53 protein-coding genes (2 of these 53 cut by a window edge) are annotated in these 57671 nt (G+C 53.4%); 23 read left to right on the forward strand and 30 right to left on the reverse strand.

Features of this window, described 5'->3' with window-relative positions:
• The 4 genes from clpX to bolA form a co-directional block, all read right to left on the reverse strand.
• Nucleotides 1–393 carry the 5' portion of an ATP-dependent protease ATP-binding subunit ClpX gene (clpX, locus tag OGV69_RS08815; RefSeq protein WP_003831013.1) on the reverse strand. Its footprint begins 882 nt before the window's first position, so only the first 393 of its 1275 coding nucleotides appear in the window; it begins with the start codon at nucleotides 391–393; its stop codon lies beyond the left edge, outside the window.
• A 126-nt stretch (nucleotides 394–519) separates the two neighbouring features.
• Nucleotides 520–1143, reverse strand: coding sequence for an ATP-dependent Clp endopeptidase proteolytic subunit ClpP (gene clpP / locus OGV69_RS08820; protein WP_032939995.1), 624 nt, complete (start codon nucleotides 1141–1143; stop codon nucleotides 520–522).
• 247 nt (nucleotides 1144–1390) lie between these two features.
• Nucleotides 1391–2689 carry a trigger factor gene (gene tig / locus OGV69_RS08825; RefSeq protein ID WP_003021622.1) on the reverse strand — a complete coding sequence of 433 codons (1299 nt, stop codon included), beginning with the start codon at nucleotides 2687–2689 and terminating at the stop codon, nucleotides 1391–1393.
• A 346-nt stretch (nucleotides 2690–3035) separates the two neighbouring features.
• Entirely contained in the window at nucleotides 3036–3353 is a 318-nt protein-coding gene (gene bolA, locus OGV69_RS08830) for a transcriptional regulator BolA (RefSeq protein ID WP_038638264.1), read from the reverse strand.
• Between the two features lie 306 nt (nucleotides 3354–3659).
• On the opposite strand from bolA, the gene OGV69_RS08835 reads away from it, so the two are divergent.
• The 7 genes from OGV69_RS08835 to cyoE all read left to right on the forward strand — a co-directional run bounded on the left by OGV69_RS08835 (nucleotide 3660) and on the right by cyoE (nucleotide 11137).
• Entirely contained in the window at nucleotides 3660–4238 is a 579-nt protein-coding gene (locus OGV69_RS08835; RefSeq protein WP_003021617.1) for a lipoprotein, read from the forward strand.
• 44 nt (nucleotides 4239–4282) lie between these two features.
• Entirely contained in the window at nucleotides 4283–5758 is a 1476-nt protein-coding gene (ampG, locus tag OGV69_RS08840) for a muropeptide MFS transporter AmpG (RefSeq protein WP_069323958.1), read from the forward strand.
• A gap of 585 nt (nucleotides 5759–6343) precedes the next feature.
• On the forward strand, nucleotides 6344–7300 hold the full coding sequence (gene cyoA, locus OGV69_RS08845) for a cytochrome o ubiquinol oxidase subunit II (protein WP_038638258.1): 957 nt from the start codon (nucleotides 6344–6346) through the stop codon (nucleotides 7298–7300).
• A 10-nt stretch (nucleotides 7301–7310) separates the two neighbouring features.
• On the forward strand, nucleotides 7311–9302 hold the full coding sequence (cyoB, locus tag OGV69_RS08850; protein WP_038638255.1) for a cytochrome o ubiquinol oxidase subunit I: 1992 nt from the start codon (nucleotides 7311–7313) through the stop codon (nucleotides 9300–9302).
• Nucleotides 9292–9906 carry a cytochrome o ubiquinol oxidase subunit III gene (locus OGV69_RS08855; protein ID WP_003831007.1) on the forward strand — a complete coding sequence of 205 codons (615 nt, stop codon included), beginning with the start codon at nucleotides 9292–9294 and terminating at the stop codon, nucleotides 9904–9906. Before cyoB ends, OGV69_RS08855 begins: the two co-directional genes overlap by 11 nt.
• Nucleotides 9906–10235, forward strand: a complete 330-nt coding sequence (locus OGV69_RS08860; protein WP_003831006.1) for a cytochrome o ubiquinol oxidase subunit IV — start codon at nucleotides 9906–9908, stop codon at nucleotides 10233–10235. Before OGV69_RS08855 ends, OGV69_RS08860 begins: the two co-directional genes overlap by 1 nt.
• Nucleotides 10236–10246: 11 nt before the next feature.
• Nucleotides 10247–11137 carry a heme o synthase gene (cyoE, locus tag OGV69_RS08865; protein WP_003831005.1) on the forward strand — a complete coding sequence of 297 codons (891 nt, stop codon included), beginning with the start codon at nucleotides 10247–10249 and terminating at the stop codon, nucleotides 11135–11137.
• Nucleotides 11138–11231: 94 nt separating this feature from the next.
• On the opposite strand, the gene OGV69_RS08870 is transcribed toward cyoE, so the two are convergent.
• Nucleotides 11232–11606, reverse strand: coding sequence for a DUF1493 family protein (locus OGV69_RS08870; protein WP_069323957.1), 375 nt, complete (start codon nucleotides 11604–11606; stop codon nucleotides 11232–11234).
• A gap of 234 nt (nucleotides 11607–11840) precedes the next feature.
• On the opposite strand from OGV69_RS08870, the gene OGV69_RS08875 reads away from it, so the two are divergent.
• Complete coding sequence (locus OGV69_RS08875; RefSeq protein ID WP_038638246.1) at nucleotides 11841–13205, forward strand: MFS transporter; 1365 nt, start codon at nucleotides 11841–11843, stop codon at nucleotides 13203–13205.
• A 79-nt stretch (nucleotides 13206–13284) separates the two neighbouring features.
• Here the strand turns inward: OGV69_RS08875 and OGV69_RS08880 are convergent, their stop codons facing one another.
• On the reverse strand, nucleotides 13285–13776 hold the full coding sequence (locus OGV69_RS08880; RefSeq protein ID WP_038638234.1) for a YajQ family cyclic di-GMP-binding protein: 492 nt from the start codon (nucleotides 13774–13776) through the stop codon (nucleotides 13285–13287).
• 174 nt (nucleotides 13777–13950) lie between these two features.
• On the opposite strand from OGV69_RS08880, the gene panE reads away from it, so the two are divergent.
• From panE to OGV69_RS08895, 3 genes are read left to right on the forward strand one after another with little or no spacing between them, the layout of a single operon-like run.
• Nucleotides 13951–14862, forward strand: a complete 912-nt coding sequence (gene panE, locus OGV69_RS08885) for a 2-dehydropantoate 2-reductase (RefSeq protein WP_069323956.1) — start codon at nucleotides 13951–13953, stop codon at nucleotides 14860–14862.
• On the forward strand, nucleotides 14825–15415 hold the full coding sequence (yajL, locus tag OGV69_RS08890) for a protein deglycase YajL (protein ID WP_069323955.1): 591 nt from the start codon (nucleotides 14825–14827) through the stop codon (nucleotides 15413–15415). Before panE ends, yajL begins: the two co-directional genes overlap by 38 nt.
• Before the next feature lie 29 nt (nucleotides 15416–15444).
• A complete protein-coding gene (locus OGV69_RS08895) occupies nucleotides 15445–16527 on the forward strand; it encodes a hypothetical protein (RefSeq protein WP_069323954.1) in 1083 nt (360 codons plus the stop codon).
• A 100-nt stretch (nucleotides 16528–16627) separates the two neighbouring features.
• Here the strand turns inward: OGV69_RS08895 and thiI are convergent, their stop codons facing one another.
• The gene (thiI, locus tag OGV69_RS08900; protein WP_038638226.1) at nucleotides 16628–18076 is read right to left on the reverse strand and encodes a tRNA uracil 4-sulfurtransferase ThiI; all 1449 of its coding nucleotides are present in this window, start codon (nucleotides 18074–18076) and stop codon (nucleotides 16628–16630) included.
• Between the two features lie 208 nt (nucleotides 18077–18284).
• Here thiI and xseB point away from each other — a divergent pair, with 208 nt between their 5' ends.
• From xseB to yajO, 4 genes are read left to right on the forward strand one after another with little or no spacing between them, the layout of a single operon-like run.
• Nucleotides 18285–18527, forward strand: a complete 243-nt coding sequence (gene xseB, locus OGV69_RS08905; protein ID WP_038638224.1) for an exodeoxyribonuclease VII small subunit — start codon at nucleotides 18285–18287, stop codon at nucleotides 18525–18527.
• Nucleotides 18528–19427: a (2E,6E)-farnesyl diphosphate synthase gene (gene ispA / locus OGV69_RS08910; protein ID WP_038638213.1), complete on the forward strand. Its 900-nt coding sequence runs from the start codon at nucleotides 18528–18530 to the stop codon at nucleotides 19425–19427.
• A gap of 24 nt (nucleotides 19428–19451) precedes the next feature.
• Nucleotides 19452–21314: a 1-deoxy-D-xylulose-5-phosphate synthase gene (gene dxs / locus OGV69_RS08915; RefSeq protein ID WP_038638211.1), complete on the forward strand. Its 1863-nt coding sequence runs from the start codon at nucleotides 19452–19454 to the stop codon at nucleotides 21312–21314.
• Between the two features lie 56 nt (nucleotides 21315–21370).
• Nucleotides 21371–22345 (forward strand): 1-deoxyxylulose-5-phosphate synthase YajO, encoded by a 975-nt coding sequence (gene yajO / locus OGV69_RS08920; protein ID WP_042310115.1) that lies wholly within the window; start codon nucleotides 21371–21373, stop codon nucleotides 22343–22345.
• Between the two features lie 57 nt (nucleotides 22346–22402).
• Here the strand turns inward: yajO and pgpA are convergent, their stop codons facing one another.
• The 6 genes from pgpA to nrdR form a co-directional block, all read right to left on the reverse strand.
• Entirely contained in the window at nucleotides 22403–22921 is a 519-nt protein-coding gene (gene pgpA, locus OGV69_RS08925) for a phosphatidylglycerophosphatase A (RefSeq protein ID WP_038638206.1), read from the reverse strand.
• Nucleotides 22899–23876 carry a thiamine-phosphate kinase gene (gene thiL, locus OGV69_RS08930; protein WP_038638205.1) on the reverse strand — a complete coding sequence of 326 codons (978 nt, stop codon included), beginning with the start codon at nucleotides 23874–23876 and terminating at the stop codon, nucleotides 22899–22901. Before thiL ends, pgpA begins: the two co-directional genes overlap by 23 nt.
• A gap of 75 nt (nucleotides 23877–23951) precedes the next feature.
• Nucleotides 23952–24371, reverse strand: coding sequence for a transcription antitermination factor NusB (nusB, locus tag OGV69_RS08935; protein ID WP_000801129.1), 420 nt, complete (start codon nucleotides 24369–24371; stop codon nucleotides 23952–23954).
• A gap of 19 nt (nucleotides 24372–24390) precedes the next feature.
• The gene (gene ribH, locus OGV69_RS08940) at nucleotides 24391–24861 is read right to left on the reverse strand and encodes a 6,7-dimethyl-8-ribityllumazine synthase (RefSeq protein WP_003021575.1); all 471 of its coding nucleotides are present in this window, start codon (nucleotides 24859–24861) and stop codon (nucleotides 24391–24393) included.
• A gap of 90 nt (nucleotides 24862–24951) precedes the next feature.
• Entirely contained in the window at nucleotides 24952–26055 is a 1104-nt protein-coding gene (ribD, locus tag OGV69_RS08945; RefSeq protein ID WP_038638204.1) for a bifunctional diaminohydroxyphosphoribosylaminopyrimidine deaminase/5-amino-6-(5-phosphoribosylamino)uracil reductase RibD, read from the reverse strand.
• A 3-nt stretch (nucleotides 26056–26058) separates the two neighbouring features.
• Nucleotides 26059–26508, reverse strand: coding sequence for a transcriptional regulator NrdR (gene nrdR / locus OGV69_RS08950; RefSeq protein ID WP_016152032.1), 450 nt, complete (start codon nucleotides 26506–26508; stop codon nucleotides 26059–26061).
• 154 nt (nucleotides 26509–26662) lie between these two features.
• Between nrdR and OGV69_RS08955 the strand changes: the two genes are divergently transcribed.
• Complete coding sequence (locus OGV69_RS08955; protein ID WP_069323953.1) at nucleotides 26663–27202, forward strand: SadB/YajI family lipoprotein; 540 nt, start codon at nucleotides 26663–26665, stop codon at nucleotides 27200–27202.
• Nucleotides 27203–27500: 298 nt separating this feature from the next.
• Nucleotides 27501–28364 (forward strand): nucleoside-specific channel-forming protein Tsx, encoded by an 864-nt coding sequence (locus OGV69_RS08960; protein WP_003021561.1) that lies wholly within the window; start codon nucleotides 27501–27503, stop codon nucleotides 28362–28364.
• 44 nt (nucleotides 28365–28408) lie between these two features.
• Here the strand turns inward: OGV69_RS08960 and OGV69_RS08965 are convergent, their stop codons facing one another.
• From OGV69_RS08965 to queA, 7 genes are all read right to left on the reverse strand, one after another.
• Nucleotides 28409–29101, reverse strand: a complete 693-nt coding sequence (locus tag OGV69_RS08965; RefSeq protein ID WP_069323952.1) for a helix-turn-helix transcriptional regulator — start codon at nucleotides 29099–29101, stop codon at nucleotides 28409–28411.
• Nucleotides 29102–29124: 23 nt separating this feature from the next.
• A complete protein-coding gene (locus tag OGV69_RS08970; RefSeq protein WP_069323951.1) occupies nucleotides 29125–29490 on the reverse strand; it encodes a VOC family protein in 366 nt (121 codons plus the stop codon).
• A gap of 178 nt (nucleotides 29491–29668) precedes the next feature.
• Nucleotides 29669–30640, reverse strand: a complete 972-nt coding sequence (gene secF, locus OGV69_RS08975; RefSeq protein ID WP_038638190.1) for a protein translocase subunit SecF — start codon at nucleotides 30638–30640, stop codon at nucleotides 29669–29671.
• A 10-nt stretch (nucleotides 30641–30650) separates the two neighbouring features.
• Nucleotides 30651–32498, reverse strand: coding sequence for a protein translocase subunit SecD (gene secD / locus OGV69_RS08980; protein ID WP_071888113.1), 1848 nt, complete (start codon nucleotides 32496–32498; stop codon nucleotides 30651–30653).
• A 27-nt stretch (nucleotides 32499–32525) separates the two neighbouring features.
• Nucleotides 32526–32858: a preprotein translocase subunit YajC gene (yajC, locus tag OGV69_RS08985; RefSeq protein WP_003021544.1), complete on the reverse strand. Its 333-nt coding sequence runs from the start codon at nucleotides 32856–32858 to the stop codon at nucleotides 32526–32528.
• A gap of 22 nt (nucleotides 32859–32880) precedes the next feature.
• The gene (gene tgt / locus OGV69_RS08990) at nucleotides 32881–34008 is read right to left on the reverse strand and encodes a tRNA guanosine(34) transglycosylase Tgt (RefSeq protein ID WP_003021535.1); all 1128 of its coding nucleotides are present in this window, start codon (nucleotides 34006–34008) and stop codon (nucleotides 32881–32883) included.
• Nucleotides 34009–34061: 53 nt separating this feature from the next.
• Nucleotides 34062–35132, reverse strand: a complete 1071-nt coding sequence (gene queA, locus OGV69_RS08995; RefSeq protein ID WP_069323950.1) for a tRNA preQ1(34) S-adenosylmethionine ribosyltransferase-isomerase QueA — start codon at nucleotides 35130–35132, stop codon at nucleotides 34062–34064.
• Between the two features lie 90 nt (nucleotides 35133–35222).
• On the opposite strand from queA, the gene acpH reads away from it, so the two are divergent.
• Nucleotides 35223–35804 (forward strand): ACP phosphodiesterase, encoded by a 582-nt coding sequence (gene acpH / locus OGV69_RS09000; RefSeq protein ID WP_069323949.1) that lies wholly within the window; start codon nucleotides 35223–35225, stop codon nucleotides 35802–35804.
• 168 nt (nucleotides 35805–35972) lie between these two features.
• Nucleotides 35973–36575 (forward strand): peroxiredoxin, encoded by a 603-nt coding sequence (locus tag OGV69_RS09005; RefSeq protein ID WP_003021524.1) that lies wholly within the window; start codon nucleotides 35973–35975, stop codon nucleotides 36573–36575.
• Nucleotides 36576–36623: 48 nt separating this feature from the next.
• Here OGV69_RS09005 and OGV69_RS09010 read toward each other — a convergent pair whose 3' ends face one another.
• The 5 genes from OGV69_RS09010 to OGV69_RS09030 form a co-directional block, all read right to left on the reverse strand.
• Nucleotides 36624–38021, reverse strand: a complete 1398-nt coding sequence (locus tag OGV69_RS09010) for a DUF3999 domain-containing protein (RefSeq protein WP_069323948.1) — start codon at nucleotides 38019–38021, stop codon at nucleotides 36624–36626.
• A complete protein-coding gene (locus OGV69_RS09015; protein WP_069323947.1) occupies nucleotides 38018–40639 on the reverse strand; it encodes a DUF2339 domain-containing protein in 2622 nt (873 codons plus the stop codon). The genes OGV69_RS09010 and OGV69_RS09015 overlap by 4 nt, the downstream gene beginning before the upstream one ends.
• 136 nt (nucleotides 40640–40775) lie before the next feature.
• A complete protein-coding gene (locus OGV69_RS09020) occupies nucleotides 40776–42644 on the reverse strand; it encodes an amidohydrolase (protein ID WP_069323946.1) in 1869 nt (622 codons plus the stop codon).
• Between the two features lie 21 nt (nucleotides 42645–42665).
• A complete protein-coding gene (locus tag OGV69_RS09025) occupies nucleotides 42666–43211 on the reverse strand; it encodes an antibiotic biosynthesis monooxygenase (RefSeq protein WP_038638169.1) in 546 nt (181 codons plus the stop codon).
• Between the two features lie 173 nt (nucleotides 43212–43384).
• Nucleotides 43385–44026 carry a hydrolase gene (locus OGV69_RS09030; RefSeq protein WP_003021513.1) on the reverse strand — a complete coding sequence of 214 codons (642 nt, stop codon included), beginning with the start codon at nucleotides 44024–44026 and terminating at the stop codon, nucleotides 43385–43387.
• Nucleotides 44027–44299: 273 nt separating this feature from the next.
• Between OGV69_RS09030 and OGV69_RS09035 the strand changes: the two genes are divergently transcribed.
• Entirely contained in the window at nucleotides 44300–45202 is a 903-nt protein-coding gene (locus tag OGV69_RS09035) for a LysR family transcriptional regulator (protein WP_069323945.1), read from the forward strand.
• On the opposite strand, the gene malZ is transcribed toward OGV69_RS09035, so the two are convergent.
• The 5 genes from malZ to phoB form a co-directional block, all read right to left on the reverse strand.
• Nucleotides 45196–47010: a maltodextrin glucosidase gene (gene malZ / locus OGV69_RS09040; RefSeq protein ID WP_199950721.1), complete on the reverse strand. Its 1815-nt coding sequence runs from the start codon at nucleotides 47008–47010 to the stop codon at nucleotides 45196–45198. The two genes, OGV69_RS09035 and malZ, sit on opposite strands and share 7 nt — an antisense overlap.
• 139 nt (nucleotides 47011–47149) lie before the next feature.
• Entirely contained in the window at nucleotides 47150–48523 is a 1374-nt protein-coding gene (gene proY, locus OGV69_RS09045) for a proline-specific permease ProY (RefSeq protein ID WP_038638156.1), read from the reverse strand.
• A 78-nt stretch (nucleotides 48524–48601) separates the two neighbouring features.
• Entirely contained in the window at nucleotides 48602–49921 is a 1320-nt protein-coding gene (gene brnQ, locus OGV69_RS09050; protein WP_069323943.1) for a branched-chain amino acid transporter carrier protein BrnQ, read from the reverse strand.
• A gap of 404 nt (nucleotides 49922–50325) precedes the next feature.
• Nucleotides 50326–51621, reverse strand: a complete 1296-nt coding sequence (phoR, locus tag OGV69_RS09055; protein ID WP_069323942.1) for a phosphate regulon sensor histidine kinase PhoR — start codon at nucleotides 51619–51621, stop codon at nucleotides 50326–50328.
• A gap of 50 nt (nucleotides 51622–51671) precedes the next feature.
• Nucleotides 51672–52361 (reverse strand): phosphate response regulator transcription factor PhoB, encoded by a 690-nt coding sequence (gene phoB, locus OGV69_RS09060; RefSeq protein WP_069323941.1) that lies wholly within the window; start codon nucleotides 52359–52361, stop codon nucleotides 51672–51674.
• A 190-nt stretch (nucleotides 52362–52551) separates the two neighbouring features.
• On the opposite strand from phoB, the gene sbcD reads away from it, so the two are divergent.
• From sbcD to araJ, 3 genes are all read left to right on the forward strand, one after another.
• Nucleotides 52552–53754 (forward strand): exonuclease subunit SbcD, encoded by a 1203-nt coding sequence (sbcD, locus tag OGV69_RS09065; protein WP_069323940.1) that lies wholly within the window; start codon nucleotides 52552–52554, stop codon nucleotides 53752–53754.
• Nucleotides 53751–56900 carry an exonuclease subunit SbcC gene (gene sbcC, locus OGV69_RS09070; protein WP_069323939.1) on the forward strand — a complete coding sequence of 1050 codons (3150 nt, stop codon included), beginning with the start codon at nucleotides 53751–53753 and terminating at the stop codon, nucleotides 56898–56900. Before sbcD ends, sbcC begins: the two co-directional genes overlap by 4 nt.
• A 164-nt stretch (nucleotides 56901–57064) precedes the next feature.
• Nucleotides 57065–57671, forward strand: the 5' portion of a protein-coding gene (araJ, locus tag OGV69_RS09075; protein WP_038643051.1) for an MFS transporter AraJ. 563 nt of this gene lie beyond the right edge of the window; the window shows 607 of its 1170 coding nt (coding positions 1–607); the start codon lies at nucleotides 57065–57067; its stop codon lies beyond the right edge, outside the window.

Genomic DNA, 57671 nt, shown 5'->3' on the forward strand with positions numbered 1-57671 from the left:
CGTTTCAGCCAGCAGCGTTTTACCGGACCCCGTCGGGCCAATCAGCAGGATGTTACTTTTGCCCAACTCGACGCCATTGCTGGTGTCGCCGTTGCGCAGACGTTTGTAATGGTTGTATACCGCGACCGCCAACACTTTCTTCGCCTGTTCCTGACCGATAACGTAATCGTCCAGGTGATTGCGAATTTCATGTGGCGTCGGCAGCGCACTGCGTTCACGGTGCGGTGCTACTTCCTTAATCTCTTCGCGAATGATGTCGTTACACAAATCGACACATTCGTCGCAGATATACACGGATGGACCGGCAATCAGCTTCCGCACTTCATGCTGGCTTTTGCCGCAAAAAGAGCAGTACAACAATTTGCCCGAGCCATCTTTGCGTTTATCTGTCATGGGTCAAAACCTCTTCTTTGTTCTTTGTGCCGCACACGACGACGCAAATGCCATTCTCAGGCGCAAGACGCTAGTCAGCGTTGTGCCGCTCCAGGTAATTATAGCGGCACACCTGCGCACTGGGCATTAATTACGATGGGTCAAAATCGAGTCGACCAGACCGTACTCTACCGCTTCAGAAGCGGAGAGGAAGCGATCGCGCTCGGTATCACGTTCAATCTGCTCAAGAGATTGACCCGTATGATGCGCCATAAGTTCGTTCATGCGCCCTTTTACCTTCAGGATTTCGCGGGCATGAATTTCAATATCCGTTGCCTGGCCCTGGTAACCGCCCAGAGGCTGGTGGATCATGACGCGAGAGTTAGGCAGGCAAAAACGTTTACCTTTCGCCCCGGCAGTCAGCAGGAACGCGCCCATTGAGGCCGCCTGGCCCATACAAATGGTGCTGACGTCCGGCTTAATAAACTGCATGGTGTCATAGATAGACATCCCGGCAGTAATTACCCCACCAGGGGAGTTGATGTACAGGTAGATATCTTTTTCCGGGTTTTCTGCTTCCAGGAACAGCATCTGCGCCACAATCAGGTTAGCCATATGGTCTTCGACCTGGCCAGTCATAAAAATGACGCGTTCCTTAAGTAGACGAGAATAGATATCAAAAGAGCGCTCACCACGTGAGGTCTGTTCAATGACCATCGGCACCAGCGCCATATGGGGTGCAAAGTTATCTCGTTCGCCGCTGTATGACATTTCCGTCTCCTGGATAAAATTTGAAAAAACCTGCTGTGCTGATTGTAACCTTATGGACGGATTATCAGCTAGTCCCTCAGTAATGGGTACGACATCGCCATAATTCAAGCATAACAATCTTTTGTTGTAACGCTAACACTGAAACGCTGTTTTCGCACTCTTCCCATGCAAAATGCGTGACAAAAAAAAACCCGCCACCAAAAGGTGACGGGCTTGCGTACGAAATTCGTGCTACAAAAGCGACGAATTACGCCTGCTGGTTCATCAGCTCGTTGAAGGAAGTGGCTTTTTCAGTCACTTTCGCTTTCGCCAGAACGGCTTCAACAGCTTGTTCTTCCAGAGCGACGTTACGCATGTTGTCCATCAGCTCTTTGTTTTTGCTGTAGAACTCAACAACTTCTTTCGGATCTTCGTAAGCAGAAGCCATCTCTTCGATCAGGCCTTTAACGCGATCTTCGTCAGCTTTCAGCTCGTTGGTGCGAATAACTTCGCCCAGCAGTAGGCCTACAACTACGCGACGCTTAGCCTGTTCTTCGAACAGTTCACGCGGCAGTTCCAGAGCTTGTTTCTCGTTACCGCCAAAACGCTGCGCAGCCTGACGACGCAGAACGTCGATTTCGCTGTCGATCAGAGCAGCCGGTACGTCGATGTCGTTAGCTTTTACCAGACCTTCGATCGCCTGAGACTTAACGCGGTTACGCACAGCGCCTTTCAGCTCGCGCTCCATGTTTTTACGTACTTCAGCACGCAGACCGGCTACGGAACCATCTTCCACGCCGAAACGTTTGATGAATTCTTCAGTCAGCTCCGGCAGTTCGCGTTCTTCAACTTTCTTCAGGTTGATAACGAACTTAGCGGCTTTACCTTTCAGGTTTTCAGCGTGGTACTCTTCCGGGAAGGTCACGTCGATAGTGAACTCTTCGCCAGCTTTGTGGCCTTTAACGCCTTCTTCAAAGCCTGGGATCATACGACCCTGGCCCATCGCCAGTACGAAGTCAGACGCTTTGCCGCCTTCGAACTCTTCGCCGTCTACAGAACCGGTGAAGTCGATGGTTACACGGTCTTCTGCATCAGCAGCGCCGTCTTTATCTTTCCAGGTAGCCTGCTGCTTACGCAGAGTGTCCAGCATTACATCAACGTCAGCGTCGGTGACTTCAACAACCGGTTTTTCAACTTCGATTGCTTCCAGGCCAGTCAGCTCAACTTCCGGGTACACTTCGAACTCTACCGCGTAAGTAAAATCTTCACCCAGCTTGTATTCCCCCGGAACGTAGTTCGGTGCGCCAGCCGGATTGATTTTTTCTTTGATGATCGCGTCAACGAAGTTGCGGCTCATCAGGTCGCCCAGCACGTCCTGACGCACGGAAGCGCCATAACGCTGAGCAACAACATTCATCGGTACTTTTCCTTTGCGGAAACCGTCAATACGCACTTTCTTCGCTACGTTGACCAGCTCGCTTTTCACAGCGGTCTCGATGCTGTCAGCAGCGATAGTAATCGTTACACGGCGGCCAAGGCCTTGAGTGGTTTCAACTGAAACTTGCATCTTGTTACCTCAAAAAATCACAGTGCTCGGTCAACTCTTCTCCGCAAGCACAGGTTGTTGGCTTCGCGGAACTGGGATGTTCTCATAAGCAATCACATTCCCTGTCGTCAGAATCATCCCGAAGACATTCCGAAAAATAAGACGCGCATTATAGCGGCATCACTTTTATGAGTCGAGAACGGTTATCGCGCGTTGCTGCGGCTTTTTTCACAATTCCCGGCTAATTTTTGTCTGAATACTGTACGACTCCCCCAGAATTCAGACAAAACAAAACGGCCCGCAGGCCGTTTTCACATATTCTGTAGCAACATACTGGAAAAACATCGGTTGTTGCAAATCCGTTTTTCTACGCGATGCTCCCGGCTCCACGACAAGGGGGCGACGCAAAGATCGTGTCCTGCAACGCTTCCCACTCCTTAATGGTATAGGTATGCAGGGCTAACGCATGTACGGTTGTGGAGAGTTCCGCCGTTAACGTGCCGTAAATCATCCGATGACGATTAAGAAAACGTTCACCTGTAAAACGATCGCTAACCAGCACAACCTTAAAGTGGCTTTCAGAACCTGCCGGGACATTGTGACGATAGCTTTCATCCACAACTTCGAGGAATACGGGTTGGAACGCTGCCCTTAATTTTTCTTCTATTTGCTCACGAATCATCATGAAATTTTTCCTCCGACAACGCTGAGATGTCACCCATCCCTTTAAATACTAGCCGCTTTTACCGTTTTCATTACACCTTAGCAACAAAAAATTAGCGCTTGTCTGATTTTCTCAGCCAAACGAATGAAGTTCACTCATTTCATTCTTTGGTTTATTGCAAAAAGTCCGTTTCTGGTCTCCACAAAGTCATAAAAAGGACAACACAATGAATTTACATGCGTTACCCACTTCCCCTCATCGTTGGCGATGTTATGATGGCGGGAATTTTCTCTAACCACACAATTTAGATTCGCTGAGAGCCCTGGCATGTTTAAAAAAATCCTCTTCCCATTAGTTGCGATGTTTATGTTGGCAGGATGCGCAACGCCGCCTACCACCATTGAAGTCTCCCCTAAAATTACCCTGCCGCAGCAGGATCCGAGCCTGATGGGCGTGACCGTGAGTATCAACGGCGCCGACCAGCGTCAGGATCAGGCGCTGGCAAAAGTCACCCGCGACAACCAGCTGGTTACCCTGACCGCTTCCCGCGATCTGCGTTTCCTGCTGCAAGAAGTGCTGGAAAAACAGATGACCGCGCGTGGTTATATGATTGGTCCGAACGGCGCAGTAAACCTGCAAATCATTGTTAGCCAGCTGTATGCTGACGTGTCTCAGGGTAGCGTGCGTTACAATATCGCCACTAAAGCAGACATCGCTATTATTGCGACCGCGGCGAACGGTAACAAGATGACCAAAAACTACCGCGCAAGCTACTCTGTTGAAGGCGCGCTGCAGGCCTCCAACAAAAATATTGCTGATGCCGTTAACAGCGTCCTGACCGACACCATCGCTGATATGTCTCAGGACACCAGCGTTCACGATTTCATCAAGCAGAACGCTCGTTAATTTCTGCCCATATGGCCCGGCGTTCGTCGGGCCTATAGAAGCCCATGTCCAGTCATTACTTACGTATTTTTCAGCAACCACGTTCAGCTATCCTGCTCATTCTGGGGTTCGCCTCCGGATTACCGCTCGCACTGACATCCGGTACGCTCCAGGCGTGGATGACGGTCGAAAATATCGATCTTAAAACCATCGGTTTCTTTTCTCTGGTCGGCCAGGCCTACGTATTTAAGTTCCTCTGGTCTCCATTGATGGACCGCTATACGCCGCCGTTTTTGGGCCGACGTCGCGGTTGGCTACTGGCGACCCAGCTACTGTTATTGATTTCTATCGCCGCGATGGGCTTTCTGGAACCGGGTACGCAGCTACGCTGGATGGCCGCGCTGGCGGTGGTGATCGCGTTTTGTTCGGCATCGCAGGATATCGTCTTTGACGCCTGGAAAACCGACGTATTGCCCACCGAAGAGCGTGGCGCAGGTGCGGCAATCAGCGTACTGGGTTACCGTTTAGGGATGCTGGTTTCCGGCGGACTGGCCCTGTGGATGGCCGACCGCTGGCTCGGCTGGCAGGGAATGTATTGGCTGATGGCGGCGCTGCTGATCCCTTGCATCATCGCCACCCTGTTAGCGCCAGAACCAACAGATGCTATTCCGGTGCCTAAATCGCTGGAACAGGCGGTTGCGGCTCCGCTGCGAGACTTTTTTGGCCGCAACAACGCCTGGCTGATTCTGCTCCTCATCGTGCTGTATAAACTCGGTGATGCCTTCGCGATGAGTCTGACCACCACCTTTTTAATCCGCGGGGTTGGGTTTGATGCGGGTGAAGTCGGCGTGGTGAATAAAACGCTGGGGCTGCTGGCAACCATTGTTGGCGCGCTGTACGGCGGGATCCTGATGCAGCGCCTCTCGCTGTTCCGCGCATTATTGATTTTCGGTATTCTGCAAGGGGCATCAAATGCAGGTTACTGGCTGCTGTCCATCACTGACAAACACATGTTCAGTATGGCCGCCGCCGTCTTCTTTGAGAACCTGTGTGGCGGGATGGGCACTGCGGCGTTTGTCGCCTTATTAATGACGCTGTGCAATAAGTCCTTCTCAGCGACCCAGTTCGCCCTGCTCTCCGCGCTTTCAGCGGTTGGCCGTGTGTACGTAGGTCCGGTAGCGGGTTGGTTTGTCGAAGCGCACGGGTGGCCCACGTTTTATCTGTTCTCCGTGTTTGCCGCGCTGCCTGGACTCCTCCTGCTGCTGGTTTGTCGCCAGACGCTGGAACATAGCTGGCAAAATGAAAGCTTTATTCCGCGCACGGAATTTCGTGGCGCGTACGGTCTGGCATTAATGACGCTGGTCGCGGGCTGCTGTTTGCTGGCAGTTTGGCTATTGTTGCTGACCCTTAACGCACTGGACTACACCAACTTCTCCTTCCTGCCGGAACTGCTTGAAATCTCGGTTGTGGTCGCGGTCTGCGGAGTGGTATTCGGCGGATTGCTGGATTATCTGGCATTGCGCAAAACCCGTCTGGCGTGATGTTGCATATTTATGCTCTAAATAATTCGAGTTACGGGAAGGCGGCGACGCAGCAAATCCCCAGGAGCTTACATAAGTAAGTGACTGGGGTGAGCGAGGAAAGCCAACACACCCGTAGCTTGAAGTATGACGAGCATATTTAGCCGTTGTAATCACCCTGCGTAATTATAACGGCTAAATAAACAACAACTGATAAAAAATATTATTTGTTATTTTGTGCGCCATAGAATTTGGAAATTATTGACGCCTTTTATACATGCTATTTTCCTTACTCGATTCAGCCATGAAAAATTTATTTTTTGTTCTGTAATTGTCTTTTTATTGATAATCAATTGTTAATTAATTGTTTTATTTTGGTATTGGTTATACCAATTGCCCTCCGCACGTCCCTCACCTGCCTGCTTTCGTTATAACGTGATGTTGCAACAGGTTCTTAAAGCCAACCCGACATATATTGCAACATATGTGACACGCTCGGCAGAACCCGGTAACACAGATCCAATGATGTTTACAGTAATGTAACCTTCCCGTAAAATGACCTCACACTTTAAACGCCACCCGGTCCCGTGGAATTGAGGTCGTTAAATGAGACTCAGGAAATACAATAAAAGTTTGGGATGGTTGTCATTAATTGCAGGCACTGCGTTGCTCAGTGGCTGTAATTCTGCGCTGCTTGACCCTAAAGGACAGATTGGACTGGAACAACGGTCATTGATACTGACGGCATTTGGCCTGATGTTGATCGTCGTTATTCCTGCCATCTTGATGGCTGTTGGTTTTGCCTGGAAGTATCGTGCAAGCAATAAAGATGCGAAGTACAGCCCGAACTGGTCACACTCCAATAAAGTGGAAGCTGTGGTCTGGACGGTGCCGATCTTAATCATCATTTTCCTTGCCGTGCTGACCTGGAAAACCACTCACGCTCTTGAGCCAAGCAAACCGCTGGCGCATGACGAGAAGCCCATTACCATTGAAGTGGTTTCCATGGACTGGAAATGGTTCTTCATCTATCCGGAACAGGGCATTGCAACCGTGAATGAAATCGCTTTCCCGGCGAACACTCCGGTTTACTTCAAAGTGACCTCTAACTCCGTGATGAACTCCTTCTTTATCCCGCGTCTGGGTAGCCAGATTTATGCCATGGCTGGTATGCAGACTCGACTGCATCTGATCGCCAATGAAGTCGGTACTTATGATGGTATCTCCGCAAGCTATAGTGGACCAGGCTTCTCCGGTATGAAATTCAAGGCTATTGCAACAAAGGACCGCGCCGAATTCGACCAATGGGTTGCTAAAGCTAAGCAGTCTCCGAACACCATGAGCGACATGGCTGCGTTCGAAAAAGTGGCTGTGCCAAGCGAATACAACCAGGTGGAATACTTCTCCAACGTGAAACCTGATTTGTTTAAAGATGTTATTAACAAATTTATGGCTCACGGTAAGAGCATGGACATGACCCAACCAGAAGGTGAGCACAGCGCACACGAAGGTATGGAAGGCATGGACATGAGCCACGCGGAATCCGCCAACTCAAGGGGTTGAGAAGAATACGATGTTCGGAAAATTGACACTTGATGCAGTTCCGTTCCATGAACCAATCGTCATGGTTACGATCGCTGCCATTATCATCGGTGGTGCGGCCTTACTCGGCCTTATCACTTACTTCGGTAAGTGGACCTACCTGTGGAAAGAGTGGCTAACTTCGGTTGACCACAAACGCCTTGGCATCATGTATGTCATCGTCGCAATCGTGATGTTGATTCGTGGCTTTGCTGATGCCGTCATGATGCGTAGTCAGCAAGCGCTGGCTTCTGCAGGTGAAGCGGGTTTCCTGCCACCTCACCACTACGACCAGATCTTCACGGCTCACGGCGTGATTATGATCTTCTTCGTGGCAATGCCATTTGTTATCGGTCTGATGAACCTGGTGGTTCCACTACAGATTGGCGCACGTGACGTTGCATTCCCGTTCCTGAACAACCTGAGCTTCTGGTTCACCGTTGTTGGCGTAATCCTGGTTAACCTGTCTCTGGGCGTCGGTGAATTCGCGCAGACCGGTTGGCTGGCGTATCCGCCTCTTTCGGGAATAGAGTACAGTCCAAGCGTCGGGGTCGATTATTGGATATGGGCAGTCCAGTTGTCCGGTATTGGTACAACCCTGACCGGTATCAACTTCTTTGTGACCATCATTAAGATGCGTGCGCCAGGAATGACCATGTTCAAGATGCCGGTATTTAGCTGGGCATCTCTGTGCGCTAACATCCTGATTATCGCTTCGTTCCCAATTCTGACGGTTACCGTCGCGTTGCTGACCCTGGATCGCTATCTGGGCACCCATTTCTTTACCAACGATATGGGCGGCAACATGATGATGTACATCAACCTGATTTGGGCCTGGGGCCATCCGGAAGTGTACATTCTGATCCTGCCAGTATTCGGGGTATTCTCCGAAGTCGCAGCAACCTTCTCGCGTAAGCGTCTGTTTGGTTACACCTCGCTGGTGTGGGCAACCGTGTGTATCACCGTTCTGTCGTTCATTGTTTGGCTGCACCACTTCTTCACCATGGGTGCCGGCGCAAACGTAAACGCCTTCTTCGGTATTACCACCATGATTATCGCCATCCCGACCGGGGTGAAGATCTTCAACTGGCTGTTCACCATGTATCAGGGCCGTATCGTATTCCACTCAGCAATGCTGTGGACGATTGGCTTTATCGTCACCTTCTCAGTCGGCGGCATGACCGGCGTACTGCTGGCAGTTCCGGGTGCGGACTTCGTACTGCACAACAGCCTGTTCCTGATTGCGCACTTCCATAACGTTATCATCGGCGGCGTGGTATTTGGTTGCTTCGCGGGTATGACCTACTGGTGGCCAAAAGCGTTTGGCTTCACGCTGAACGAAACCTGGGGTAAACGCGCATTCTGGTTCTGGATCATCGGCTTCTTCGTGGCATTTATGCCGCTGTACGTGCTGGGCTTTATGGGTATGACCCGTCGCCTCAGCCAGCAGATTGACCCGCAGTTCCATCCGATGCTGGTTGTTGCCGCCTGTGGCGCCGCGCTGATTGCACTGGGTATCCTGTGCCAGTTCATTCAGATGTACGTGTCTATTCGCGACCGCGAGCAGAACCGTGACCTGACCGGTGACCCATGGGGTGGTCGTACGCTGGAGTGGGCAACCTCTTCCCCGCCTCCATTCTATAACTTTGCCGTTGTGCCGCACGTTCACGAGCGTGATGCCTTCTGGGAAATGAAAGAAAAAGGTGAAGCGTACAAGCAGCCTACGCACTATGAAGAGATTCATATGCCGAAGAACAGCGGTGCCGGTATCGTCATTACCGCCTTCGCAACACTGTTTGGTTTCGCCATGATCTGGCATATCTGGTGGCTGGCGATTGCAAGCTTCGCAGGCATGATCATTAGCTGGATTGTGAAAAGCTTTGATGAAGACGTGGATTACTACGTGCCGGTCCCGGAAGTCGAAAAACTGGAAAACCAGCATTTCGATGAGATTACTAAGGCAGGGCTGAAAAATGGCAACTGATACTTTAACGCACGCGACTGCCCACGCGCACGAACACGGGCACCACGATGCAGGCCAGACCAAGATCTTCGGATTCTGGGTCTACCTGATGAGCGACTGTATTCTGTTCTCAATTCTGTTTGCAACCTATGCCGTTCTGGTGAACGGCACCGCGGGTGGCCCGACAGGTAAGGACATTTTTGAACTGCCGTTCGTTCTGGTTGAAACATTCCTGCTGTTATTTAGCTCCATTACTTACGGCATGGCGGCGATCGCCATGTATAAGAACAACAAGAGCCAGGTCATCTCCTGGCTGGCGTTGACTTTCTTGTTCGGTGCCGGATTCATCGGGATGGAACTCTATGAATTCCATCACCTGATTGTTAACGGTATGGGCCCGGATCGCAGCGGCTTCCTGTCTGCGTTCTTCGCGCTGGTCGGCACGCACGGTCTGCACGTCACCTCCGGTCTTATCTGGATGGCGGTGCTGATGGTGCAAGTTGCCCGTCGCGGCCTGACCAGTACTAACCGTACCCGCATCATGTGCCTGAGCCTGTTCTGGCACTTCCTGGATGTGGTGTGGATCTGTGTGTTCACTGTTGTTTATCTGATGGGGGCGATGTAATGAGTCATTCTAACGAGAGCGGCGGCGCATCCCATGGCAGCGTAAAAACCTACATGACAGGTTTTATCCTGTCGATCATCCTGACGGTCATTCCGTTCTGGATGGTGATGACAGGTTCTGCCTCTCCGGCCGTCATTCTGGGAACTATTCTGGCAATGGCCGTGGTACAGATTCTGGTGCACCTGGTGTGCTTCCTGCACATGAATAGCAAATCTGATGAAGGTTGGAACATGACGGCCTTTGTCTTTACTGTGCTAATCATCGCCATTCTGGTTGTGGGCTCCATCTGGATTATGTGGAACCTTAACTACAACATGATGATGCACTAAGAGCGGCGATTATGATGTTTAAGCAATACCTGCAAGTTACGAAACCAGGCATCATCTTTGGCAACCTGATCTCGGTGATTGGGGGGTTCCTGCTGGCCTCGAAAGGCAGCATCGACTACCCCCTGTTTATCTACACGCTGGTTGGGGTGTCACTGGTTGTGGCGTCGGGTTGTGTATTTAACAACTATATCGACAGGGATATCGACAGGAAGATGGAGAGGACCAAAAACCGCGTGCTGGTTAAAGGTCTGATTTCTCCTGCCGTCTCGCTGGTATACGCCACCTTGCTGGGTATTGCTGGCTTTATGCTGCTGTGGTTTGGCGCCAACCCTCTGGCCTGCTGGCTGGGGGTGATGGGCTTCGTGGTATACGTGGGCGTCTATAGCCTGTATATGAAGCGCCATTCCGTTTACGGTACGCTGATTGGCTCACTCTCCGGCGCTGCGCCGCCGGTGATTGGCTACTGCGCCGTAACCGGTGAGTTCGATAGCGGTGCGCTGATTCTGCTGGCTATTTTCAGCCTGTGGCAAATGCCGCACTCTTACGCGATTGCGATTTTCCGCTTCAAGGATTATCAGGCTGCCAACATCCCTGTACTGCCAGTGGTAAAAGGCATTTCGGTCGCGAAGAACCATATCACGCTGTATATCGTGGCATTTGCTATCGCCACGCTGATGCTAACCCTGGGCGGCTATGCAGGTTATAAATACCTGATTGTTGCGGCGGCGGTGAGCGTCTGGTGGTTGGGCATGGCGCTGCGCGGTTATAAAGTGGAAGATGACAGAGTCTGGGCGCGCAAGCTGTTCGGCTTCTCCATCATCGCCATTACCGCGCTCAGCGTGATGATGTCCGTCGACTTTATGGTGCCAAACTCGCAGAACCTACTGACTTACGTCTGGTAAGTTAATCGTCACATCTTCTATGCCGGATGGCGGCTGACGCCTTATCCGGCCTACAAAAAGCACATGGCTTGTAGGCCGGATAAACGTAACCCCATCAGGCATCTTCCTGTTTATTATCCGTCCATATTTCAAACAACCATTTTCCCGCTTCAGCCGACTCGGCAAACATCCTTACGGTTAACGGTATGCGTGTTGCTTCGATTTCTTCCCGGTTAGCTTTGAACCATCTCGTGAAGAGTGGCAAATTGTGCCACGGATAATACGGTTTCCAGTTCACACATGATAAATCGACTTTGAACTCTTTCTCATATCGAGTCAGAGCACTGTGGAGGTCATCACCAGGGACATCAAATAATTCTGAGTCGAGTTCTAAAGGTACCTCTTTCCAGTTTTCATCCAAATACCCGGGTATTTCTTCCCTGAAAAGCTTTAACACATCGTCTTGAATACTCATTAGAATGATGTCCATTGCATATAGTCATCATCCTGAATCAATTGGTCATATTTATCACGAAATACCATTTCCTTTTCCCTCTTTCCATTGGAACCAACCACAAAAACACTACACCTGTAATTATCGCAAGTAAATTAGTTACACAAGTAATTATTTCAATAATACCGCTACACAATTCCACATATCGTAGAGGTTTACCCCACCCCTTCCCCGCTTTACACTAGGCGCGAAATTAATACAGAGGTGGGAATGAACGATTACAAAATGACGCCCGGTGAGTTGCGCGCCACCTGGGGTTTAGGGACCGTATTTTCGTTGCGCATGCTTGGCATGTTTATGGTCCTGCCGGTTCTGACCACGTACGGTATGGCGCTACAGGGTGCCAGCGAAGCCTTGATCGGACTTGCTATCGGTATTTATGGCCTGGCGCAAGCCATCTTCCAGATCCCCTTTGGTCTGCTGTCAGACCGCATCGGTCGTAAGCCGCTTATTGTCGGCGGACTGGCGGTATTCGTTTTCGGCAGCGTGATTGCCGCCCTCTCAGATTCAATCTGGGGAATTATTCTTGGTCGAGCTCTGCAAGGCTCTGGCGCGATTGCCGCCGCCGTAATGGCGCTATTGTCCGACTTAACCCGCGAGCAAAACCGAACCAAAGCAATGGCGTTTATCGGCGTCAGCTTTGGTATCACCTTCGCCATTGCGATGGTATTGGGGCCGATCGTTACCCACGCGCTGGGGCTACACGCGCTGTTCTGGATGATCGCGGGCCTTGCTACCACAGGTATCGTGCTGACCATTTGGGTCGTTCCCAATAGCACGACCCACGTACTGAACCGCGAATCAGGCATGGTAAAAGGTAGCTTCAGCAAAGTACTGGCGGAGCCAAAACTGCTGAAGCTCAACTTCGGCATCATGTGTCTGCACATTTTACTGATGTCCACTTTCGTCGCCTTGCCAGGTCAGTTGGCAAAAGCGGGTTTCCCCGCCGCCGAACACTGGAAAATTTATCTGGTGACGATGCTGCTGTCCTTCGTTTCCGTGGTGCCGTTCATCATTTACGCCGAAGTGAAACGCCGGATGAAACGCGTGTTCCTCGCCTGCGTGTTACTGATTCTTGTTGCCGAAATTGTATTGTGGAGCGCTAACATTCGTTTCTGGGGGCTGATTGCGGGCGTGCAGATATTCTTCCTCGCCTTCAACCTGATGGAAGCCCTCCTCCCCTCGCTTATCAGTAAAGAGTCTCCGGCTGGCTATAAAGGTACGGCGATGGGCGTTTACTCCACCAGCCAGTTTCTTGGCGTGGCGATTGGCGGTTCGCTGGGCGGTTGGGTTGTCGACATGTTTGATGGGCAGGCGGTATTCCTGGCCGGCGCGCTTCTGGCGGCAGTGTGGTTGTTGGTGGCCAGCACAATGAAAGAACCGCCGTACGTTAGCAGCCTGCGCGTGGAAATCCCACCGGAGATTGCCGCGGATGACACCCTGAAGCAGCGTCTGCTGGCTAAAGAAGGGATAAGCGAAGTGTTAATTGTGGCGCAAGAACATTCGGCCTACATAAAAATCGACAGCAAAGTGACCAATCGATTTGAGGTTGAGCAGGCCATCAGCCAGGCGTGAAGATTGCAGGATGGCGACGTCTTATCCGGCCGACAAATAGCGTGTGCTACCTGTAGGCCGGATAAGCGGGCATTACGACTTAATCGCGGAAGTTCTTAAACTGGAACGGCTGGCCGAGGTCGCCGCCACGAACCAGCGCCATAACAGATTGTAGGTCGTCACGCGCCTTGCCGGTTACACGGATTTCTTCGCCCTGAATCTGCGCCTGCACTTTCAGCTTGCTGTCTTTAATCAGCTTAACGATTTTCTTTTGCACCGCGCTTTCAATACCCTGCTTCAGCTTCGCTTCCACAAACCAGGTTTTACCGCTGTGCACGAAGGTTTCCGGTACGTCCAGCGACGTGCCTTCAATCCCGCGTTTCAGCAGCTTGGCACGTAAAATATCCAGCAGTTGATTGACCTGGAAATCTGACTCGCTCAGCACCTTAATCGTCTTATTTGACTCATTCAGCTCAAAAGTCGCTTCAACACCACGAAAATCAAAGCGTGACTCTACTTCGCGGCTGGCGTTTTCTACCGCGTTACGGGCTTCCTGAAGATCAACTTCAGAGACAATATCGAAAGATGGCATCTTTTCCTCTCCCTTCATTTTTGATGCGAAGCATAATACCTGCAAAGTTACTCAACAGACAGCGCTATACTAGGCTGTATCCTTTAATTGTACGCAGAACTGATACCTGCGAACAATAAAGGGGTACGGCCGATATGGATTAACACCTGGTGCTGTTGCAGGTGAGGAGGAAGAATGAAAATTACCGTACTGGGATGTGGAGCGTTAGGACAGCTGTGGCTTACCACGCTGTGCAAACATGGACATGAGGTGCAAGGGTGGCTACGCGTGCCACAGCCCTACTGCAGCGTGAACCTGATCGACACGGATGGATCGGTTTTTAATGAATCCCTGACGGCAAACGACCCCGACTTTTTGGCAAAAAGCGACCTGTTGCTGGTTACACTTAAAGCCTGGCAGGTTTCCGATGCGGTAAAAGGTCTGGCCGCAATTCTGCCTGAAACTACCCCAATTTTGCTGATTCACAACGGTATGGGGACGATTGAAGAGCTGCAAAACATTAAACAGCCTCTGCTGATGGGCACCACCACCCACGCAGCACGTCGCGACGGAAATGTCATCATTCATGTCGCTCAGGGCACAACGCGCATCGGTCCGGCGCGTGAGCAGGACGGTGATTTCAGCTATCTGGCTGAAACACTGCAAGAAGTACTACCGGATGTCGCCTGGCACAATAATATTCGTGCCGAACTGTGGCGCAAACTGGCGGTGAACTGCGTCATTAATCCCCTGACGGGGCTCTGGGACTGCCCAAACGGCGAACTGCGTCAGCATCCGGAAAAAATAGCGCTAATCTGTGAGGAAGTAGCAGCAGTTATTGAACGCGAAGGCCACCACACATCAGCGGATGATTTACGCTATTATGTCGAGCAAGTCATTGATAGTACGGCGGAAAATATCTCATCAATGCTGCAGGATATTCGTGCCATGCGCCATACAGAGATCGACTATATTACCGGTTACCTGTTAAAACGCGCCCGCGCGCACGGCATCGCCGTCCCGGAAAATGCCCACCTGTTTGAAATGGTAAAGAGAAAGGAAAGTGAGTATGAGCGCTCAAGCACTGGTTTGTCTCGCCCCTGGTAGTGAAGAGACCGAAGCGGTCACTACTATCGATCTGCTGGTTCGCGGCGGAATTAAGGTCACTACAGCAAGCGTCGCCAGCGATGGCGACCTGACGATTGTGTGCTCACGCGGAGTGAAACTGCTGGCTGACGCACCGTTGGTCGAAGTGGCTGACGGCGATTTCGACATCATCGTATTGCCTGGCGGTATTAAAGGCGCGGAGTGTTTTCGCGATAGCCCTTTGCTTGTCGAAACCGTGAAGCAGTTTCATCGCTCCGGGCGTATTGTCGCAGCAATTTGCGCCGCTGCCGCCACCGTACTTGTCCCGCACGATATCTTCCCTATCGGAAATATGACGGGTTTCCCGGCGTTGAAGGACAAAATTCCCGCAGAACAATGGCAAGACAAGCGTGTCGTCTGGGATCCGCGCGTTAACCTGTTAACCAGCCAGGGTCCGGGAACATCCATTGATTTTGGTTTAAAAATCATTGATCTGCTGGTAAGCCGCGAGAAGGCTCATGAAGTGGCGTCACAGCTGGTAATTGCGGCGGGAATTTATAACTACTACGAGTAATGCTTAGGCCGACAATAAGAGGGAAAAATATGAAAGGATATCTTAGCGCCATCGCATTTTTGCTGTTTTCCACAGGGGTAGCGGCGACTCAGCTTACGACGAAAAGCATTGAATATCACTACCCTAACAGTACCGAAATCCAGTACCGTTTGCCGTGGTTTACCTCTCCCGATAATCCAGCAATCGCGAAGCGTATCAATGATTATTTGTTCTCATCGCTACTAAATCACTTACCAGGAAAAGACCCGCAGGCCACGCTCAACCAACTCGTTAAAGCCGGTCTGGATGGTACCGAAAACCTGGATTATACGGTTGAGTATCGCAAAGGTGACATTCTGACGATCAATATTTTTGCCGAAGGATGCGGTGCCTATTGCGAATCGTATGATTCACCGATGAGTTTCGATTTAACCAGCGGATCCAAAATAGCGATTAGCGATGTGGTTATAGCAGACGCGCTTCCTCAATTAAACGATCAAATCCGCCAGGATATTCGCACCAGAATCGCAACGTTTGTCGCGCAACAAAAGGCATTACCAGTTGCAGAACAGCGCATCGATGAAGATCAGGTCGTTGATTATGGTGAATTTTATTCGACATGTTATGTTTCTACCATTGATGGGATCGATTACACAGACCGCTTTTCAATTAAAGATAATAAACTGGTTTTCCTGAACGGGCGTTGCAGCAACCACGCCAGCCGGGCGCTTGATGACCTGGGGGATTTCACCACCAGTATTGCGGTTTCAAAGCTCAAGGACACATTAACGCCATACGGCAGGCGCTTACTGTTGGTTGAAGGTCAGCAGCCCGTATCACCTGAACCCGAACTGAGCGGTAAATTGCTTTACGGTACGTTGGGGAAAAACACGCGGATTCTCCTGAACGTAACGTGCGGGAGTGAGTATATTCGTGGCGCGTATTTCTACGAGAAATTTGGCGCGCCCATTGCACTTTCAGGAAAATGTACGGCGACAGACAAACGGCACTACGAACTAACAACTGCGGAGCAGGATGTGAGAAAAGAAACCTTCACCCTCGATTTGATAGATGGTCATTACCAGGGCGTCTGGGAGTCGAACGGAAAGACTCTTCCCGTTCGTTTTGAATAATACCGTTGTATTGCCGGATGGCGGTGTAACCACCTTATCCGGCCTACAAAACGGTACAGTCTGTAGACCGGATAAGCGGCAGCGCCATCCGGCAAAGGAACTACGGGCGATACACCTTCACGTTTTCAAAGCCCTGCTCGCGCAGATACAGCGCCTGCAGGCGGCTCATCACGCCGCGTTCACACCACAGCAGCCAGGTTTTACTCTGGTCTAAATCGCCGAATTTGGTGCTCAGCTTGTAGAACGGCAGTGAAACCACGTCCACACCTTCCACCTTCAGCGGTTTGTCATCCTGTTCATCCACAGAACGGATATCCAGAATCACGTCGTTTGAGCCGAAACCACTCACGGTTTCCACTTCCACCACGGTCTGCTGAGTCTGCTGGGCGATATCGCGAATATCGATATTGTTCGCTTCTTCGACCACTTTATCGAGGATAGAGAAATCGAAGTTTTCTTCTTCGGCCTCAATCTTCGCTTTAATCGCCTTCACCGTTGGGCTTTTTGAAATTACGCCGCAGTATTCCGGCATGGTACGCGCAAAGTCCTCGGTACCAATTTCACGCGCCAGGTTGATGATGTGCTCTTTATCATGGGAGATAAGCGGGCGCAGGATCAGGGTATCCGAAACGTTATCAATCAGGCGCAGGTTGGTCAGCGTCTGGCTGGACACCTGACCCAGCGCTTCACCGGTTACCAGTGCCTGTACGCCGTAGCGCTCAGCGACTTTCGACGCCGCGCGTACCATCATACGTTTAAGGACCACGCCCATCTGACCGTCGTCGACTTTCTCCAGGATCTCGCCCACCACCGGCTCAAAGTTGATCGCGACAAAACGTACGCGATGCGAGCTACCGTAGCGGTTCCACAGATAATGCGCCACCTGACGAACGCCGATTTCATGCGCAGCGCCGCCGAGGTTAAAGAAGCAATAGTGTACGCGGCAGCCGCGACGCATCAGCATGTAGCTCGATACGCCGGAGTCGAAACCACCGGAGATCAGCGACAGGACGTCTTCCTGCGTACCAATCGGGAAACCGCCAATACCTTCATAGCGGCCTTTAACCAGCAGCAGACGGTCATTTTCGATTTCAAGATTCACCGTCACGTCCGGTTTCGTCAGCTTCACGCGCGCGGATTCAATATGCTGGTTCAACCCGCCGCCAACATAACGTTCCACCTCAATGGAGCTAAACTCATGCTTACCGCGACGCTTAACGCGTACACAGAAGGTTTTTCCTTCCAGTTGATCGCGATACTGCACCAGCGCTTTCTCGAAAATATCGTGCATGTCGGTAAACGGCACGTCTTCTACTTCGAGAATATGGTGGATACCCGGAATACGGGTCAGCGCGTCGCGAATATCCAGACGCTGGCTTTCATCTTTAGCGCGAACCTCAACGTGATCCCAGTGACGGACAACGGCAAGGTCTTCATCGTAGTGCTTTAAAACGTTACGAATGTTCCCTGTCAGAATTTTTATAAAGCGCAAACGCACAGATTGGCTTTTGATGGTGATTTCTGGGAACAATTTAATGATAAACTTCATGGCGGCAATGGTTCTTTGGCAAGTCTGAATGACTTGTAATGGAAAAAAATACAGCAGCCCATACCCTGCGGCTGCATCCAGGCGCGCAAGTATACCACTATCATGGTCATCCTGTGCACATCGCCTTACCATTGCGCGTTATTTGCTTATCAGTGCGAGTCCGTTACCATAGTCTTGTGCTGCCAATACAGAGAGTCAGACATTCATTATGCCGAAGAAAAATGAAGCGCCAGCCAGTTTTGAAACAGCGCTGAGCGAGCTGGAACAGATTGTTACCCGCCTGGAAAGCGGCGACCTGCCGCTGGAAGAAGCGCTGAACGAATTCGAACGTGGCGTACAACTGGCGCGTCAGGGACAGGTCAAATTGCAACAGGCTGAACAGCGCGTACAAATCCTGCTGTCAGACACCGAAGACGCCGCCCTTACGCCTTTTACACCGGATAATGAGTAAATGGATTTTACGCAGCAGCTACAGGCTTGCGTTGAGCAGGCCAATCAGGCACTGAGCCGTTTTATCACGCCACTGCCCTTTCAGAACACTCCCGTGGTCGAAACCATGCAATATGGCGCATTATTAGGCGGTAAACGTCTGCGCCCATTCCTGGTGTATGCGACCGGTCAGATGTTTGGCGTCAGCCTGAGTACACTTGATGCTCCCGCTGCCGCCGTCGAGTGCATCCATGCCTATTCGCTGATGCATGATGATTTACCCGCGATGGACGACGACGACCTGCGCCGCGGTCTGCCAACCTGCCACGTAAAATTTGGCGAGGCAAACGCGATCCTGGCCGGAGATGCGCTGCAAACGCTGGCGTTTTCCATTATCAGCGACGCCCCGATGCCGGAAGTATCTGACCGTGACCGCATCGCGATGATCTCTGAACTGGCGCAGGCCAGCGGTATCGCCGGCATGTGCGGCGGCCAGGCGCTGGATCTGGAAGCGGAAGGTCATCAGGTTGCGCTGGATGCGCTGGAGCGTATTCACCGCCATAAAACCGGGGCATTGATTCGTGCCGCCGTGCGTCTGGGTGCATTAAGCGCAGGCGATAAAGGGCGGGAATGCCTGGCAATACTCGACAAATACGCAGAAAGCATCGGTCTGGCCTTCCAGGTTCAGGATGACATACTGGATGTGGTAGGCGATACTGCAACATTGGGTAAACGTCAGGGTGCTGACCAGCAGCTTGGCAAAAGTACCTATCCTGCACTTCTGGGTCTTGAGCAAGCCCGGAATAAAGCCCGGGATTTAATCGAAGATGCCCGCCAGTCGTTAAGTTTGCTGGCCGCGCAGTCACTCGATACCTCGGCACTGGAAGCGCTAGCGGACTATATAATCCAGCGTGATAAATAAACCAACATATCCCATGAGCTTGCGATGAGTTTTGATATAGCCAAATACCCGACCCTGGCGCTGGTCGACTCCACCCAGGAGTTACGCCTGCTGCCAAAAGAGAGCCTGCCAAAGCTTTGCGACGAACTGCGCCGCTATTTGCTCGACAGCGTAAGCCGTTCCAGCGGGCACTTCGCCTCTGGTCTGGGCACGGTGGAACTTACCGTCGCGCTGCACTACGTCTATAACACCCCGTTTGACCAGTTAATCTGGGATGTGGGACATCAGGCTTATCCGCACAAAATTCTGACCGGCCGCCGCGATAAAATCGGCACCATTCGTCAGAAAGGCGGTTTGCATCCGTTCCCGTGGCGCGGTGAGAGCGAGTATGACGTACTGAGCGTTGGGCACTCCTCAACGTCCATTAGCGCTGGCATTGGTATTGCGGTTGCCGCCGAGAAAGAAGGCAAAGATCGCCGTACCGTTTGTGTGATTGGCGACGGCGCTATCACCGCCGGGATGGCGTTTGAAGCGATGAACCATGCGGGTGATATTAAGCCCGATATGCTGGTTATCCTCAACGACAACGAAATGTCGATTTCAGAGAACGTCGGCGCGCTGAACAATCACCTGGCGCAATTACTCTCAGGCAAACTCTACTCTTCGCTGCGCGAAGGCGGGAAGAAAGTGTTCTCCGGCGTACCGCCGATTAAAGAGCTGCTCAAACGTACCGAAGAGCACATCAAAGGCATGGTCGTGCCGGGAACGCTGTTTGAAGAGCTGGGCTTTAACTATATCGGCCCGGTGGACGGGCACGACGTGCTGGGACTTATCACCACGCTGAAGAACATGCGCGATCTGAAAGGCCCGCAGTTCCTGCACATCATGACCAAAAAAGGTCGTGGCTATGAGCCAGCGGAAAAAGACCCGATCACGTTCCACGCCGTACCCAAATTCGATCCATCCAGCGGCTGTCTGCCGAAAAGCAGCGGCGGCCTGCCAAGCTATTCAAAAATCTTCGGGGACTGGTTATGTGAGACCGCAGCGAAAGACAATAAGCTGATGGCGATCACCCCGGCGATGCGCGAAGGTTCCGGTATGGTGGAATTCTCACGTAAGTTCCCGGACCGCTACTTCGATGTGGCGATTGCCGAGCAGCATGCAGTGACCTTTGCAGCAGGTCTGGCGATTGGCGGCTACAAGCCGGTCGTGGCTATTTACTCTACCTTCCTGCAACGCGCCTACGATCAGGTGCTGCATGATGTGGCCATCCAGAAACTGCCGGTCCTGTTCGCCGTTGACCGGGCTGGTATCGTTGGCGCAGATGGGCAAACCCACCAGGGGGCGTTCGATCTCTCCTTCCTGCGCTGCATCCCGGAAATGGTCATTATGACCCCGAGCGATGAGAATGAATGCCGCCAGATGCTGTTTACCGGCTATCACTACAACAACGGGCCATCGGTCGTGCGCTATCCACGCGGTAATGCGGTGGGCGTTGAGCTGACGCCGCTGGAACACCTGCCAATAGGTAAAGGCATCGTGAAGCGTCACGGGGAAAAAGTGGCGATTCTTAACTTTGGCACCCTGATGCCGGAAGCTGCTCAGGTCGCAGAGTCGTTGAACGCCACGCTGGTTGACATGCGCTTTGTGAAACCGCTGGATGAAACGTTGATCCTCGAAATGGCGGCCCGACACGACGTGCTGGTTACCATTGAAGAGAACGCCATTATGGGCGGCGCAGGCAGTGGCGTAAACGAGGTGTTGATGGCCCATCGCAAGCCCGTTCCGGTGCTGAACATCGGCCTGCCTGACTTCTTCATCCCACAGGGCACTCAGGATGAGGCTCGCGCCGATCTGGGTCTTAATGCCGCAGGCATTGAGGCCAAAATCAAGGCCTGGCTGGCATAATCCCCTCCCCGCTCCTGCTATGCTTAATGAATAACACGCTAAGCAGGAGCGAATGAATGCAATACAACACCTTAGGAAAAACCGACCTCCGGGTCTCCCGCCTTTGCCTGGGCTGCATGACGTTTGGCGAGCCCAATCGCGGTAATCACGCCTGGACGCTGCCTGAAGAGAGCAGCCGCCCGATAATCAAACACGCCCTTGAGGGCGGCATTAACTTTTTCGATACCGCCAACAGCTACTCCGCTGGCAGCAGCGAAGAGATTGTCGGCCGCGCGCTGCGTGATTTCGCCCGCCGCGAAGATGTCGTGGTCGCGACCAAAGTTTTTCACCAGGTGGATGATTTAGCAGAAGGATTATCCCGCGCACAAATCCTGCGCTCAATCGACGACAGCCTCAGACGCCTGGGCATGGACTATGTAGACATCCTGCAAATTCACCGCTGGGATTACAACACGCCAATCGAGGAAACGCTGGAAGCCCTTAACGATGTAGTCAAAGCCGGTAAAGCTCGCTATATCGGCGCCTCATCCATGCATGCTTCGCAGTTTGCTCAGGCGCTGGCCTTGCAGAAGCAACACGGCTGGGCGCAGTTCGTCAGCATGCAGGATCACTACAACTTGATCTACCGCGAAGAAGAACGCGAAATGTTGCCGCTCTGCTATCAGGAAGGTGTCGCGGTGATCCCGTGGAGTCCGCTGGCGCGTGGTCGCCTGACCCGCCCGTGGGGAGAAACGACCGCACGTCTGGTTTCCGATGAAGTCGGTAAAAATTTATATAACGAGAGCGATGAAAACGACGCGCAAATTGCCGCCCGGCTGGCTGGCATCAGTGAGGAGCTGGGCGTTACGCGGGCGCAGGTCGCGCTGGCATGGCTGCTGAGCAAACCAGGCGTGGCTGCGCCCATTATCGGTACATCGCGTGAAGAACAACTGGATGAATTGCTCAATGCGGTGGATTTAACGCTGAAGCCGGAGCAAATTGCCGAGCTGGAGACGCCGTATAAACAGCACCCGGTGGTGGGATTTAAATAAGCGCGATTGTAGATTGTAAGCCGGATAAGGCGTTTACGCCGCCATCCGGCAAACCCGTTAAATGATACCGATCGGCCAGTGATGGCCGATAAAATACAAAATACCTGCAGAGAGTATCCCGGCGACAATATCATCGATCATGATCCCCGTCCCGCCATGCACATTGCGATCGAACCAACGAATCGGCCACGGCTTCCACATATCCAGAATACGGAAAATCACAAATCCGGCGGCAACCCATTGCCAGTCGAGGGTCGGTAGCGCCATCAGGGTTATCCACATACCGACAAATTCGTCCCAGACAATGCTGCCGTGATCGTGCACGCCCATGTCTTTCGCCGTTTGATGACACAGATAAACGCCGATACAGATAGACAGCATGACCACCAGCGAATACAGCTGCCATGGCAGAAATGTCATTAAATACCAAAACGGGATCGCCGCCAGCGATCCCATAGTGCCAGGAATAATTGGACTCAGCCCGCTACCAAAACCGGTGGCTAACAGATGCCACGGATTACGCATATTCAGGCGGCTTTTGGCGACATCTTTTTTAAGGCGCGGCAAAATGGTCATATCCTTTCCAGTCGAACGTGACGGGTTTTCCATCGCGCGTAAAGTGGACGCCTTCTACATCCGCACTCATCTGACCGATGCAGGTAAACGAGGTCCCGAGATGTGCCAGCGCGACGTCCAGCGCGCCACGGTTGATTTCCGGTACGGTAAAGCATAACTCATAATCTTCCCCCCCCGAGAGCGCCCAGCGCAGCGCCTGTTCCGGCTCAACGTGTTGGGCGAATGCCGTGGAATATGGCAGCGCGTCAACGTTAACCCGCGCGCCGCAGCCGCTGGCATTGACGATATGCCCCAGATCGGAAATCAGGCCGTCGGAGAGATCGATAGCCGCACTGGCCAGATCGCGCAGGGCTTGTCCCTGTAAAATACGCGGAGTTGGGCGCAGGTGGCGTTGCAGCAGATACTCCGCGTCTTTTGGTTCTGTCACCTGCAGTCGGTCCTGCAAAATCGCCAGTCCCGCCGCACTGTCGCCCGGCGTGCCGGTCACATAAATCCAGTCGCCCGGTTTTGCCCCGGAACGTTTTAAGGCTCGCCCAACGGGAACGTAGCCATGAATACCCAACGTCATCGACAGCGGCCCACGCGTGGTATCACCGCCAATCAGCTGCATATCGTAGTAATTAAGGAGTTCAAACAGGCCATCGCTGAAAGCTTCAAGCCAGGCTTCATCAACGTCGGGTAACGTCAGTGCCAGCGTCAACCACGCAGGATCGGCCCCCATCGCCGCCAGATCGCTTAAATTCACCGCCAGGGCTTTCCAGGCCAGATCGGTAGGATCAATGTCGGGGAGGAAGTGGTTGCCTGCCACCAGCGTATCGGTACTGATCGCCAATGTCTGTTTTTCAGGGATGTTCAGGAGTGCGCAATCGTCGCCAATACCGGTTTCGACATCAAGACGAGACGTTCTTACGCGATCAAAATAACGGGCAATCAGGGAAAATTCGCCGCATGCCATACGTTATGCCTCAGCAGAAAAAAAGAAAAAGCCGGGGATAGCGGAAACAAGTTCCACTCTCCGCCGGCCTCGGGATTACTTTTTGTTGGGGCGAATCACAGGTGCTGCTTTATCCAGTACGCCGTTAACGAATTTATGGCTGTCTTCGGCGCCGAAGGTTTTCGCCAGTTCAATCGCTTCGTTGATAGCCACTTTGTACGGCACATCACTACGTTTAGACAGTTCAAACAGCGCAATACGCAGTACGGCTTTTTCTACCTGACCCAGCTCTTCCAGCAGACGAGACAGGTAAGGCTTCATTAATCCATCCAGGTACGCGCTGTTAGTCGCCACCCCGGACAGCAGCTCACGGAAATACAGAACGTCGACATCTTTAACGTCCTGTTCCGCCAGGAACTGGTATTCAACATCAGCGATGTCGTTCTGGGACAACTGCCAGGAGTAGAGCGCCTGGACGGCACACTCACGGGCGCGGCGACGAGCAGCAGGTTTCACGGATTTCCCCTTACAAAAATCAGGCCTTGATGGCTTTCAATACATTAATCATTTCAAGCGCAGTCAGTGCAGCTTCTGCGCCTTTGTTGCCGGCTTTCGTGCCAGCACGTTCGATGGCTTGTTCAATACTTTCGGTTGTCAGTACACCGAAGGCTACCGGAATGCCACTGTCCTGCGCGACATGCGCCAGGCCATTGCTTGCACCGCCAGCCACATATTCGAAGTGCGCGGTACCGCCACGGATCACCGTACCTAACGCAATCACCGCATCGTATTTACCGGTTTTCGCCAGTGCGTCAGCCGCCAGCGGCAGCTCATACGCGCCCGGAACCCAAACGACGGTAATGTTTTCATCTTTAACCTGGCCAATACGTTTCAGGGCGTCGATCGCACCTTCCAGCAGGCTGTCATTGATAAAGTTGTTGAAACGCGCAATGGTGATGGCGACGCGAGCGTCCGGAGTAGCAACGTTAGCTTCAATAATGTTCATATTCTTCCTTCGGGTTCGATTTATGGCCCCGTAAGGGGGGCGGATTTTATCATAATATTCTGGGCGCTGCTTCCTCTAATTCAGAAAGCCTCACGCAGTGGTTAAATGCAGGCAAACGTCCGGGCCCACCTGGCGTATCTCGTTGAATTTGAAATGGGGGGCGTCGGCCAGTTTCTCAAGCCCAGGCAGCACACATAATCCTCGCGCATCGCTGCCTAACAGTTTAGGCGCAACATACACGATTAGCTCGTCCACCAAACCGGCCTGTAATAACGCGCCCGCAAGCGTTGGGCCAGCTTCCACCCAAATACTGTTAATTTGCTGTTTACCCAGTTGCATCATCAGCACGACCAAATCCACATGCCCGTTATGTTCCGGCACCTTGATACTGCGAACCGACTCCGGCCAACTGCGGGTATCGTCTTTCGTTCGGACAATCCAGGTTTCTCCCGGCTGGTGCACAATTCGGTGCTCCGGCGTGACCTGATTCTGGCTATCAAGGACAATGCGGATCGGCTGGCGCAGATTTTCCTGCGGGTAACTCGCCTGAGTTGACTCCCCAAGCTCCGACCAGCGCACGGTAAGCTGAGGATCGTCGGCCAGTACCGTCGCGCTGCTGGTTAAAATGGCATGGCTTTGCGCGCGCAGCCGTTGCACATCGCGGCGCGCCTGCGGCGAGGTGATCCACTGGCTTTCCCCGCTGGCCATCGCCGTACGGCCATCGAGCGATGCGCCAAGCTTAAGCTGCAGATACGGGAATCCTGTACGCATGCGCTTGAGAAAGCCCTTATTAAGCAGCTCAACCTCGCTCATCATCAGCCCGTGGCTGACGTCAATGCCCGCCTGCTGCAAACGGTAGAGGCCACGACCTGCTACCTGTGGATTGGGATCCTGCATCGCGGCAACGACGCGTGCTACGCCCGCCGCAATCAATGCATCGCAGCACGGCGGCGTACGGCCATGATGACTACAGGGCTCAAGCGTCACATAGGCGGTTGCCCCTTGCGCTTTTTCTCCGGCCATGCGCAGGGCATGGACTTCGGCATGCGGCTCGCCCGCGCGGTGATGATATCCTTCACCAACAATCTCCCCGTCCTTAACAATCACGCAGCCGACGTTGGGATTTGGGTGAGTAGTGAAACGTCCACGCGCAGCAAGCTTCAGCGCGCGCGCCATGTACAATTCATCCTGCATGGCTTAGTCCTGTAGGCGAGCAATCTCTTCGCCAAATTCTTTGATATCTTCGAAACTGCGGTAAACCGAAGCAAAGCGGATGTAAGCGACTTTATCGAGCTTTTTCAACTGCTCCATCACCAGGTTGCCGATCATCTTACTCGGCACCTCACGCTCGCCAGTCGCACGCAGTTGTGATTTGATATGGTTTAACGCCATTTCGACGTCATCTGAGCTGACCGGGCGTTTCTCCAGCGCTCTGAGCATGCCGCTGCGCAGCTTATCTTCATTAAAGGGTTCACGCACATCGTTGCTCTTCACAACGCGCGGCATGACAAGTTCAGCCACTTCAAAAGTGGTGAAACGTTCGTTACAGACCAGACACTGCCGACGGCGGCGTACTGAGGAGCCCTCGCCTACAAGACGAGAGTCAATTACCTTAGTGTCTACGGCGAAACAGAATGGGCAATGCATACGGCGTCCTGTACCTCAGTGGTTCACAGAAATCTATTTTACCCTGAACTGGCGTGACAACAAAGGCGCAGCGCTTTTGAGACAAAGGATCGATGCCTTCGTGCTCTGTGCACACTACCATTATGCTATCGCGACAATGAAGGAAGTAATCACAATGACAAGACGTTACCTAAGAATTCTCCTGGTGGGAAGCCTCTTTAGTCTTAGCGCCTGCGCGCAGCAAAGCGAAGTACGCCAGATGCATCAAAGCGTAAGCACGCTAAATAAAGAGATGACGCAGCTTAATCAGGAAACCGTAAAAATTACGCAACAAAATATGTTGAATGCCAAATCGACCAGTGGCGCCTATCTGTTGCCGGGCTCCAAAACGCCTGCCCGGCTGGAAAGCCAGATCGGCACGCTACGTATGTCGCTGGTGAATATTGCGCCAAACGCCGATGGCACACGGTTAACGCTACGCATTCAGGGCGAGTCCAATACGCCCTTGCCCGCCTTCAGCGCCACCGTAGAGTACGGGCAAATTCAGGGCACTACAGAGAATTACCAGGAAGTGAATGTTCAAAATCAACTGGTCAATGCCCCGGCAAGTATTCTTGCCCCCAGCGACGTAGACATTCCGTTGCAGATAAATGGTCTCTCCCCCGACCAGTTGGGATTTGTTCGCATTCACGACGTACAGCCTGTTAGCCAATAAACTTTTTTGCGGAACGTTTTGTGCGTTCCGCAACATCAATTCGTCCCCTTTTGTTACTCCCCTGACATAACCGATATTTCTGGCAAAACTTGGCAACATTCATCAGAGCCAGTACAATTCGCCGCCTAAAGTACGCAAACGTGAACGCAATCGATTACGTAAATGATAGAACTGTGAAACAAGACATATTTTTGTGAACAATGATTTTTATAATAGGCTCCGAAGAATTACGAAATATTTAGAAACGCAATTTGCGCATTTTTCACTCCCGAAAGGGATTTCAAACAGTGGCATACATATGAAAAAAACATTACTTGCAGCCGGTGCAGTGCTGGCGCTCTCCTCGTCTTTTACTGCCAACGCAGCAGAAAATGACAAACCGCAATATCTGTCCGACTGGTGGCACCAAAGCGTCAACGTGGTGGGCAGCTACCACACCCGTTTCTCTCCGAAACTGAACAACGACGTGTATCTGGAATACGAAGCGTTTGCCAAAAAAGACTGGTTTGATTTCTATGGCTACATCGATATCCCGAAAACCTTCGACTGGGGTAACGGTAACGACAAAGGTATCTGGTCTGACGGTTCTCCGCTGTTTATGGAAATCGAACCGCGCTTCTCCATCGACAAGCTGACCGGTGCTGACCTGAGCTTTGGACCATTCAAAGAATGGTACTTCGCCAACAACTACATCTACGATATGGGTGATAACAAAGCCAGCCGCCAGAGCACCTGGTATATGGGTCTGGGTACCGATATCGACACCGGTCTGCCGATGGGTCTGTCCCTGAACGTGTATGCTAAATACCAGTGGCAGAACTATGGCGCATCCAACGAAAACGAGTGGGATGGTTACCGTTTCAAAGTGAAATACTTTGTGCCGATCACCCAGGTTTGGGGCGGTCAGTTGACCTATATTGGCTTCACCAACTTCGACTGGGGTTCAGATTTGGGTGATGATCCTAACCGTACCAGCAACTCTATCGCTTCCAGCCACGTGCTGGCGCTGAACTACGATCACTGGCACTACTCCGTAGTCGCGCGTTATTTCCATAACGGCGGCCAGTGGAAAGGTGGGGATACCCTGAACTGGGGCGAAGGCGACTTCAGCGCGAAATCAACCGGTTGGGGTGGTTATCTGGTCGTAGGTTACAACTTCTAATCCAGACAATTTATGCAGACAAGCCAGCTTAACCGCTGGCTTTTTTACGGCTGGTCTTCACAACGTACTTTACGTAAAAAGTCACTTAGCGAGCGATCTGCCGATTCACGAAAATGCCTGTCGAGCGGTGTGATCTTCAGACAGCGATCTACGCGAAAGCAGCGATAATCGTCACGCTTCTCGCACCAGGCAACCAGAAGCCAGTGCTCGCCCCAGAAAAATAATCCCAGCGGCTGAACGTCACGCCAGGAGAGATTCCCGGACTCATCTCGATAATGCAGCGCCAGCGTCTGCTGCGCCGAAACCGCGCGATGTATGAGATCGAAGGCACTGCGTGAATGCGGCTGATTACCAAAATCTGGCGCAAAAATCCGCGTTTGCTCGGCCCTGCGGCGACTCTCTGGTGGCAATATCGCCAACACTTTTTCCTGCGCGGACTCCAGTGCCTGTGAAAGTGAATCCCCGCCCCATGTTTTCAGCAACCGAATCGCGACCATCAATGCTTCTGATTCGTGATGCGTTAACATCAACGGTGGCAGATCAAACCCGGCCATTAAGCGGTATCCGCTGCCCACTTCGCCTTCAATGGGCACGCCGGATAAAGAGAGATCGCGAATATCGCGATAAATCGTCCGTTCAGAAACGTCAAGACGTTCTGCCAGCAGCGCCGCCGTTGTCACTCGCCTGCCACGCAGGATTTGTACAATCTGAAACAAACGGTCGGCGCGTCTACTCATTTTAATCCTCTGGCCTGAAAATATTACGCGGGTTGATGTAAACCAACACGATTGCCTTCACTGTCAGTAAATAGCGCAATCGTACCAATGTCCTGCCCCAGTTCGAGCGGGCCAAACACGCATTGACCGCCAGCGGTGGCGACGCGTTCAAGCGTGGCAGCCAAATTGTCCGTATGCAGATAAATAATAGCGCCCTGCGCTGAAGGCGAAATACCGTCAAATTTAGCCAACGCCCCGCCAGGAGCGGGATCCTGATGCGGGAATACGGCCAGCTCGGCGCAGTCCATATTCTCCCGACGCAAAGAAACCTGCATCACTGGCTCATAAAAAGCGATGGCGCGCTCCATTTGTGCCACGGGGATTTCAAACCAGTTAATTACGTTGTTCATACTTCCTCCTGCCTGTGTGGGTAATCTCAGAAGGACTATAAGACAGGGCTACTGACAGCATACTGTCAGTAGTGTGGCGACAGAAAAAGATAATGCTCAGTCGCTAAAGCACAAGCAAAAAAAATCCCGACCTTGCGATCGGGATTCCAGTTCTTACGCTTCACACGCTCTGCGTCGCTTAAGGCAGAATCGACGGTTGATCCGCCCCTTCTTTCTCGACCTTCTGCTGCAGCATGTGCTCACGCTTCATACCCAGCTTCAGCGCCAGCGCCGATGCCACGTAGATAGAAGACGCGGTACCGATGGAAACACCGATAAGCATGGTCAGCGAGAAGCCTTCCAGTACCGGACCACCGAACAGGAAAAGCATCAGAATAACCATCAACGTCGTACCGGACGTAATCAACGTACGGTGCAGCGTCTGCGTCAATGACACGTTAAAGATTTCGTAAGGCGTACCGCGACGAATTTTGCGGAAGTTTTCACGAATACGGTCAGAGACGACGATACTGTCGTTCAGCGAGTAACCGATTACCGACATCAGCGATGCGACGATAGTCAGGTCAATCTCGATATGGAACAACGACAGGATCCCAAGTGTGATGATTACGTCGTGCGCCAGCGCGATAACTACCCCTGCTGCCAGTCGCCACTCAAAGCGGAAACCGACGTACACCAGGATTGAGATCAGCGCCGCCATCAGCGCCATCGCACCGGTTTGCGCCAGGTCTGCACCCACGCTCGGCCCCACGAATTCAATTCGTTTCACCGCGGCGTTTTGGTTGGTGGATTCATTAATCACACTCAACACTTTGCTACCCAGCACCTGACCGCCGTCTGCGCCTTCAGTTGGCGGCATACGCACCATAATGTCGTGGCTGCTGCCGAAGTTTTGCAGAAGCGGATCAACAAAGCCCGCTTTCTCCAGCGCATCGCGCATCACGTCCATTTCAGCTGGTTTTTCCAGCGTGATTTCAATGACCGTACCACCGGTGAAATCGAGACCCCAGTTAAAGCCGCGCACGCCCATAATCACGATGGCCGCGATCAGCAGAAAACCTGAAATGCCGAAAGCCCAGTAGTCCCAGCGCATAAAGTCCCAGACTTTACGGCCGTGGTTCAATTGTTCAACAGTATATTCCTGTGCCACTTCGCACTCCTCAGATTGACAGCTTTTTGACGCGCTTGCCGCCATACAACAGGTTTACGATGGCACGTGTACCGACAATTGCGGTAAACATCGACGTCGCTACCCCAATACCGGTAGTAATCGCGAACCCTTTAATTGCCCCGGTGCCGACTGCGTACAGGATAATGACCTTAATCAGCGTCGTAATGTTCGCATCGAAGATGGAGCTAAATGCGCCCGCATAACCTTCATTGATGGCCTGCTGCACCGAACGACCGTTACTCAACTCTTCTTTGATACGTTCGTTGATCAGTACGTTAGCATCGACCGCGACGGCAAGGGTTAAGACGATCCCCGCAATCCCCGGCATACTCAGCGTAGCTCCCGGCAACAGCGACATAATGCCGACAATCAGCACCAGGTTAGCGATCAGCGCGCTGGTCGCAATCAGGCCGAACTTCTTATAGAAGAAGATCATGAACAGGATAGATACCACCAGACCGGCCAGACAGGCTTCCAGACCCTGTTTGATGTTCTGCATACCCAGGGTTGGGCCGATGGTACGTTCTTCAACAATCTGAATCGGCGCGATCAATGCACCGGCACGTAACAGCAGAGAAAGCTGACGCGCTTCGTTCGGGTTGTTGATACCGGTGATACGGAAGCTGTTACCCAGACGAGACTGGATGTTGGCGATGTTAATCACCTCTTCCTGTTTCACCAGCACGGCGCGACCGTTGGCATCTTTCTTACCGCTGTCTTTGTACTCCACAAACAGGGTCGCCATCGGCTTACCGATGTTGTCCTTGGTGAAGTTGGACATGATGTTACCACCCGCGCTATCCAGCGAGATGTTAACCTGCGGCTGATTGTATTCGTCCTGGCTGGAAGTGGAATCGGTGATATGGTCACCGGTCAGGATCACGCGTTTGTACAGCACAACCGGCTGACCTTCACGAGACTGTTTCACTTCCGAATCACCCGGCACGCGCCCGGATGCCGCGGCAGACTGGTCAACGTTGGTGTTTACCAGGCGGAATTCCAGCGTCGCGGTTGCGCCCAGAATTTCTTTCGCGCGCGCGGTATCCTGAATACCCGGCAGTTCGACGACAATACGGTCAGCGCCCTGACGTTGTACCACCGGCTCAGCAACACCCAACTGGTTCACACGATTACGCAGAATATTGATGTTCTGCTGTACCGCGTATTCACGGGCTTCACTCAGGCGCGCATCGGTCATCACCGCACGCAGAGCATTGCTGCCCTGGCTGGAAATAACCAGATCCTGGTGACGCTTGCTCAGATAAGAGATAGCTTCATCACGGGCGCTGCTGTCACGGAAGGTGATGCTCAGGCCGTAGTTATCTTCTTTACGAACGGTAGTATAAGGAATGCCTTTTTCACGCAGATCGCTGCGCAGGCTATCGATATTTTGTTCCTGCAACTTACTCAGCGCGGTATCCATATCCACTTCCATCAGGAAGTGAACGCCGCCACGCAGGTCAAGGCCGAGTTTCATCGGTTCTGCGTGAATGGCTGCCAGCCAGCGCGGGGTTGCCGGAGCAAGGTTAAGCGCCACGACGTATTGATCGCCCAGCACGCCCATCAGCACTTCACGTGCGCGCAGTTGGGTATCAGTGGAGTCGAAGCGCGCAAGAATAGCACCCTCTTCCAGAGCCACAGACTTAGGTGTGATTTTATCTTCTTGTAACGTTTTCTGGACCTGGATCAGCGTTTGCTCACTGGCGGCGGCACCGCGCACGCCAGTGATTTGAACAGCCGGATCCTCACCATACAGGTTGGGAAGTGCGTAAAGCAGGCCGACGACAATCACGACGACCAGCATAATGTACTTCCACAAAGGATAACGGTTTAACACGGCAGTTCCCTTTGGGAAAACAATAAATTACAGCGCCTTCATGGTGCCTTTCGGCAGAACGGCAGCTACGAAATCACGTTTAATAACCACTTCAGTGGTATCGTTCAGCGCAATAGCGATGTAGCCAGATTCTGCTACTTTGGTCACGCGCCCCACCAGACCACCGTTAGTCAGCACTTCATCGCCTTTCGCAATGGAGTTCATCAAATTTTTGTGTTCTTTGGTACGCTTTTGTTGCGGACGCAGGATCATAAAGTAGAAAATCAGACCAAACACCACCAGCATCAGAATCAGAGACATCGGGCTGCCCTGCGCCGGAGCACCTGTTGCCGCTACCGCATCAGAAATAAAAAAGCTCATTCAAATTCCCTCATTATTAAAATTAATCAACGTTCACAGGTGGAACTGGTCGACCCTGACGTTGGTAAAAATCGGTCACGAAGCTCTCTAATTTACCCTCTTCAATAGCCTTGCGTAAACCCGCCATCAAACGCTGGTAGTAGCGAAGGTTATGAATCGTGTTGAGACGCGCGCCCAATATTTCGTTGCAACGGTCGAGATGATGCAAGTAAGCGCGCGAATAATTGCGACAGGTGTAGCAATCACACTCAGCATCGAGCGGACTGGTGTCGCTTTTATGTTTCGCGTTACGAATTTTTACCACGCCGTCAGTCACAAACAAATGACCATTACGGGCATTTCGCGTTGGCATCACGCAGTCAAACATATCGATACCGCGACGTACGCCTTCAACCAGATCTTCTGGTTTGCCGACGCCCATCAGGTAACGCGGTTTATCTGCCGGAATCTGTGGGCAAACATGCTCCAGAATGCGGTGCATATCTTCCTTCGGCTCACCGACAGCCAAACCGCCGACAGCGTAGCCATCAAAGCCGATATCTACCAGACCTTTGACAGAGATATCACGTAAATCTTCGTAAACGCTGCCCTGAATGATGCCAAAAAGCGCATTTTTGTTGCCGAGACTGTCAAAACGGTCGCGACTGCGCTTCGCCCAACGCAGAGACATCTCCATTGAGCGTTTAGCATAGTCCCAGTCGGCCGGGTACGGTGTACATTCGTCGAAGATCATCACGATATCGGAACCGAGATCGTATTGAATCTCCATTGATTTCTCAGGATCGAGGAAAATCGGATCGCCGTTGATCGGGTTTCGGAAATGCACGCCCTGCTCGGTGATCTTGCGGATATCGCCCAGACTGAAAACCTGGAAGCCGCCGGAATCGGTAAGAATTGGCCCTTTCCACTGCATGAAATCGTGCAGATCGCCGTGCAGCTTCATGATTTCCTGACCCGGGCGTAGCCACAAGTGGAAAGTGTTGCCGAGAATGATCTGCGCGCCGGTGGCTTCAACTTCTTCCGGCGTCATGCCTTTTACGGTGCCGTAAGTACCAACGGGCATAAAGGCTGGCGTTTCCACTACGCCACGATCAAAAACCAGGCGGCCGCGACGCGCGCGACCGTCTGTGGTGTCCAGTTCAAATTTCATCTTAACTCCTGCGTCAGAAAAACAGTCCGACGTTAAATACTCATGCCGGAAATTTATTCCCCGACACGCTCAGAAATAGCCTGCGGATTGTACGTGATAAACATCGCATCTCCGTAACTAAAAAAGCGATATTCCGCTTTTACCGCTTCGTGGTAGGCGTGCATGGTGTTTTTATAACCAGCAAACGCAGAAACCAGCATGATCAGCGTCGATTCCGGCAGGTGGAAGTTGGTGACCAGGGCATCAATCACCTGGTATTTATAACCTGGATAAATAAATATCTGCGTATCGCCGAAGAACGGCGCAATGAGATCATTTTTGGCAGCCTGCGCCGCGCTTTCCAGTGAGCGAACGGACGTTGTGCCCACGGCTATCACGCGGTTGCCACGCGCTTTCGCCGCCAGCACCGCGTCAACCACATCCTGCGGCACTTCCGCATATTCAGAGTGCATAATGTGGTCTTCGATAGTGTCTACGCGCACCGGCTGGAAGGTACCCGCGCCGACGTGCAACGTAACGAACGCCATTTCAATGCCTTTAGCGCGCAGTTTCGCCAGCAGCGGCTCGTCAAAGTGCAGCCCCGCGGTCGGCGCAGCGACGGCACCCGGTTTTTCGCTATACACGGTCTGGTACAGCTCGCGGTCGGCGTCTTCGTCCGGGCGGTCAATATACGGCGGCAACGGCATATGGCCGATGGCATTGAGGATATCAAGCACGCTGCGTTCATCGTCAAACGCCACTTCAAACAGCGCATCGTGACGGGCAACCATCGTCGCTTTAATACTTTCATCGTCGCCCAACAGCAGCTCGGCACCCGGCTTCGGCGCTTTCGAGGCGCGAATGTGTGCCAAAATACGCTTGTCATCCAGCATGCGTTCGACCAGCACTTCAATCTTACCGCCGCTGGCTTTACGGCCAAACAGACGCGCAGGAATGACGCGGGTGTTGTTAAAGACCAGCAAATCGCCAGGGTTGAGCTTATCGAGCAAATCGGTGAAAGTACCGTGCGTCAGCGCGCCCGTCGGCCCGTCCAATGACAGCAAGCGGCAGCTACTGCGCTCAGCTTGCGGATAGTGGGCAATCAGGGATTCGGGTAGCTCAAAGGTGAAATCGGTAACGCGCATGACACTGACTCAGACTAAAATAAGAGGCGGGTAGTCTAGTGCCGGGGCGTTCTCCCTGCAACCTTTACCCCTCTGGATAAACGTTTAACTATGAATTTTCTTGCACATTTGCATCTCGCTCATCTTGCCGACAGCTCGCTTTCCGGCAATCTGCTGGCCGATTTTGTCCGGGGTAATCCGGAAACGCATTTTTCGCCTGAGGTGGTGGAAGGCATCTTCATGCACCGTCGTATCGACGTGATGACCGATAACCTGCCGCAGGTGCGTGAAGCCAAAGAGTGGTTTCGTAGCGAAACGCGCCGCGTCGCTCCAATTACGCTGGACGTGATGTGGGATCACTTTCTGTCGCGCCACTGGGCGGAAATCTCCCCTGACTTCCCGCTGGTGGACTTTGTGCGCTATGCCCGCACCCAGGTGACCACAATTTTGCCGGAATCGCCTCCGCGCTTTATTAACTTAAACAACTATATATGGTCAGAAAAATGGCTTGAGCGCTATCGTGACATGGATTTTATCCAGAACGTCCTGAACGGCATGGCCAGCCGCCGTCCGCGTCTCGATGCCCTGCGCGACTCATGGTATGACCTGGATACGCATTATGATGCGTTAGAAGAACGTTTCTGGCAGTTTTATCCGCAGATGATGGAACAGGCGCAGCGTAAAACCCTTTGATTGCAGCCCGCATAACGCGCCGGATAAGCCTTAGCCACCATCCGGTAAAAGATTGATAGATAAAACCTGTCTCATTGATTGCCAGCGCCTCTTTGTCTTATTCACGAACACTCTCTATACTGGCCCGCGTTGCGTTCCAAAAACCCCTTAACATTGCAGGAGAATTATATGGTACTGGTAACTCGTCAGGCTCCGGATTTCACAGCAGCTGCGGTACTGGGTAGCGGTGAGATCGTTGAAAACTTCAACTTCAAACAGCATACCAACGGTAAAACCACCGTTCTGTTCTTCTGGCCGATGGACTTCACCTTCGTTTGCCCGTCTGAACTGATCGCATTCGACAAACGTTACGAAGAATTCCAGAAGCGTGGCGTTGAAGTTGTTGGCGTTTCTTTCGACTCTGAATTTGTCCACAACGCATGGCGTAACACCCCTGTCGACAAAGGCGGCATCGGTGCGGTGAAATACGCAATGGTTGCTGACATCAAACGCGAAATCCAGAAAGCCTACGGCATCGAGCACCCGGAAGCGGGCGTTGCTCTGCGTGGTTCTTTCCTGATCGACGCTAACGGCGTTGTTCGTCACCAGGTGGTTAACGATCTGCCGCTGGGTCGTAACATCGACGAAATGCTGCGCATGGTTGACGCGCTGCAGTTCCACGAAGAGCACGGCGACGTTTGCCCGGCGCAGTGGGAAAAAGGTAAAGAAGGTATGAACGCGTCTCCGGACGGCGTGGCAAAATACCTGACCGAGAACGTTTCCAGCCTGTAATTGGCATGAATCGACAAAAGGCCCGCAATGCGGGCCTTTTTTATGGGTTTATGTCGGATTACCCTTTTTCACTTCACGCCAGATTCGCCACGCCATCAGCGCCAGTACGGCGACGCCAAGGATTAACGCCCCCCACACCAACAGCGTTTTCCACTGGCTTTGTTGCTCAGCGACTGACGTTGCCGTCAGCCGTCCCTCACCGCCCAGAGTAACCCGTTCATCCTCCAATGCCTGCGGCATTTTGTCAGGATCGTTGTGCTTACGTAACGCCTCCGGGATCAGCATCGCCAGACTGATGCTCGCGGGTTCCGCCGCTTTGTTTCCCCATGCCAGGATAAACGGGCTTTGGCCTTGCGCGTTAAAAATCACTTTATAGCTGTCGCGCTCCCCTCTCAGTACGGGTAAGGTGGCGGGTAAACGCGCCTGAAGCGTCGTCATCCGGACCGCCTCAACTAATTCACCGGAGAGCGGAATATCATCCGAATGCTGATTTTCCAGATTGTAGAGAACCGTTCGGGTTAAAGGCTGCCAGGCGTCTTTTTCTCCCTTGCGCCATTCAAGTTCAACCGGCAATACGCCTTCGTAATCCAGTGAAATCTTTAATGAGGTCAACGGTTGCGGCCTGGACCAGCGCCAAATCGCCTGGTTTTCGGCAATTCTCTCCGCTTCAGCATCCATCGAAACAGGCCGGGTAAGCGGAGGCTCCTCACGGGTTATCGCACTCACGCCGGTCAGATTTAACGCAGGGCTTTGCGAATCAAGAATCAGCAACAGCCAGGGGACGCCACCAGCGGACATGCGCAAATCATCGACGCCTAAGGTGTCCATTTTCAACCGGTCGTCGCTATGCGTCAGATCCATCAGCGGCGCATTTCCTGTAATCAACCTCCAGTCACGTAAATCTCGGCTGTAATAAAGCGATGCCGTTCCCTGCCAGTTTTTCGCAGGCGCATCCCAGTTTAAACGCAACTGGGACAGCGATGGCGTCTCTTTGACATCGTCTGGCAAGGCGATTAAATAACTCTGCCCGATGGATTGCAGGTTTTCACTCTCGAAGCGAATTTCGATGCCATTTTTAGCACGAAGCAGGACCGCGGGTCTTTCATCATCTTGCTTTGGCGTCACCTGTTGCATCATAGAATCAAACGGAAAAAGGCGCAGAGGAATCGTTCTCGGGGACGTTGCCTGCGTTTTTTCAGCCAGCAGAGTGAAAGGCACTACCTCGCCCTGACGGTTGAACACCCGGATATCACGTAAATCCGGCCAGACTGCCTCATGGTACACCGCTAAAGGGAGAGGCAGGCTATACCATTGCTCTGACCCCGGCGTTAAGAGCTTCATGCCGTTCGCGTAGTCTGCAGGCGCATCCGTAACCGTATTACTGCCCCACGCCGCGCCGGTTGCTCCTAACAGAGCACTCCAGAGAACCGCTTTAATCCATTTCATTTTTCTTCTCCAGCTTTCGGCGGTAAGGGTGAAAAATACCCGATAATCAGCACCAGAATGGCGACGCCAATAAACGCGACCGCGCGCGCCAGGCCGCCGCCTCCCGCGCTGTCCACCAGCATCAGTTTAATAATGACTATCCCCAGCAAAACGGCTCCACACAGCCATTCCTGCCGCGAGCGACGCCGGGTTGCCTGCAGCATCACCACCAATGCCGTGAGCATCCAGAACAGAGCAAAACAGGTTTGAATCAACCGCGAATCCCACAGGGCGTGTACATTCCACGCAACTTCACCATACCAGGACAACGCGCGCAGCAACAAACCATTAAGCCACCAAAAGCCGAGCGCCATCAGCGCCACAACCGGCCATGGGCGGCACACCGAAAGCTGCACCGGGAAATAGCGTTCAGACGCGCGATAAAACATGATCAACCCTAGCAGGGCAAAAGCTGCGCCCTCTTCCAGCGGGTTGAGCAACGGCAGATACGTCTGACGATAAACCACGCCATCCTGTAAATTCGTCAACACGAGCAGACCGACCAGCACCAGCGCAACGGGAACCATCGCCTGCACAGAATATAAGGCTGGCCAGATACGAAATGGCCAGAGCTTGCGCTGAACAGCTTGATAAACCAGGAAAATCAGCAACCCGCCAGCCGCCATCATCAGGCCGCTTCCCCACGCGGCCTTCCCCCACGGTAGCGCCTGGGCGAACCAGAACAGCTCAACCGCCAGCGCCAGTACAATCATCCAGAAGAATGACAAATGCGCCAGCCGGGAAAGCGTTGGCGGTAATATCTGTGCGTCACGCCAGAGCAGCGCAACTGCAACAATTAGCGCCGCGCACCAGGCCAGATTCGGCCAGCCCGCAGCAAAAATCTGCTGCCAGGAGATCTGATACATCAGCATCACCAGCATCGTCGGCCATAACAGCCATTTACTGGCATCCAGCTCCCGCCATGCCAGGCGACCAGCAATCGTACGCCAGCCCCAGACCGATACCGCCATTAATGCCAACACGCCAGACAGCACCCACCGCTCCTGCTTCAGGACGAGCTGCGATACCGCAACGAGGGCAGTAATCCAGAAAAGCAAACCGCCAGCGAGTAGCCCCCAACTGCCCTGCATCCGAATGCTGCGCCATAGCCATGCTGCAGCCAGCCAACTGAGGCTAAGCACGGTAAATATCAGCATCACTGAGAGCGCAGTTGTGCCGTTCGCCAGCGCCCATAGCGCGCTGCCCACGGCCAGCACGAGCAGCGCCGTACCGCTATAATTCATGCGTCGCTGCTGCTGTTGGATACCCAGCCAGAGGATCCCAAGTCCCTCCAGCGACCAGGCCATCGCCGTCCAACGGGCTGAAAGCGCCAACGGGATAGCCAGGGTAGTAAATGCGCCGCCAAGCGCCAGGGCAGCCAATACCAGCGGTCTCCCCAGCGAAGACGAACGCCGCAACGCCAGCGTCGCCAACACCAGATAGAAACCACCGTAGCCTAGCGCGCTCAGCGCCGGACCATATGCCATATGCCGCGTAATGGCGTACTGCATGCCAAAACCTACCAGCGGAGGGGCAAACAGCAGCACGCCATCAATAATCTGCTTGCCTTTTTCCTGCGCACGAAGCGACAGCGCCACGCTCAGCACGCCAAAAATAAGGGTGTTGGCGATCAGGAACAATTGGCAGCTCAGGTAATACTCAGGTCGATAGTCCTCCAGCCCCCACAAACCGCCAACGCCAAAGGTAAACAGCAGGCCGAGCAGATTCAGCTCCCGCCAGTGCTGCCAGATGCTAATGGCGAGAATGCCGACCGAGAGCAGAAGATAGAAAGAGAAAAGTGCGACATGACTGCCGCCGCCGGAGGAAAGCAGCAGCGGCGCGAGATAGCCGCCAAGGCTTGCCAGCATCGCCAGGCTGAGTGCCTTTTGCAAAATAGCCAGACCCACGCTCGCCGCGCAAATCGCCACCAGCAGCGCAAATGCCAGCGTCATTGGCAGCATTTGCCACAGCCGGAACGCGCCAAAGACGGTGAGATAGAGTGCTCCCGTGGCCCCGCCCTGTAAGATCAGCGCATAGACCGGTTGCTTATGCCGCAACCGCCAGCCCAGCGCCAACAGGACAATAGCAAACAGCGCGGCCGCCACCAGGCGCAGCTCAAGCGGAAACAGAGAATGTTCGACGGTGTAACGCAGCAGGAAAGAAAGTCCCAGGAACAGGAGCAATATACCGAGCTTTGCCAACGGGTTGCCCTGCATAAACCAGCGCACCAGCGATGATATCACCCCGCCAAAAGCAGAAGGCCGCTGGGCGTTGGGCGTGGAGACCGTCGCTTTATCCGGCTTTTGCTGTGAAGACCACGGGTTAACGGGTTCAGGCGTCGGCTCAGCGTCAGGTTCCGGCGCCACGCTGCTCATCGCAGGCGTTGGCGCATCGGCGGCAGCCTGTGCCACAGACTCTGACGCCACACCGCGCAGCTCAAGTTCCTCTACCCGACGGCGCAAGGCCGCCAGCTCAGAACGTACCGCCGCACTGCGTCTGTATGCCACGATCGCGAGACCAGGAACCACGACCAACGCGAAGAATAAAACAATGCAGCCAAGGGTTAGCAGCTCATCCATGTTTCCACCTTCACTGTGTAAAGACAGACCAGAATGACACAAATTGTTGCAGCTGTGCCATATCTGTTAACACTATGACCCGCTTTTCAGAAAATCCAATCAGCCCCTGCGTTTGGCCAGGGGCTGTGATGAGAGCTTAAAACGCAAAACAGGAACAACCCAGCGCGCCCCAGAAAGCCCTGTCATCTGACACCGGAATCCCCGACTTACGCGCGATATCATGCTGATGACCGTGTACGCCGCAGCTACCGCAGCACTGGTGCATCTGTACCATTGCGCCAATTTTCGCCGCAGCAGGCGGCGCTGAGCGATAGTGCCCCGGCACCTTCACCACCGGCGACCAGTCCGGCACAACCGGAATGGCTGGCGGTGCCAGCGGCGTGAAATGCCCGGCTGCGTACACGACTTTACCATCGACAATAGTCATCACCGACTCGATGCCTTTGATCTCTTCTTCCGGCACGCTGAAATAGTCTTTAGACAGCACCACCAGGTCGGCCAGTTGATCTTTCTCGATACGCCCTTTCTTACCCTGTTCGCTGGAGAACCAGGCGCTACCGGCCGTCCACAGTTCCAGCGCCACATCGCGCGGCAGGCGATTGTTATCATCATACATCGCCATACCACCAACGGTACGGCCAGAAACCAGCCAGTACAGCGCGGTCCACGGGTTATAGCTGGCCACGCGGGTGGCGTCAGTCCCCAGCCCTACCGGAACATCAGCCGCCAGCATTTTCGCCACCGGCGGCGTATGCTTGACCGCGTCTTTGCCATAGCGATCGACAAAATACTCCCCCTGGAACGCCATTCGGTGCTGAACCGCTATCCCGCCGCCCAACGCTTTGACGCGCTCGATATTGCGTTCGGTAATCGTTTCGGCGTGATCGAAGAACCAGTGCAGGCCATTGAACGGGATATCGCGATTCACCTTCTCGAACACATCCAGCATGCGGTTGATGGATTCATCATAGGTGGCATGCAGACGGAACGGCCAGCGATGCTCCACCAGGTGACGAACCACGCGTTCCAGTTCTTCTTCCATACCTTCCGGTAGATCCGGACGTGGTTGCAGGAAATCTTCAAAATCAGCTGCCGAGAAGACCAACATTTCCCCTGCGCCATTAGCACGGTAGAAATCGGTGCCCTGTCCGGGCTTGAGCATATCGGTCCAGCGTTCAAAGTCCTCCAGCTCCTGCTTAGGACGCTGAGTAAACAAGTTGTAGGCGATACGCACCGTCATCTGCTTGTTGGCGTGCAACTGCTCAATGATCTCGTAATCTTCCGGGTAGTTCTGAAAGCCGCCGCCCGCATCAATGGCGCTGGTCAGTCCCAGACGGTTCAGCTCGCGCATAAACTGGCGGGTCGAATTGACCTGCATTTCCAGCGGCAGCTTTGGCCCTTTCGCCAGCGTCGAATAAAGGATCATGGCGTTGGGTTTGGCGATCAGCATTCCGGTCGGGTTGCCGTTGCTATCACGCACAATCTCACCGCCTGCCGGATCCGGCGTCGCTTTGGTGTAGCCCACGGCTTTCAGCGCCGCGCGATTCAGCAACGCTCTGTCGTACAGATGCAGAACAAATACCGGGGTATCTGGCGCGGCTTCATTCAGTTCTTCCAGAGTCGGCATGCGCCGTTCGGCAAACTGGAATTCGCTCCAGCCGCCTACCACGCGCACCCATTGCGGCGACGGCGTTCTGTCAGCCTGCTCTTTGAGCATGCGTAGTGCATCCGCCAGCGACGGTACGCCTTCCCAACGCAGTTCCAGGTTGTAATTCAGACCACCGCGAATCAGGTGCAGGTGTGAATCATTTAAGCCGGGGATCACCGTATGTCCTTGCAGATCGACAATCTGCGTTCCTTCGGCGGCAAAGCTCATGATCCGGTCGTGGTTACCGGTCGCCAGGATCTTCCCGTTGGCGATCGCGACCGCCTCGACCTGTGGGCTTTGTCTGTCAAGAGTATGAATTTTTCCGTGAGTCAGAATCAGTGTGGCAGTTTGCGACATAACAATCTCCTGAGAAACCGGTCAGGCTTTTTTCAGCCATCCGGCAAACAGACGGGTTACGATGGGCATCCAGAACCAGACCACCAGCGCAACCACACACGCATCATTGATAAGATGCAGGAGTAACGAGCCCTTCATTGCAGGCAGCACAATGCCGGTCAACCACGGCACCAGGTTAGTGCTGGGAAAAATCACCAGCAGAGTTATCAGGAACTGTTTCCAGCGCCTGGGCTGGCGTACATGGGGCGCGGGCGGCGTAAACCAGAACGCCGCTTCGGTACGAATTTCGGTTTTGTCACCTTCTGCCAGCAGCGGAGCTATCTCTTCCACCAGCACACGGCGCGTATCGGACTGGGTCCAGTTGTACAAATGCTCCAGCGTGTCGAAGCGGATAATAATGTTCCACAGATTCTCGCCCTCCGCAGGGCGAATCACATTCGCCCCGAGATGACCGGGAAACTCGGCCGCCACCGGCATGATTTTCCCCAGCCACTGCTCATACCGCCGCGCCTGCTCAGGCTGCAGGGTATGGGTAATCACCAACGTCACATGTTTGTTCTGCGCCATGAAGGGTTCCTTGTTGAGAGGAAACAGACCGCTTAGGCCAGGAAAGCAATACACAAAATCATTCATGGTGCATCGAGGCGGCAAGGTTGTGGATCCCCGGGAGCTTTCATCAGTAAGTGACCGGGGTACGCAAGCGAAGCCAACAAAGATGCAGCATGAAGGATGAAGTGTATTTAGGCTTTACGTTCCGGCGCGCCATGCACCATGGTATAGGCGTAATCCACGCCCATACCGTAGGCGCCGCTATGTTCGCGCACCAAATCCATTACGGCGTCGTAGGTTTCTTTGCGGGACCAGTCACGCTGGTACTCAAGAAGAACCTGTTGCCAGGTTACGGGGACTGCGCCCGCCTGCACCATCCGGTCAATAGAACGCTCGTGGGCATCCACAGACGTGCCGCCGGACGTGTCGGTCACCACATACACTTCATAACCCGCTTCCAGCGCCATCAGCGCCGGGAAGGTCAGGCAGACTTCGGTCCACAGCGCGGAGATAATCAATTTTTTGCGTCCGGTCGCTTCCACGGCTTTCACAAACGCCGCATCTTCCCAGGAGTTCATAGACGTGCGTTCAATAGGCTTCACATCGGGGTGAACCGCTAACAATTCCGGCCAGATATAGCCGCTAAAACTTTTTGTTTCCACAGAGGTATAAATTACTGGAACATTAAATATCTTGCCGGCTTTCGCTAATGCCACGGTATTATTTTTCAAAGTCTGGCGATCAATATTTGCCACACCAAATGACATTTGCGGCTGATGATCAATAAAAATCAGCGTAGAGTTTTGAGGGTCAATCAGTTCCCGAATAGACATAACACACCTTCTTAATCAATAAGTTAAAAGGCAACGGTCTGTATCTGCCGTCAGCAGCAGGATCCTGAATCAGAAAGCTTGTTGAGTATAGCGGGAAATTTCTAACGAGTTATTAAAGAAAACTAACCATCCTGTGAAACTATTAATTCTGTGTTGCGATATATCCTAAACAACATCAAAAAAATGCGCATGACTCATCTAATTTATTCACTGGCATTGTTTTTCTTCATTCGGTACAACAGAGGAGTTTATTTTTCAGGATATTTTCTGCTTATGCGCATCAATCTGGATGTTTTGCTCATCCTCGACGCACTCGACAAACAGGGTTCATTTGCCGCAGCAGCCGAATCGCTGTTTAAAACCCCTGCGGCACTCAGCTATATGATTCAGAAGCTGGAAAGCGATTTGAATATTGAGCTGCTTGACCGCTCCGGGCACCGGGCGAAATTTACCGACACCGGGCTGATGATGCTGGAAAAGGGACGTTTGCTGCTGAGTGCGGCCAAAGATCTCGAAAAGCAGGCGATACAGCTGAGTTCAGGCTGGGAAAAAGAGCTGGCAATCGCGCTGGACGACTCTTTTCCTTTCGCCACGCTGCTGCCCATTATTGATGAATTTCACGCGCTGAATAAGCAAACCCGGCTGAGTTTTACCCACCATACGCTGGCAGGCTCCTGGGAGGAGCTGACCCATAATGGCGCAGACATCATTCTGGGGGCGATTAATGAAACGCCAACGTCAGCCGCCTGGTCCTACAAAATGCTCGGCACGCTGGATAATGTATTTGTCGTGGCACCCGAACATCCGCTGGCCGCCGCGCCAGATGGCCTGACAAACGAACAGCTGTGCCTGCATCGGGCCATTGTTATCAGCGACAGCGCCCGCTTTTGCCATCCGCTGCAAACCAATCTGATGGACGAGCAGGCGCAGATTCGCGTCGATGACTTCCACAGTAAGGTGATGTTATTGCGAGCCGGCATGGGCTGCGGATTTCTTCCCCGCCACATTGCCAGCCCGTGGCTTGCCACAGGCGAACTGGTGGAAAAAACGGTCATCTCATTTCGCCAAAAAGATGTGGCCTATATGGCATGGCGTAACAGCCGCGACGGGCTGGCGCAGCGCTGGTGGCGAGAAACGCTGCTGGCGAGCCCGGAGATTGCGCGCTTGTATCAATGACCCATCCACACCGAGGCGGAGATCGCCGGCAGCGTCAGGATATCGTCAGCGAGCAGGCCGTTACCCTCTTTGTGCTGCCATTGAGCGACACGCAGTAGTGGCGAGGCTGGCAGGACTACTTCACAGGCCTGACCACGGTTAATCGCCACCAGCACGCGCTGGCGGTTGAGCACCCGCATAAACACGACCACGTTATCTTCGGCGTAAATCACCTGACAACCGCCATGGCGTAACGCCTGGCTTTGATGGCGTAATTTTGCCAGCCGCTGATACAGCTCAAGCAAATGAGTGTCCTGTTTTTCAGGTTGCCACGGGAACGGCTTACGACAGAACGGGTCGTTATTACCGTCCAGCCCCACCTCGTCACCGTAATAAATACAAGGCACGCCAGGCCAGGTAAACAGCCATACCACCGCCAGCGGTAAACGCGCCACGTCTTTGCCAAGCAAGGATTTAAAACGGGCGGTATCGTGGCTGTCGAGCTGATTGAACATCCGCAGTTGCTGCTGATGCGACAGACCCGCGCGGTAGTTATCCATCCAAGCCATACAGGTTTGGGCATCAATAGATTGCGGGTCGTAGGAGATATCCGTATTAGCCAGAAATCCCCAGATGGGGAAAGTAAAACCGCGATAGTTCATGGCGGCATCTTCTGCATCCGCCTGCAACCACTGGCGCGCATCACCAAAATGTTCACCCACAACATACGCTTCAGGCTGGGTTTCTTTTGCCGCCTGCGTAATCCCCGCCACATGGTGCAGGTTGTTGCGCGCCCCGCCGCCTTCTCCCAGCATATGCACGACATCAAGACGCCAGCCGTCCATACTCCACGGCGCTTTCAGCCAGTGACGAACGATACTGTCTTCCCCACGATAAATCTCATTGACCAGGCTTTGCGAACAAAAATCCAGCTTGGGTAGGCTGGCATAGCCCAGCCAGTCAAGCGCCACACCGTCGGCAGAGAAATGATACCAGTCACGCCAGGGGGAATGCGGGTTGTAACACGCCCCATCCGTCCCACGGTTATGCCGATCAAACCAAGGGTGTGAATCGCCGCTGTGGTTAAAAACACCGTCCAGAATCAGACGCATGCCCTGCTGTTGCGTGTTGTGACGCAAGCGCAGCAGCGCGTTGTCGCCGCCAAACTGTGGATCAACATGACGGTAATCTTCGGTATCGTATTTATGCACGCTCGGCGCGGTAAATATCGGGTTCAGATACAGCGCCGTCACCCCTAACGTTTTCAGATACGGCAGCTTTTCGCTGATGCCGTCTAAATCGCCGCCATAAAATGTCGATCCTCCGGCCTGAGCGGTCAGCGGTTCATCCCACTCGCGACGCACGATGTCATGCCCGGCTGCGTGGTGGTAATAGACGTTTGGAGCCGGCTCACGCGACTGGCTGCGGGCAAAGCGATCCGGGAAAATCTGATAGAAAATCTGGTCAGCTACCCACTGCGGACCGTTATCCGGCACATCAACAGCAAACTGCTCCAGACGCGCAGGCGGAAAACGGCTGAATCCCTGCGGTGTAAACCACAGCTGACGATCGGGCCACAATAATTTAAAGCTATAGCGCCGACGAGGTTGGCCGCTGGCAAGATCGATCGCCGCTCGCCACGCGGTCACGCCCGGCTGCGGCTGGCTGCGCAGCTTGTGCATGGAGAGCGAAATCTCTTCGTTATCGTTTTCTGCGCGTAGCGTCACCCGCTGAGGTGGATTTTCCCCGGCCAGCCACAGCGTAATTGTCAGTTGATCTTTGTTTTGCTTAACAAATGGGGCAACCGGAAGGTGCCAGGCGTTCAACATCACGTATCCCCTTTGATGAAAATGAAGCCACCTTGCCATAGCAAAGAGCAGGATCACTCATCATCTTAACGTTTATTAGGGGAGGAGTTCGGGGGAGGAGAAAATTGCCGGGCGACGCGACGCGTTACCCGGCAAAAAATTACTGTGCTTCAGCCAGTTGACGCTCGCGGCGGCGTTTAAATACCCACCCCACCAGCAGCAGGGCAATCCACGCGAAACCAACATACAGTGAAATGCGGGTATCCGGATGGTAGCCGATAAGCGCGATGATAAAGACGAGGAAAATCAGGCCAACAACGGTCGTTGTTACCCCACCAGGTACTTTAAATTTCAGCGCCTTGACCTCTTCCGGCGGCAGACGGCGGCGGAAGGCAATCTGCGACAGCAGGATCATAATCCACACCCACACCGTGGCGAAGGTCGCCAGTGAGGCGATCACCAGGAAGACGTTTTCCGGCATGATGTAGTTAAGATAAACCGCAAACAGCAGCGCGATAGTCATCACCATCACCGTGACCCATGGCACACCGCGACGCGACGTCTTGGCGAACATTTTTGGCGCGCTGCCCTGCTCCGCCATACCGTGCAGCATACGCCCCACGCCGAAGACGTCAGAGTTGATAGCCGACAGCGATGCGGTGAGAACCACAAAGTTGAGGATCCCGGCGGCAAAGGTAATGCCCATATGCTGGAACGTCAGGACGAACGGACTCCCGTCGGTGCCAACCTGGTTCCACGGGTAAATAGACATAATGACGAACAGCGTCCCCACGTAAAATACCAGGATACGCATCGGTACGGAATTGATAGCACGCGGAATAGATTTTTCCGGGTCTTTCGCTTCACCTGCAGTAATACCGATAATCTCTATCCCGCCGTAAGCGAACATCACCATTTGTAGCGACATCACCATGCCGAGCCAGCCGTTGCTAAAGAAGCCGCCGTTACTCCACAGGTTATGGATACCGGTAGGTTGACCGCCGTTGCCAATGCCCCAAATGATGATGCCGAACCCGGCGACAATCATGATGATAATAGTGGCGACTTTAAAGAACGAGAACCAGAACTCCAGCTCGCCAAACACCTTCACGCTCATCAGGTTGATGGCGCAAATAATCAGCACCACGCTGAGTACCCATATCCAGTGCGGTACCGCCGGGAACCAGACCCCCATGTAAATGCCGAAGGCAGTAACGTCGGCAATAGCGACAATCAGGATTTCAAAACAGTAGGTCCAGCCGGTAATGTAACCCGCCAACGGCCCGAGGTTTTCCTGCGCATAGCGCGAGAAAGAGCTGGCTGCAGGATTATGCACAGACATTTCGCCCAGCGCGCGCATGATGATATATGCCGCAGCGCCACCGATAATATAGGCCAGCAACACGCTCGGCCCCGCCATTTTGATCGCGTCGGCAGAGCCGTAAAACAGCCCGGTGCCAATTGCCGAACCTAATGCCATAAAGCGAATGTGCCGGGTGCTCAGCCCACGCTTTAGCTTGTTATTACTTTCCATCGATTCCTAACCTGTTAACACAATAAAAAACCACGGGGCCATATTAATAGCCCCGTGGTTAAAACTTATTGTCAGTGATTAGTGCGCGCTGGAGGTCACTTGTCGACCCGCGGCGCGATCCCAGATAATTGCCAGGAGCACCATCACGACTGTTGGCATCAACCACGCCAGCCCTTGTTCCGCCAGCGGTAAACGCTGGGTCCAGGCCGGTAACACGTCGCCAATTGCAGAAGCTTTAATGCCATCAAGGATACCAAAAATCAGGCTGATAAACATCGCAGGTGCAATGACGCGGGAAGAATTATGCCACCATGAGCGGGTAAAACTTAATACAACCAGTGCGATACATGGCGGATAGATAGCCGTCAGCACCGGAATAGAGATCTGAATCAGATGGCTCAGCCCCAGGTTAGAGACCACCATTGAGAAGCCGCCGAGGATAAATACCAGCGTACGATAAGACAGTGGAACGTACTGGGCAAAGAACTCTGCGCACGCGCAGGTCAGGCCAACCGCAGTCACCAGACAGGCGATGAAAATCAGCGCCGCCAGCAGGAAGCTTCCTGCGCCGCCAAAGGTGTGCTGAACATACGCATGCAGAATCGCCGCGCCGTTAGCTGACTGATCGACCAGAATTGCGCTATCGGAGCCCAGACGGAACAACGCAAGGTACAGCAGCGTTAAGCCCACACCCGCCATCAAACCTGCCCAAACGGTGTAACGGGTCAGCAGACGCGACTCGGTAACGCCACGCGAGCGGGCGGCGTTAACAATAACAATACCAAATACCATCGCGCCCAGCGTATCCATGGTCAGATAGCCATTTACGAAACCATTCGAAAATGCTGCGGTTTGATAGGCTTCCATCGCATTGCTGATCGGGCCTGCCGGCCAGACAATCGCGGCGACAGACAGTACCACCAGCGCAAGGATTTTCAGCGGAGCAAGGAAGTTGCCGACGGTATCCAGCAGTTTGCCTGGATACAGCGACACCAAAATAACAATCGCAAAATAGACCACGCTGTAGATGAACAGCGGCAGCGCAGAGTCACCGGTCAGCGGCGCAATCCCGACTTCGAAAGAGACCGTTGCGGTACGCGGCGTCGCGAACAATGGACCAACCGCCAGATAGCAGACGGTGGCCAGCAGCAATCCAGCAACCTTACCGATAGGCGTACTCAGGCTGTCCACACCGCCACCGACTTTCGCCAGCGCGACAACGGTAAGTACCGGAAGACCAACGGCGGTAATCAAAAAGCCAAAAGCCGCAGTCCAGACGTGTTCGCCTGCCTGCAAACCAACCATTGGGGGGAAGATGATGTTACCTGCACCAACGAACAGTGCAAATGTCATAAATCCCAAAGCGATAATATCGCGCGATTTTAACTGATGGGTCATAAAGTCTTACAGCCTGTGGATGTGGTGTTGAAAATAATAAATTTTTGCCTTTCCCTGGGGGACAATACAGCGGCATTTTTGCTCAATTCCAGCGGGAAACACTCCCGACCTGGCGCGGCGAAGAATAGTTTTTCGATTTACCGCGTAAATGCAGTCGGTATGACAGCATCTGGAGCGCAATTTAAACGCTTATAACGTTTTAAAGCAAGGTGGGATCCAAAAACCAGAACAATATAGCGATATGAAAAATGCAGTTAGCACAAAAAACCATTTCATGGAAAAAGGTATGGGTAATAGTTCGAACAAAAAACAATCAAACGTCGCAAAATTCAGGATGTAACTATTGACCACATAAAAAAACCAGCTCGCGCTGGCTTTTGGAAAGATTATCTTACGAATACGGGTTAATCGTTACTTTTGGCCATTAAACGTTCCGGGATGACGAAACTAAATCGCGTCCCTTTGCCTGGCGTACTTTCGATATTCAGGCGGCTATCGTGATGTTGCAGAGCATGTTTCACGATGGCCAGACCCAGTCCACTCCCGCCCGTTTGTCGGGATCGCGCTTTGTCCACGCGATAGAAGCGTTCGGTCAAACGAGGAATATGCTCCGCAGCAATACCAGGCCCATTGTCCTCGACGCTAAATTCCGCCCCGGAGGCAACATGCTGCCAGCGCACGGTGATGTGCGTACCCGCGGGGGTATGGTTCACCGCGTTATACACAAGATTCGAAATCGCGCTACGCAGTTGCTCCTCATTTCCCCGCACGCTCAGGTGGCTATCAATATCAAAAGTAAACGTATGATTATTCTGACTCAGCGTGTGCGCCTCGTGTTCAACCACGCGCAGCATCATCGGCACGTCCACCTTCTCATTAAGCAGTAGCGCTGGCGCGGCCTCTATTTTCGACAACGTCAGCAACTGCTTCACCAGCCCTTCCATGCGGTACGTTTGCTCACGCATGGTATGCAGCGCTTTTTCACGCGTCGTTCCTTCCAGCGGATGCTCCTGCATCATTTCCAGATAACCTTGTAGCACCGTCAGCGGCGTACGCAACTCATGGCTGGCGTTGGCGAAAAAGTTACGCCGCGAACCTTCCAGTTGGTGCATCTGGGTAACATCGCGCGCGACCATCAGCAATTGCTTATCGGTATAGGGCATCACGCGAATCTCCAGATGCCGTCCGGTATTGAGCACCAGATTGATTGGCCGACTAAAATCACGCGTTTTCAGATATTGCGTGAATTCCGGGTAGCGCAGCAGGTTAAGTATATTTTGCCCGCTATCGTCCGGCCAGCGCAGTCCCAGAACCTGCTGGGCCAGGCCGTTACACCAGAAAATGCCCCCCTCTTCAGTCGTCAACACCACCGCGTCGGGTAGCGATTCCGCCCCACTGCGAAAACGTTTAATCAGATTACCCAGTTCCCGACGGCGCTTTTTGTTGCGCAGCTGCATTTGATGCAGCCCATACAGCAACGGCTCCCAACTTCCGCGACCCGGCGGCGGGGTCATGCTTCTGTCGACCCATAACCACCAGGACAAGCGTAATAAATTCCAGAAATGCCAGACAAGCAGGCCGGTTACCGACGCCAGCAAAAACCAGGGCAGGTAACCAAAAAAAGCGCTAAGGATAAACGCCGGTATGCAGCAGAGGATCAGCTCCAGTACCAGCCTTTTCCATGACAATCGTTCTAGCAAACGTCTTACTCCATTAACAGCCTAATCCGTCAGGCCCCTATTCATGTTAGTCAGAAGCGGGTCGAAAAACGATATCCCGTCCCACGAACCGTCTGCACCATACGATCATGTCCACTGTGCTCCAGCGCTTTACGCAAGCGGCGGATATGCACATCCACTGTCCGGTCTTCCACGTACACATTGGTACCCCAGACATGATTGAGTAATTGCTCACGGCTATAGACGCGTTCAGGGTGGGTCATAAAGAAGTGCAACAGTTTGAATTCTGTCGGCCCCATATCCAATGGATCCTCGCCGGTCATCACGCGATGCGAGGTTGGGTCAAGGCTCAGCCCCTGCATCTCAATAACCTCTTCCACCGCCATGGGGGAAATACGACGCAGAACAGCTTTAATACGCGCCACCAGCTCCTTGGGAGAAAACGGCTTGGTAATATAATCATCCGCGCCCGTTTCCAGACCCCGTACACGATCTTCCTCTTCTCCCCTCGCCGTCAGCATCATGACGGGAATATCCCGCGTCATCGCTTCGCGCTTGAGATGTTTAATAAACTGTAGGCCCGAGCCGCCGGGTAGCATCCAGTCAAGCAGGACGAGATCCGGCCAGGGTTCATTGAGTTGGTTCACAGCACTGTCATAGTCTTCGGCTTCTACGGTTTGAAAACCGTTTTGCTCGAGCACGAAGCAGACCATTTCACGAATTGGAGCTTCATCTTCTACGACCAGAATACGTCTCGCCATGATTTGCCCTGTTTATAATTAAATCGTTTGCCATCAATACGGTGCCATTATGCGTCAGTTTTATGACAGATTTATGAAAAGATAGTCCAGGTTTAACGCAGCCCCGCGAATTATGACAGCCCTTAAACAAGATATTACCGTCCTTGCAGGGTTATAATCCCCGCCACTGTTTTATCGTCATGGAACTCTTATGCGCATCCTTCACACGTCTGACTGGCATCTGGGCCAAAATTTCTACAGCAAGAGCCGCGCCGCTGAACATCAGGCCTTTCTCGACTGGCTGCTGGAAACGGCACAATCCCAGCAGGTGGATGCCATTATTGTGGCGGGCGATATTTTCGATACCGGCTCACCGCCAAGCTATGCCCGTGAGCTGTATAACCGTTTTGTCGTTAATCTGCAGCAAACCGGCTGTCATCTGGTGGTGTTGGCAGGTAACCACGACTCCGTCGCCACGCTCAACGAATCCCGCGATATTCTGGCGTTTCTCAATACCACAGTGATCGCCAGCGCTGGCCATGCGCCGCAGGTGCTGTCTCAACGCGACGGCACGCCGGGCGCGATCCTGTGTCCGGTGCCTTTTTTACGCCCGCGTGACATCATTACCAGCCAGGCCGGGCTAACGGGACAAGAGAAACAGCAGCATTTGCTATCGGCTATCACCGACTATTACCAACAGCAATATCATGACGCCTGTACGCTGCGCGGCGACCAGAATCTACCCATCATTGCGACCGGGCATCTGACCACCGTGGGCGCCAGTAAAAGTGACGCTGTACGTGACATTTATATTGGCACGCTGGACGCCTTTCCGGCGCAAAACTTTCCACCCGCCGATTACATCGCGCTGGGACATATTCACCGGGCGCAGGTTATCGGCGGAACAGAGCATATTCGCTACTGCGGTTCGCCAATTGCGCTCAGTTTTGACGAGTGCGGCAAAAGCAAATGCGTCCATCTGGTGAGCTTCGAAAACGGCAAGCTGAGCGCTGTTGAACACCTCACCGTACCGGTCACCCAGCCGTTGGCGGTGCTGAAAGGTGATTTAGCCGCGATTACCGCCCAACTAGAGCAGTGGCGCGGTGTGCAGCAGGAACCGCCAGTCTGGTTAGATATCGAAATCACCACCGATGACTATCTGCACGACATGCAGCGTAAGATTCAGGCATTAACCGAAGATTTACCGGTAGAGGTGTTATTGGTGCGCCGTAGCCGGGAACAGCGCGAACGTATTATGGCGAATGAACGACGTGAAACGCTAAGCGAGCTGAGCGTGACGGACGTTTTTGCCCGTCGCCTGGCGCTGGAAGAACTCGAAGAATCGCAACGCGAGCGCCTGAATCAACTGTTTAGCACCACCTTACACACGCTTGCCGGGGAGACCGAAGCATGAAAATTCTCAGCCTGCGTTTGAAAAACCTCAATTCTCTGAAAGGAGAATGGAAAGTCGATTTCACGGCTGAGCCCTTTGCCAGCAATGGGCTGTTCGCCATCACGGGTCCAACGGGCGCGGGAAAAACCACCCTGCTGGACGCCATTTGTCTCGCGCTGTATCACGAAACGCCGCGGCTCAATACCGTGTCTCAATCGCAAAACGATCTGATGACCCGCGACACCGCCGAGTGTCTGGCCGAGGTCGAGTTCGAAGTCCGGGGCGAAGCCTATCGCGCATTCTGGAGCCAGAACCGCGCGCGCAATCAGCCTGAAGGCAACCTACAGGCTCCGCGCGTAGAACTTGCCCGCTGCGCCGACGGTAAAATCCTCGCCGATAAAGTCAAAGACAAGTTGGAAATGACCGCCGAACTTACCGGCCTGGATTATGGTCGTTTCACCCGTTCGATGCTGCTGTCTCAGGGGCAATTTGCCGCATTTCTCAATGCCAAACCGAAAGAGCGTGCCGAACTGCTGGAAGAGCTGACGGGGACTGAGATCTACGGCCAAATTTCCGCCATGGTGTTTGAAAAGCATAAAGCAGCGCGTACAGAGCTGGAAAAACTGCAGGCGCAGGCCAACGGCGTGGCTCTGCTCGCTGCGGAGCAGGTGCAGTCCCTGACAGAGAGTTTGCAGGTACTTACTGATGAGGAAAAACAATACCTTGCAAGCCAGCAGACTCAGCAACAGCATCTCAACTGGCTCATTCGGCAAAATGAGCTACAGGCAGAAATCAACCGTCACCAACAGGCGTTACAGGCCGCAAAACAGGCGCAAGAAGACGCGCAGCCACAGCTGGCGGCGCTGAGTCTGGCACAACCGGCCAGAGCGTTACGCCCTCACTGGGAGCGAATCCAGGAACAAACGGCTACGATAGCGCGTACGCGGCAGAATATTCAGGAAGTGAATGCTCGCTTACAAAGCAGCTTAGCGCTGCGCGGGCGCATCCGTCAGCAGGCGCACACGCAGTCGACCGCCTTGCTCGCCGGACAACAGACGTTAATCGACTGGCTGAACGAACACGATCGCTTCCGCTTGTGGGGCAGCGAACTGGCTGGGTGGAAGGCCCTGCTGGCGCAACACTCCGACGCCAGCGCCCAGCTACACCAGTGGCAGCAGTTACGGGAAAACGACACGCGTAAACTGGATGCGCTGGCGCTTCCCACGCTGACTCTTTCACCGCAGGAGGTCACGGCGGCGCTGGCGCAACATGTGCAGCGCCGTCCGTTACGCCAACGTCTGAGCAATCTGCATGGGCAAATCGCCCCGAAGCAAAAGCAGCTGGCGCAGTTACGCGCGACGCTGGTGCAACGTCAGCAAGAGCTAACGCAGCGCAACGCGGTGCTTGCCGAAAAACGTCAGCGCTATAAAGATAAAAATCAGCAGCTTGCCGATGTGAGGATCATTTGCGAGCAGGAAGCCCGCATCAAAGATTTGGAAAGCCAGCGGGCATTATTGCAATCCGGCATGCCTTGTCCGCTGTGCGGCTCCACCACGCATCCGGCGATTGAGCGCTATCAAACGCTCGAACTGAGTGTTAATCAGGCACGACGTGAAGCACTGGAAAAAGAGGTTAAAACCCTGGCTGATGAGGGCTCAACGTTACGCGGCCAGCTTGAGGCCATAACCCAGCAACTCCAGCGCGATGAGCGTGAAGCACAGACGCTTTCTCAAGAGGAGCAAGCGCTTACTCAAGAGTGGCAGACAGTCACTACCAGCCTTAACGTGACGCAGCAACCGCAGGATGATATCGCCCCGTGGCTTGCCGCCCAGGAAGAATACGAACAACAACTTCACCAGTTGAGCCTGCGTCATACCCTGCAGGCGCAAATCACGGCGCATACCGAGCAGATTACCCAGCTCCAGCAGCAAATTGACCAGCGCCAGGCGACGTTAACCGCCGAGCTGGCCCGCCATGGACTGTCCCTTCCTGCTGAAAATGACGCTAATTCGTGGCTGAGTGAGCGGGCGAGAGAAGCGCAAATGTGGCAGCAGCGCCAGAACGAACTCACCGAGTTACAGGCGCAAATAGCTCAGCTCACGCCGTTGCTGGAAACGCTGCCTGAGAGCGATACGCTGTCTGCAAGTACTGAGAATCTGTCGCTGGAAAACTGGCGACAGGTGCATGACGATTGCCTGTCTTTACAAGGCCAGTGGCAAACCTTGCAACAGCAGGAGGCGCAGGACCTACAGCGCGCCGCAGAAATTCAGGCACAGTTTGATGCCGCACTGCAGGCCAGCATCTTTGCCGATCGTGACGCCTTTGTTACCGCCCTGCTGGATGAAGAAACCTTTAGCCGTCTGGAGCAGTTAAAGCAATCGCTGGAAAAGCAGCAGCAGCAGGCACAAACGCTGCTTAATCAGGCTCAGCAGGCGCTGGCGAGCCATCACCAGCAGTTGCCAACCGGGGCGGATCTCACGCTCACGGCACAACAGCTTCGCGACGCGCTGGCGCAGCTCACCCAGCAGCTACGGGAAAATACCACGCGTCAGGGCGAAATTCGCCAGCAGTTGAAACAGGATACTGAACATCGCCAGCAGCAGCAGGCGCTGATGCAGGAGATTGAAAACGTCACGCAGCAGGTTGAAGACTGGGGCTATCTGAATGCGCTGATCGGCTCGAAAGAGGGAGATAAATTCCGCAAGTTTGCCCAGGGACTGACACTGGATAACCTGGTGTGGCTTGCCAACAACCAACTCACTCGTTTGCATGGTCGCTATCTGTTACAGCGTAAGGCCAGCGAAGCGCTGGAGCTGGAAGTGGTTGATACCTGGCAGGCCGATGCCGTGCGCGACACCCGTACGCTTTCCGGTGGCGAGAGCTTCCTCGTGAGTCTGGCGCTGGCGCTGGCGTTATCCGATTTGGTCAGCCACAAAACGCGAATTGACTCCCTGTTCCTCGATGAAGGTTTCGGCACGCTGGACAGCGAAACGCTGGATACCGCGCTGGACGCGCTGGATGCGCTGAACGCCACCGGCAAAACCATTGGAGTGATAAGCCACGTTGAAGCGATGAAAGAACGCATTCCGGTGCAGATCAAGGTTAAAAAAATCAACGGGCTGGGCTACAGCAAACTCGACAAGCTGTTTGCGGTGGGATCAGCATAAATCTCCAGGCCGGAGCCATCCGGCACAATATGTAGCACAATATTGCATACTCAAAGACGGATATGAAATGGCATTCCACTTCGCTTATCCGCAAGCTATCTCTGTTGGCGGCGAACGTTCGCCGCTATGACGCACATCCGGCGTCTTTCTTGTTGGCAGGTGGTATGAAAAAAGTCGTTTTCTCTTTAGCGCTGGGGACATTTGGGCTGGGCATGGCCGAATTCGGCATCATGGGGGTACTCACCGAGCTGGCGCGGGACGTGGGTATTTCTATCCCGGCCGCTGGCCATATGATTTCGTTTTACGCCTTTGGCGTAGTGCTGGGCGCGCCGATTATTGCGCTCTTTTCCAGCCGCTTTTCGCTTAAGCATATTCTGCTGTTTCTGGTCACGCTGTGCGTGATTGGCAACGCCATCTTCACCCTTTCATCCTCGTATTTTATGCTGGCGGTGGGCAGGCTGGTTTCCGGTTTCCCGCACGGCGCATTTTTTGGCGTTGGGGCGATTATTCTGTCGAAGCTGGCGCGCCCAGGAAAAGTCACCGCCGCCGTCGCGGGCATGGTTTCAGGGATGACCGTTGCCAATCTGATTGGCATTCCCGTCGGTACCTGGCTGAGCCAGGAATTTAGCTGGCGCTATACGTTCCTGCTGATTGCCGTCTTTAATATCGCCGTTATTGTCTCGATAGCTTTTTGGGTGCCCAACATCAGCGATGAAGCGAAAGGGAATCTGCGCGAGCAATTTCACTTTTTGAAAAGCCCCGCCCCGTGGC

Source organism: Citrobacter sp. Cc139 (assembly GCF_030334645.1).
GTDB lineage: Bacteria > Pseudomonadota > Gammaproteobacteria > Enterobacterales > Enterobacteriaceae > Citrobacter > Citrobacter werkmanii.

Bases quoted from the DNA above. Each gene is read 5' to 3' on its own strand.
- clpP (WP_032939995.1), bottom strand. From the start codon at position 1,143: ATGTCATACAGCGGCGAACGAGATAACTTTGCACCCCATATGGCGCTG.
- tig (WP_003021622.1), bottom strand. From the start codon at position 2,689: ATGCAAGTTTCAGTTGAAACCACTCAAGGCCTTGGCCGCCGTGTAACG.
- bolA (WP_038638264.1), bottom strand. From the start codon at position 3,353: ATGATGATTCGTGAGCAAATAGAAGAAAAATTAAGGGCAGCGTTCCAA.
- OGV69_RS08835 (WP_003021617.1), top strand. From the start codon at position 3,660: ATGTTTAAAAAAATCCTCTTCCCATTAGTTGCGATGTTTATGTTGGCA.
- ampG (WP_069323958.1), top strand. From the start codon at position 4,283: ATGTCCAGTCATTACTTACGTATTTTTCAGCAACCACGTTCAGCTATC.
- cyoA (WP_038638258.1), top strand. From the start codon at position 6,344: ATGAGACTCAGGAAATACAATAAAAGTTTGGGATGGTTGTCATTAATT.
- cyoB (WP_038638255.1), top strand. From the start codon at position 7,311: ATGTTCGGAAAATTGACACTTGATGCAGTTCCGTTCCATGAACCAATC.
- OGV69_RS08855 (WP_003831007.1), top strand. From the start codon at position 9,292: ATGGCAACTGATACTTTAACGCACGCGACTGCCCACGCGCACGAACAC.
- OGV69_RS08860 (WP_003831006.1), top strand. From the start codon at position 9,906: ATGAGTCATTCTAACGAGAGCGGCGGCGCATCCCATGGCAGCGTAAAA.
- cyoE (WP_003831005.1), top strand. From the start codon at position 10,247: ATGATGTTTAAGCAATACCTGCAAGTTACGAAACCAGGCATCATCTTT.
- OGV69_RS08870 (WP_069323957.1), bottom strand. From the start codon at position 11,606: ATGGACATCATTCTAATGAGTATTCAAGACGATGTGTTAAAGCTTTTC.
- OGV69_RS08875 (WP_038638246.1), top strand. From the start codon at position 11,841: ATGAACGATTACAAAATGACGCCCGGTGAGTTGCGCGCCACCTGGGGT.
- OGV69_RS08880 (WP_038638234.1), bottom strand. From the start codon at position 13,776: ATGCCATCTTTCGATATTGTCTCTGAAGTTGATCTTCAGGAAGCCCGT.
- panE (WP_069323956.1), top strand. From the start codon at position 13,951: ATGAAAATTACCGTACTGGGATGTGGAGCGTTAGGACAGCTGTGGCTT.
- yajL (WP_069323955.1), top strand. From the start codon at position 14,825: ATGAGCGCTCAAGCACTGGTTTGTCTCGCCCCTGGTAGTGAAGAGACC.
- OGV69_RS08895 (WP_069323954.1), top strand. From the start codon at position 15,445: ATGAAAGGATATCTTAGCGCCATCGCATTTTTGCTGTTTTCCACAGGG.
- thiI (WP_038638226.1), bottom strand. From the start codon at position 18,076: ATGAAGTTTATCATTAAATTGTTCCCAGAAATCACCATCAAAAGCCAA.
- xseB (WP_038638224.1), top strand. From the start codon at position 18,285: ATGCCGAAGAAAAATGAAGCGCCAGCCAGTTTTGAAACAGCGCTGAGC.
- ispA (WP_038638213.1), top strand. From the start codon at position 18,528: ATGGATTTTACGCAGCAGCTACAGGCTTGCGTTGAGCAGGCCAATCAG.
- dxs (WP_038638211.1), top strand. From the start codon at position 19,452: ATGAGTTTTGATATAGCCAAATACCCGACCCTGGCGCTGGTCGACTCC.
- yajO (WP_042310115.1), top strand. From the start codon at position 21,371: ATGCAATACAACACCTTAGGAAAAACCGACCTCCGGGTCTCCCGCCTT.
- pgpA (WP_038638206.1), bottom strand. From the start codon at position 22,921: ATGACCATTTTGCCGCGCCTTAAAAAAGATGTCGCCAAAAGCCGCCTG.
- thiL (WP_038638205.1), bottom strand. From the start codon at position 23,876: ATGGCATGCGGCGAATTTTCCCTGATTGCCCGTTATTTTGATCGCGTA.
- ribH (WP_003021575.1), bottom strand. From the start codon at position 24,861: ATGAACATTATTGAAGCTAACGTTGCTACTCCGGACGCTCGCGTCGCC.
- ribD (WP_038638204.1), bottom strand. From the start codon at position 26,055: ATGCAGGATGAATTGTACATGGCGCGCGCGCTGAAGCTTGCTGCGCGT.
- nrdR (WP_016152032.1), bottom strand. From the start codon at position 26,508: ATGCATTGCCCATTCTGTTTCGCCGTAGACACTAAGGTAATTGACTCT.
- OGV69_RS08955 (WP_069323953.1), top strand. From the start codon at position 26,663: ATGACAAGACGTTACCTAAGAATTCTCCTGGTGGGAAGCCTCTTTAGT.
- OGV69_RS08960 (WP_003021561.1), top strand. From the start codon at position 27,501: ATGAAAAAAACATTACTTGCAGCCGGTGCAGTGCTGGCGCTCTCCTCG.
- OGV69_RS08965 (WP_069323952.1), bottom strand. From the start codon at position 29,101: ATGAGTAGACGCGCCGACCGTTTGTTTCAGATTGTACAAATCCTGCGT.
- OGV69_RS08970 (WP_069323951.1), bottom strand. From the start codon at position 29,490: ATGAACAACGTAATTAACTGGTTTGAAATCCCCGTGGCACAAATGGAG.
- yajC (WP_003021544.1), bottom strand. From the start codon at position 32,858: ATGAGCTTTTTTATTTCTGATGCGGTAGCGGCAACAGGTGCTCCGGCG.
- tgt (WP_003021535.1), bottom strand. From the start codon at position 34,008: ATGAAATTTGAACTGGACACCACAGACGGTCGCGCGCGTCGCGGCCGC.
- queA (WP_069323950.1), bottom strand. From the start codon at position 35,132: ATGCGCGTTACCGATTTCACCTTTGAGCTACCCGAATCCCTGATTGCC.
- acpH (WP_069323949.1), top strand. From the start codon at position 35,223: ATGAATTTTCTTGCACATTTGCATCTCGCTCATCTTGCCGACAGCTCG.
- OGV69_RS09005 (WP_003021524.1), top strand. From the start codon at position 35,973: ATGGTACTGGTAACTCGTCAGGCTCCGGATTTCACAGCAGCTGCGGTA.
- OGV69_RS09010 (WP_069323948.1), bottom strand. From the start codon at position 38,021: ATGAAATGGATTAAAGCGGTTCTCTGGAGTGCTCTGTTAGGAGCAACC.
- OGV69_RS09015 (WP_069323947.1), bottom strand. From the start codon at position 40,639: ATGGATGAGCTGCTAACCCTTGGCTGCATTGTTTTATTCTTCGCGTTG.
- OGV69_RS09020 (WP_069323946.1), bottom strand. From the start codon at position 42,644: ATGTCGCAAACTGCCACACTGATTCTGACTCACGGAAAAATTCATACT.
- OGV69_RS09025 (WP_038638169.1), bottom strand. From the start codon at position 43,211: ATGGCGCAGAACAAACATGTGACGTTGGTGATTACCCATACCCTGCAG.
- OGV69_RS09030 (WP_003021513.1), bottom strand. From the start codon at position 44,026: ATGTCTATTCGGGAACTGATTGACCCTCAAAACTCTACGCTGATTTTT.
- OGV69_RS09035 (WP_069323945.1), top strand. From the start codon at position 44,300: ATGCGCATCAATCTGGATGTTTTGCTCATCCTCGACGCACTCGACAAA.
- malZ (WP_199950721.1), bottom strand. From the start codon at position 47,010: ATGTTGAACGCCTGGCACCTTCCGGTTGCCCCATTTGTTAAGCAAAAC.
- proY (WP_038638156.1), bottom strand. From the start codon at position 48,523: ATGGAAAGTAATAACAAGCTAAAGCGTGGGCTGAGCACCCGGCACATT.
- brnQ (WP_069323943.1), bottom strand. From the start codon at position 49,921: ATGACCCATCAGTTAAAATCGCGCGATATTATCGCTTTGGGATTTATG.
- phoB (WP_069323941.1), bottom strand. From the start codon at position 52,361: ATGGCGAGACGTATTCTGGTCGTAGAAGATGAAGCTCCAATTCGTGAA.
- sbcD (WP_069323940.1), top strand. From the start codon at position 52,552: ATGCGCATCCTTCACACGTCTGACTGGCATCTGGGCCAAAATTTCTAC.
- sbcC (WP_069323939.1), top strand. From the start codon at position 53,751: ATGAAAATTCTCAGCCTGCGTTTGAAAAACCTCAATTCTCTGAAAGGA.